The organism is Thermostichus sp. MS-CIW-34 (genome assembly GCF_054060435.1).
Genome location: NZ_JBSSDE010000004.1, coordinates 1 through 57,671, shown reverse-complemented (window position 1 = coordinate 57,671; position 57,671 = coordinate 1). Strand labels below are relative to the sequence as shown.

Sequence of the window (57,671 nt, the reverse complement as noted above, 5' to 3'; positions counted from 1 at the left end):
CTGTCGGCAAGGCCCTGGCCGTAGTCGTTATTAATGTAGATGATGGCCAGGCGCTCCAGCTTCTCTTCACGGGTGATCTGGGCCAGGGCTACCCCTTGATAGGCATCGGAAGGAACTGTGCGAAACAGAAAATCGTTGTCCTCCAGGGTGGTAATGGTAGGAGCGGTGGAAGCGGGGGAAATTTGCGGGATCCGATTGGGAACAGAAACCGTCGTGGCCACCGGGATGGTGATGCCACTGCCCAAGGCGCCGATGATGCCGGCCACCTTCTCCACGGTGACCAACCGCTGAGCTGCGTCGATAGCCGGCTGAGCCGACGTCTGGTCATCCGCTTCGACCACTTGGGCAGGGGATCCCAAAATGCCGCCAGCCGCGTTGATTTGGTCAATCGCCAGCTTGATCCCCTTGAGGCAGTTTTCCCCGAAGGCCTGCAAATCCCCGGTGAGAGACATTAAAGCCCCAATTTTGACCGGCCCTTGAGTGGCCTGCTGAGCCGTGCTGGGCAGCAGAGTGGTGGCAAGAGCAGCAGCCGTCAGGGCAGCCGCCGCCGCAAAGGCCCGTCGGGTGAGTTTGTTCATGGGAGACATAACCAACAACCTCCTATGAGGGAAGAGAAAGTAGAACTCAGATCCCAAAGGTCAAGTAAAGTCAAGTGTTGAGTCGTAGCAGTCAGACGTTGACTCACCTCAAAGCGTTCCCCACTTCCTCAAGAAAAGATGGCTCCGGGAAACAGGCGGGCCAGACTCAGGATCTCGCCCGTTCCTTGGCTGCTGTAGGGCTGGCTGCGGCCTCCAAAGGCAGTTGCCCCTGTAGGAATCCAGGAAGGATAATGGGCAAACTCGGCCATTGGGCTCATTATATTTTGAGAAATACTGAACTCATCGGTCGGCGGGGTTTTCCCAAGGCAGCGGCGTGATTGTTATCGACGACATCTCCAAGCGGTTTGGCGGCATTAGCGCGGTGGATCACTGTTCCTTCCGCATCGAAACCGGTCGGATTACGGGCTTGATCGGCCCGAATGGGGCAGGGAAGACCACGCTCTTTAACATCATTGCCGGGTTTATTCGGCCCAGCAGCGGGCGCATCTGGCTAGATGGGGAAGACATCACCGGCCTGCCCCCTCACCATCTGTTCCGTCGAGGGCTGGTGCGCACCTTTCAGATCCCGCGGGAGTTTGGCCGCATGACCGTCTTGGAGAACTTGATGGTGGTTCCCCCCAACCAGATAGGGGAAAACCTGTTCGCCACTTGGTTCGGTTGGCGGCGGGTGCAACGACAAGAACGCAACCTGCAAGCTCGGGCGGAAGAGGTTCTGGAACGGCTGAACCTGATCCATCTGCGGGATCAACTGGCCGTCACCCTTTCCGGGGGGCAAAAAAAACTCTTGGAACTGGGACGTACCTTGATGACCGATGCACGGGTGATCCTGCTGGACGAGCCGGGGGCTGGCGTCAACCGCACCCTGCTGGCGGATTTGATGCGCTTTATCGAGTATCTCAACCGCGAGCGGGGCTGCACCTTTTGCATCATCGAGCATGACCTGGATCTGGTGACCCGTCTCTGCGACCATGTGGTGGTCATGGCTGCCGGCAAGGTTCTCACCCAGGGATCCATGGAGGAGATCAAACAAAACCCAGCCGTGCGGGAGGCCTATTTGGGATCTGTGGCACTGGCCGACTCCCTAAACCCACCCCAGCCCTCCCCTCTGCCTTCGGAGGGATCCCTCTCATGACCCCTTTGCTGGACATCCAGGATCTCTACAGCGGCTACCGGGGGGTGGACATCCTCAAAGGGATCCACCTGAAGGTGAACCCCGGGCAAATGGTGGTGATCATCGGCCCCAATGGAGCCGGCAAATCGACGGTGCTGAAATCCTTATTTGGCTTGGCCACCATCCGCTCAGGCCGAGTGCTGTTTCAGGGATCCGACATCACCCACCTGCCCACTGAGCAACTGGTGCAGCGGGGAATCGGCTTTGTGCCCCAGACCAACAATGTCTTTCCTTCCCTCACCGTGCAAGAGAACCTGGAGATGGGGGCCTTCATCCGACGCGACAACCCTGCCGCCCAACTGGAGCGGGTTTATGAGCTGTTTCCGCCCCTGAAAGAGAAACGACGCCAAGCGGCGGGATCCCTATCGGGTGGACAACGGCAGATGCTGGCCATAGGGCGAGCGTTGATGGTGGAGCCGCAGTTGTTGTTGCTGGATGAGCCGACCGCCGGCCTGTCACCGCTGTACATAGAACAGACCTTCGCCCTCCTGCAAGAGATCAACCGTCTCGGCATCAGCATCCTCATGGTGGAGCAAAATGCCAAGCAGGCCCTGAAGATGGCGGACTGGGGCTATGTCTTGTCCACCGGAGAGAACCGCTTTGAGGATACTGGCCCCAACTTGTTGAACAATCCTGAGGTGCTGGAGCTGTTCTTGGGTGGTTGAGGCCCTCACCCCCCTCCCCTTTCCCAGAAGGAGAGTCAAGCGGGACTGGCCATTTGCTGCTTGCGCAGTTGAGCTGCTTGGTTGAGAAGAGCCTCCACAAACGTCATCGCTTCTTGGGCAGAGTGACCGGCAGTGAGTTGGGCCAGTTCTTCGCGGCGTTCCCGTTCTCCCAAAAGCTCCACCCGCACAGAAGTTCGTTTTTGGTGCACCACCTTGTGAACCCGCAGGTGGTGATCCGCCAAGGCAGCGATCAGGGGTTGGTGGGTGACGCAGAGGATCTGGTGATCTCGGGCGATGCTGTACAGCTTGGTGGCGATGGCTTGTGCCACTTTGCCGGACACGCCGGTATCGACTTCGTCGAAAACCATGGTGGCCACCGGATCGATGCGGCTGAATACGGCTTTCAAGGCCAGCAGAAAACGGCTCATCTCGCCGCCGGAGGCGATGCTGGCCAAGGGCTGAAGAGGCTCACCCGGGTTGGGGCTGAGCCAAAAGCTCACCTGATCCACCCCCTCTGCCGTCGGGGGGCCGGGTTGGATCTGCACCCGGAATTGCACTGCGCTCATCCCCAGCGGCCTGAGCTCTTCTATGAGAGCCTTTTCCAGTTGACGGGCCGCTTGTTGCCGCAGTTGAGAGAGCACCTGGCAATGGCGCTCCAGGTCTTGGGCAGCTTTGTCCAGCCGCACCTGCAATTCCTCTAGGTCGGTGTTGTCTCCTCGCAGTTGGGCCAACTGCGCCTGCACCCGCTCCGCATGGGCCATCACCTCGGCCAAGGTCGGGCCGTATTTGCGGCAGGCTTGTCTCAGTTGTGCCAAGCGCCGTTCAATTTTGTTCAATCGACCGGGATCCGCCTCCAGCGTCTCGCCGTAGCGAATTAGCTCTCGCCCCACCTCCTCCACCTGAATGAGAGCGCTGCTGACCATTTCCGCCAGAGGGGCTAGGTCGGGATCCCGCTGGGTCATGGTCTGGAGCAACCGTTCTACCTGGCCCAACAGATCGGCGATGGCCGGTGAGCCGCTGTCGTTTTGATAGAGCAATTGGTGAGCTTCGTAGCTTTGCTGTTGCAGTTCCACGCGGTGGGCCAGGCGCTCCCGTTCCCGCTCCAGCTTGGCCATTTCGTCGGGATCCTCCAGGCGCAGGGCGGCCAGCTCTTGCGCTTGAAACTCCAGCAGGTCTAGCCGTTGCAGGCGCAGTTGTTGGTTTTGCCGGCGGGATTCCACCTCTGTTTTCAGTTGGTTCCAGGTTTGGTAAAGGGCAGCCACCTCCGCCCGTGTTCGCAACAACTCTTCGCCGCCAAAGTCGTCCAGCCAACGGCGCTGGGTTTGGGGAGATTGGATTTGAACGGTTTGCCCCTGGGCAGTGATCTCTACCAATTTGGCCCGCAGGTTGAGCATCTGGGCTTTGTTCACCAGCACCCCATTCACCCGCAGGCGGCTGGTGAGCTTGCCGTTGCGCAACACCAGCTCGCGACTACAAACCAGGCCCTCCTCTAGGGGGTCGATGTGCTCTTGTTCTAGCCAGGCTTGCAGTTCAGGATTAGGACTGAAGATCGCTTCCACCAGACCTCGTTCGCTGCCAGTTCGCAGAGCCCGAGCTGTACCTCCTAGAGCTGCATCCAGAGCATCGAGGATGATGGATTTGCCGGCCCCGGTTTCTCCGGTGAGCACGTTTAGCCCCGCTCGAAAGGGGATCTCCAATTGCTCGATCAGGGCAAAGTTCTCGATCCGCAGCAGGCGCAACATAGGGATCCCGTGGGCTCAGCGTGCCGTTGGCAGTTTTCAGGATAGGGCTTGCGGGGTCGCTCTGTCCCACGTTAGCGTACCCACCATCCCTCGGCGGACGGGTACAGCGGCCAGCGGGGAGTCTGTTATTGCAGGGGTGGGGAGCACCACCCGTTCTGGTTTGGGGATCCCCTCGGGGAAATTGGCAGCCCGGCTCAGCCGGCCAGGGGGTAGCGCTCCATCAGGTAGCAGAGGCAGTCTTGGCGGATGATGCGGCTGTTGAGGGTGAGCATGCCCGGCATGATGGGCACGCTGGTGCGAATTTCTCCGTTGCAGGCATAGAAAAAGCGATCCGCCACATTTTGGCCCTGCTCGTCTTGCACCTCCAGGTGGAAGCCGTTGTTCGTCCAGCCAATGGGGGTGTGGGGGGGAAGCTCCCGAAAATTGAGGAGATCCAAATCCGGCGGGAAGCGGATGTGAGAGGGGGATCCCTCTTGGTTGCCATCCTCTTCCCCAAAGCTGAAGCTCACCTGATCCGGGACTTTGACAATGGCGACGCTGTGGAAGAGGTCAATATCTTGGCTGAGGACAGGGCGCTGCGGGATCGCCGACAGGTGCAGGCAGGCTTCCAGAAATTCGTAGGCATGCTGGGTGCCGTGGGGCTGATCCGGCTTGCCGCATTCCAGGGTCACCGCCGGGCAGAAGCGCCCGAAGGCCATGCTCTGTACCCCTTCTGGCTTGGTGAAATAGAGAACGGTGCGCCCAAACAAGGTGGCCAGGTGCAGGGTAGGGGCATCCAGGTGATTGACACAGGCGTAGTGGGGGTTGGTGCCCGTGTTGTTGTGGATATCGACGCTGGCAAAAACGCCCCGCTGCTGCATTTGCTGAAGGACGGCCTGGGCCATGGCATGTTCGGGGGTGGAGCCGGAGCCCCAAATGCGGTTGTAGTCGGGTTGGCCGTCCAGCCGCCGTTGTCCTTGACGGGCTGCCTGAACATTGCCGATGAAGAGGGAAAGGGAGCGGGGCAATTCCCGTTCGCGGCAGCGGTGCAGAGGACTGTAGCGGCGGAGAAGCTGTCGCACCGCCTGCCAACCGGTGGTTTCGTTGCCGTGCAGCAGGACGGACACAAACAGGGCGGGATCCCGTCGTCCCGGCAGATGGATGAGGGTTGGCCCACCCAATCGGTCGTAAAGCTGATGGGCCTCTAGATCCAGCAGTTGATCCGGTAGATGATCGAGAACGGTGAGCATACTGTTTGGGTTAAGAGGCTCGACTCAAACTTCTGGCTTCTGGCCTCTCTCCCTGGGGTAGGAGGGAGCAGAAGTCCAACGAAGTCCTTGGTCGCGAATGAACCGTTTCGCTGCGGTAGCTCGGGTCGCAACAAGGCCATCTGAGAGAGAGTTTGCCCACTCGAGATGCGGGCCAGGGATCCGTCCTGCCACCGCGGTGGCCCACCGCTGGTACAACCGGCTGTGGAGAGAGCCCTAGCTGAGATCCCAGGTGTGTACCGGTTGGCCTTGCCGCTGCCGTTCCCAGTAGGCACAGGTCAATTGTTGCATATCTTTACCATGCCGAGCCACATAGCGGCGCTGCCAGGTGGCCCCATTCTGCCCCGACTCCACCCGGGCGCGGAGAATGCCCAGGTACTCCTGAATATCGGAGGGGGCTAGATCCAGTTGAACCAAACCCGCCTCTGCTTGGGGGATCAGCTCTTCCAGCAGCAATTGGCGCAGGGATCCCTGCCAACCCTTGAGCCAAGTGATGGGGGCCTCCAGACCCCAGCGGGCCGCCGTGTAGAAATTGGCGCGGCACTGGGCAAAGCTCAGCTCCTGCTCGGGGGAAACGGGCTGGGATCCCAAGGCTTGCACCAGACCAAAGTAGAAGGCCGCATTGGCGATCATATCGGGTAGGGTTGGGCCTGCCGCCGCCACCCGCTGTTCGATGCGCAGATGGGGAACCGGATCCAAGCCGATGAGGGGGCGGTTCCAGCGCCAGATGGTGCCGTTGTGGAGGCGCAGATGGGCCAGCTCCCAGGGAGAGGCGGCCAACGTTTGCGGCAGCACCACCGGGTAGCGATGCACATTTTCCCAAAACAGCTCCATCAGGGATCCCTGTACATAGCCTTGCCCGAAGGTGACGCGGGGGTAGTGGGTGGGGGAGGGCGGGGGTGGCCCATCCAAAGCTTGCTCAAACAAAGGGATGCGGGTTTCTGCCCACAGATCGTGCCCGAACAGGTAGGGGGAATTGGCCGCCAGCGCCACCAAAGGGGCCGAGGCGATGAGAGAAGCGTTGAAGTAGCGGGCTGCCTGGTGGGGGGCCACCTGCAGATGGATTTGGAAAGAGGTGGTCGCCGCCTCCAGCATGATGTCCGGGTGGGTAACCCGCAACCGCCCAGCCGGTCCTTCGATATCTAGCCCCAGGGAAGGGATCCCTGGGGATTGCTCGCGCCGGTGCAAGTTCAGGATCTGCTCGTTGAGGGCCAGGTAACGCTTGCGGGGCGAGATCATCTTCAGGGTCAATTGCCGTTGCTGCACCGTAGGCAAGATGCCAATCATCATCAACCCCGCCTGCAGGTATTCAGCCACTTGGCAACAGCGATCCCACGTTTGGCCCAGCTCTTGCTGAAACTGCCGCAGAGCCGAGCCGACCAAAACTTGGGGCCGGCTGTTGATCTCCACGTTGAACTGGGCCAGTTCCGGCACCACCAGCGGATCGTTCACCGCTTCCAGGTAGGCTGAGTTTATCGGGGCCGGATCTCCCTGAGGGGTGACCAGCCACGCCTCCAGCTCAAACCCGCCCACCGGGGATCCCTGGGCAAAGGGCCGGCAGGCGGGATCCAGCCCCGGCGCACCGGCCAACCAGCGCTCGAGCAACTTCGTCTCTTGCTGGAGCCGAGCTGCAAACTGAGCAAAGTCTGCAGTACCAAAACGGAGGCAGGTGATCTCCTGGCCCATGGGAACAACTCCGCAGCTTTTGGGAATGAGGTTAATCGCTGTTGCCGGGATCTCGACACCCCTAGCTTTACTTAGCCCGCAGTGATGGATACATCTTCAATGCGCAGGGCGGGAAAGGCAGCCGTGCCGTTGAAAACCGTTACTTCCTGGGAAATGGCGGAGATATTGCGCAAACAATCGTAGAGATTGCCGGCAATGGTGGTCTCCAGGATGGGGCGTTTCTCGCCGCCTTTGACCAAGAAGCCCCCTTTCACCACCCCAGAAAAGTCACCGGTAATGGGGTTGCTGCTGCCGGAGAGGCGGGTGACGATAACTCCCCGATCCATCGCGTAGAGCTCGGACAGGGGGGTTGTCCCTGGGGCCACCCTCAGGCAAGCCGGCCCTACTCCCGGCAGGCTGCCTGCTCCCCCTGTGGCATGGCCGTTGGAGGGAACGCCAGCAGCGCGGGACTCGTAGCTGTTGTACATGAAGTTGCAGAGGATCCCTTCATGAATCAGGGGGGTAATCTGGCGCGGGATCCCTTCGCGGTCGAAGGGCTCAATGGGGTAGCCGGGCAGGCCCAGGCCTTCAGAAACCACGGTGAGCAACGGGCTGGCGATCCGGGATCCCATTTTTTGCGCCAAGGGGCTTTTGCCTTTGCGCACCGCATCCGCCCCCAGCACAAAGAGGAGATCCCCTAGAAACTCCTCCACCACATCTGGCGGCAGGACAATGGGGCCGCGGAAGCTCTCCCCCTCGCCAGCCCCCAGCGCGCCCACGCATTTCTGGACAAAGCGATCAAAAGCCCGCTCCAGCGCCGGCACCAGATCGGCCCGCTTCTGGACGCTGTCGCCGTCGTAGGCAAAGCTGCCCACCTCGTCCCCATCAATGGCCATGCCAAAGAGGGATCCCCCCGCTTCCACGCTGTGATGGTTGGCGCGGATGCCGGTGGAAGAGGCGATGGCCAGGGTCTCTTCCTCCACGCTGAGGGAGCCGCTGTCGATGGTGATGCGAGGGTCTTTGGAGCGCACCCACTCCAGCAATTGGGATCCCAACTGGGTCAGCTCGGCGGCATCCAGTTCCAGCAGGCCTGGGTCGAGGGCAAAGGGCACCTGGGGCAAAGGTTGGGGCTCCGGCAGCCCGTTGAGGGGATCCGCCGGCGAAGCCTTGGCCATGGTCACAGCCTCAGCCGCCGTCTCAGCTAACTCTTCCGGGCGGTTGGAGGTGGCAAAGCCCAGCCTGCCGCCACAGAAAACCCGAACGCCGAACAGGGTCTCGCTGCTGCTGCGGGCCAGGTTCAGGTCGTTTTTTTCAAACGTGACTTCCGTTTCCCGGCCTGAGTTGGCAAACACTTCTGCCTGGTCGGCTCCAGCGGCCAACGCCTTGTACACACCCTGTTCACAGAGATCCAGCAGGTTTTCCGGGGAAATGATGGAGCTGGGCATAAAAGTGAGATGGCAAGAGCATGACTCTAGTCAATAATAAGCTCGACTATACTGAAAATAATGTATAATATGTTCAGTACGGATTACTACCAGTTGATCTTTCTGTTTACTTTCGAGTCTGCCAACATGGTAGCCAAAGCAAAGCAGAAAATTGGTAGTAAGACGACACGGAAACTGCGCTTTGGGTATTCTACTCAAAGCTTTGCGGGATACCGCCATTCTGTTTGGACTCCGTCCCGCTAACGCGAATGGAAACAAACAGAATGCTATCGCTGCATAGTTGAACAGTGATGTTCAGCAGTGTTCAGCGTAAATGTATCAGCTACCCACAGGGATTCCACCCTGCAGCAGCAAACAAAGGGGCTGAGATCAAAAGGGATCCCTCGTAGCACTTTGACCCAATTTACTGCTTGATCCTCGGCGGCCTGCCAGGTGCAGGAACCCTAGAATGGAAGTTAAGCCTACTTGCCGTGAGTGCCCATGAGCCTTTTGCCCACTTCCGCTGCTCCCCTAGCCATTGCTCCGACAGCAGCCAAGCCAAGGCGACTGGACTTCGAGGTGGTGATTGCCGGAGCTGGGATGGTGGGATCCACCTTGGCAGCCGCTTTGGGTCAGGCCGGAATCCGTGTTGGGCTGATCGAGGGGCGGGATCTCTCGCAGGGGGTGGGGCCCGATGGCCGAGCCAGCGCTTTGGCTCTGGGGACAGCCCGCATTCTGCAGCGAATTGGGGTGTGGCCCCTCATGGAAGCCTGGGGAGTTTCTCCCATTCACCGCATTCAGGTCTCTGATGGGGAAAGCCCCTGGATGGCTCAGTTGTGCCGCGAAACGCTCCAAGCGCCGGCGCTGGGCTACGTCGTGGAAAATCAAATTACCCAAAAGGCCCTGTTGCAGCGCATTCGCGAGTGCCCTTCGGTAACCCTTTTCAGCCCTGCTCAGGTGCAAAGTTTCTCCCCTGCAGCAGATCACATTCGGGTAGAGCTGGCCCAGGAGGGATCCCGGCAAACTCTGCGAGCTGCTCTGCTAGTGGTTGCAGATGGGGCCCGTTCGCGGCTGCGGGAACAGGCTGGGATCCCGTTATCCTGCTGGGGCTATGGGCAGGTGTGCATCGTTTCCACCCTCACCCATGAGCATCCTCACCGGCAGGTGGCCTACGAGCGCTTTCAGGTCAGCGGTCCCTTCGCCATTTTGCCCACCTCCGATCCCCATCGCAGTTGCGTCGTCTGGACAGTTCGCCAAGCGGATCGAGATTGGCTGATGGGCTTATCTGAGGCTGAGTTTCTGCAGGCCATCCGGCCTTGGTTTGGATCCCAGTTGGGAGCCTTGCTGGCGGCCTCTCCCAGAGCCTGTTATGAGCCACAGCGGGCCCATGCCCAAACCTATATCGGATCCCGGCTGGCTTTGGTGGGGGATGCTGCCCATACCACCCATCCGCTGGGGGGGCAGGGAGCGAATCTGGGCATGCGGGATGTGGCGGCCTTGGCTGCCCTGTTGATCGAAGCCAAAATGGCGGGCCGGGATCCCGGCGATCCGGCTTTGTTAAAAGCCTACGAGCGCTGTCGCCGCCCAGAAAACGCGCTGGTTCTTTTTGCAACCGATGCTGCCAATCGCCTCTTTTCCAACCGAAGCTGGCCGTTGCTGGTCTTGCGTTGCCTGGGCCTGTGGGGACTGGAGGTTTTGCCGCTGCTCAAGCCTGCTTTGATGCGCCAAGCAATGGGGATCCGCCCCCACCAACCCCAACTGCAGCAGCTCCCTTTCCCTGCACCCCCGGAACCTCTGGCTACGCCTGTCTAGATCCGGCCAAACTGTTGAGAGCTGGGCCCAGATCCTCGCCCGCCGCCTTTGTCCCCAGCAGACCAAGCGCTCCACAGGGATCAAGGCTGCTCCAGGGGTAAGTCTGAAAACAGCAATGGGGCAATATTGGCCGCCTGGTTGATGGGGATCTCGTCGTTGACGGCATATTGATAAAACTGATCCAAGCGCCGACACAAACCTTCTGGGGTCAAAGCCTGCACATTGGAGCTGATGATATAGCTTTGGGAAGGAGAGGCGCGAAACGCTTGAAAGGCTTTGCGACAAAAGTCCTGCTTGGCTTCCGGATCCGCTTGTCGCCACTCTGGCCCCGTCAGCTTTCCGGAGAGAGTAGGACTACTTGCCGCGACCAGAGGCAGTCCCGTTCCCAAAACCAGACCGCCCAGGATGAGCAGCAGGAGGATCCCTTTCAGGAACACCTGACGCCAAAAGAACCCGAGCTTTTGCCCGTTTTGCACCATTGTTGGATAGGCTAAGTGGGTAGGTTGGGATGCCATAGCACCCCTAGCCATCATATCGATCTTCCCGATCCAACTTCATCCCGTTCTCAGAAGCCGACAGCAGACCTGCTCGCCCACAGGCAAGGGTGGCAACAAGTTCTCAACCCATGGCCCGCAGCAAGCCCCGCCAAAAACAGCGCTTTCCCCATCTGCTTGGCTCCAAGTGGACTTCCGCTCAGCCTGTTCTGGGTTGGCGACATTTTCAGGTCACCGCTCGCCAACAAGGGGAAGGAGGGCTGGTGTTTGCCGAGCTCAGAGCCGTCTGCGATCCCCAGGTGCGCCTCTGGGTCAACGCGGCCACCCTGAAGAACCGGGATCTTTGGCAGCCGGGCTGGACGCCTCTCGAAGACGGGATCCCCTGTGGGCGGCAGGATCCCCTTCTGGACAGGGCTGGGGGATAGTTTCTCTCAAGCTGGGGCTCAGGGATCGATTAGGATCATCTCTCTAGTGTGGTGTTTTAATTCGGAAGCTTGAGGAGAAGAAAGCGGGATGGCCAGATGTGACGTTTGCGGAAAAGATCTTAGCTACAGCGATTATCAGTGGGCCAAGCGCTGCGCCAATCCCTACGGGAAGTCTCACCTCATCTGCTTCGACTGCTACAGTGGTTCGTCTTGTCCCATCTGCTATTCCCCTCTGGAGCCGGCAGAATAGAAAGAGGCGTTCTCAAAAGCTGCTTGTCGGTTACTCGACTCCCATCCCCCTAGCTCCTCGGAGGGGGCGATGGTCGACAAGGGTCTCGATGGTTTTCCCAAGGGAGCCGGAAAAGTGCGCATTGGCCAGGGCTACGACATCCACCGCCTCGTCGAGGGGCGCCCCCTGATCCTGGGCGGGATCCGGATCCCTTACGAAAAGGGGCTATTGGGCCATAGCGACGCCGATGTCCTCACCCACGCCATCATGGATGCTCTCCTGGGGGCTGCCGCTCTGCGGGATATTGGCTACTACTTCCCCCCTGAAGAAGAGCGTTGGAAAGGGGCAGACAGCATCCTTTTACTACAGCAAGTGGTGCAACTGGTGAGCCAAGAAGGCTGGCGAATTGTCAATGTGGACAGTGTGGTGGTGGCGGAGCAGCCGAAGCTCAAACCTCACATCCCCGCCATGCAAGCCCGTCTAGCCGAGGCAATGCAGATCTCCCCTAAGCAAGTGGGGGTAAAGGCCACCACCAACGAAAAACTGGGCCCCATAGGTCAGGGAGAGGCCATTGCTGCCTTCGCAGTAGCCCTGTTGCTGGAGTGCTAACCTTCCCAGCAGAGTCTGAAAAGAACCTGGTCATCGCCCTGCCCGAGCTGCCAAACTGGCAAGCAACCGCTCCCGCAAAATCGCCGTGAAACCACCCGTCGCCTCGATCCCCAACTTTCCCTCTGGGAAAAGGGCCGGGGGCGCGGGCCAGTCTTCTAGGAGAAAGGCTGGGGGTGAGGGCCTTAGTGGTGTGGAGCGCTTGCGCCTCCAGCACAGGACAGAAACGGGCCGTCTCAAACCTGCTTGGAACGACAACTTGGCAAAGGAAATGGTGGGCCAAAACAGCACCTCAACAGACCAGCTCAAGAGAAGCCTTTTTGTCCCTCTACTCTTGGGGATCCTTCTGCTCTGGCTCAGCGCTTGTGCCACGCCCACCCGCCCCCCCCATCTGGTTGCCACGGTGACTTCGGATCCCAAAACCTTCAACACCTATCTGGCCGCCGAAAGCTCCAGCCGCGACGCCATCGCCTACCTGGAGGCGGGCTTGGTCACCTTGGATGAGGATACCCTCTTGCCCAAACCGGAGCTGGCGGAAGGCTGGGAAGTGTCTGAGGACGGCTTGCGCTATGTCTTTACCTTGCGGGAAGGGCTGCGCTGGTCGGATGGAGAGCCCCTGACGGCAGCAGATGTGGACTTTACCTTCAACCGCATCATCTTCGACGAGCGGATCCCGACTTCCTCGCGGGACGTGAAGCGAATTGGGGAAGCTGGAGCACTGCCTCAGGTGCGGGCGCTGGACGAGCGGCGGATTGAGTTCGTTTTGCCGGAGCCCTTCGCTCCCTTTCTGCTGCAGGCCGGATCCCCTATTTTGCCCAAGCACATCCTCGAGCCCACTGTCGAGCAGTTGGACAGCCGGGGCAACCCCCTTTTCTTGCAAACCTGGGGTATCGACACGCCGGTGCAGGAGTTGGTGGGGGCCGGCCCCTATGTCATGCAGGAATACACCCCCGGCCAGCGGCTGGTGTACCGGCCCAATCCCTACTACTGGAAGGGGGAAGGGATCCCGCGCATTGAACGGGTGATCCTGCGCATTGTGGACTCAGAGGACACCGCGCTGCTGCAGTTTCGCTCCGGCGAGACCGACGTGTTTTCGGTGCGGGGGAGAGATTTTCAGCTCTTGAAGCGGGAAGAAGAACGGGATCAGTTCACCATCTACAATCTCGGCCAGACATTGAACAACAGTTTCTTTGCCTTCAACCTCAGCCGCGCCCGTAACCCCCAGACCGGGCGGCCTTTTGTGGATCCCGTCAAAAGCCGCTGGTTTAACGATTTGAACTTCCGCCGGGCGGTGGCCCACGCCATGAACCGGCAGTTTTACGTCGATAGCGTCCTGCAAGGGTTGGGCCAGATCCAGCACTCGGTCTTTTCCCCCGCCAGCCCCTTCTACCTCAGCCCCGAAGAGGGCTTGCCCACCTACGACTACAACCCTGAAAAAGCGCGGCAACTGCTCCTCGATGCCGGATACACCTACGATGCTGAGGGCCACCTGCGGGATTCCGAGGGCAACCGTGTCCGTTTCACCTTGCTCACCAACGCCGGCAACAATCAGCGGGAGGCCACTGGCGCGTTGATCAAAGCTGATCTGGAGCGGATCGGCATCACCGTTGATTTTACCCCCATCGCCTTCAACACCCTGGTGCAGCGCACCGATAGCCGCGACTGGGAAACCCTGCTGCTGGGCTTTGGCGGCGGCGGTACCGAACCCAACAACGGCTCCAACATCTGGCGCAGCGATGGCCGTTTGCACCTCTTTAATCTGGGAGATTTGCCCGGCAACCCGGCAGAAGGGGTTGAGGTGAGCGATTGGGAACGGGAGATCGACCGCATCTTTATCGAAGGGGTGCGGGAGCTAGACTTTGAAAAGCGCAAGGCCCTCTACGACCGGTTTCAAATCATCATTCAGGAACAGCTGCCCCAAATTGGCACTTTCAACCCCCTGGTTCTCTCAGCCCTGCGCAACCGCATTCAAGGGGTGGATCCCCGACCCATTCTGGGGCCATTGTGGAATTTGGATCAGCTCTACATTCAAGAGTAGAACTTCTGATGATGTGGGTGATGTGGGATAGGGAGAGGCTGTCTGAACTGTTGAGTTGTGTCCCTATCGCCACATTTGGCAGGTGAAACTTAGTTGTAGGTTGTGTTGCGGATGTCTTGAATTTTGCAACTATTTCACCGTCAACTCCACGTCCCCCGCACTCCTGAGAATGTTGATCCCCACCCCTCCTGACTGCAGATAGAGACCGATGTCCAGGGATCCCTGGCCCACCTGCACATTCTCAAGAATGACATGGGGCAGCCACAGGGGCAGAGTGGGCTTGGTTAAATGTACCCGTTGAGCCAGCCCGTCGATCTCCAGCCCCAGACAAGCCTGCAGCAGCAAAAACACACTGGCCGCCGCCCAAGACTGGGGCAGACAGGCCACCGGATAAAGGGTGGGGCCCTCCCGCTGTCGCCGCCGAAAGCCACAAAACAGCTCAGGCAGCCGCTTCAGCTCCAGAAACTGGCTGGCATCGAACAGCGCTGTCAAGACCCGCACCGCTTCGCCCTTGAAGCCATAGCGAGATAAGCCTGCTGCAATCAAGGCGTTGTCGTGGGGCCAGATGGAGCCGTTGTGGTAGGACATGGGGTTGTAGCGGCCCTCTCCCTCCGGCACCGTGCGGATCCCCCAGCCGCTGAAGAAAGCTGGCTCCAGCAGTTGCCGGGCAATGCGGGCGGCGTGCTCGGGATGGGCGATCCCCGAAAACAGACAGTGGCCCATGTTGGAGCTGCGCACCCGGCAGGGTTGCTTCTGGCCATCCAAAGCCAGGGCATAGCCCCCCAACTCTTCGCACCAGAAGTGATCCCAAAACTGCTGCTGCAGCTTTTCCGCTTGTTGTCGCAACTGGGCTGCTTGCTCTTGCCGCCCCAGCAGCTCCGCCATCTCTGCTGCCAACTGCTTAGCTTCGTAGGCATAGCCCTGCACCTCGCACAGGGCCAAGGGGGGTTCTGCCAGGGATCCGTCCGGGTAGAAGATGGCATCTTCAGAATCCTTCCAGCCTTGGTTGCGCAGGCCCCGGTGAGCTTTGCCCGCGTACTCCAGAAAGCCATCCCCATCGGGATCCCCGTAAGTGTCCATCCAGTGCAGGGCTGCTTCGATGTTTGGCCACAACTGCCGCAACAGCTCGAGATCGCCGCTGCGCTGCACATAGCGTCCTGCCAACACCACAAACAGAGGGGTGGAGTCGATGCTGCCAAAATAGTTGCCAAAAGGGATCTCGCGGGTTTTGGCCATCTCGCTGCGCCGCTGCTCGTGCAGGATCTTGCCAGGCTCGGCATCGCGGCTGGGGTCCACCTCCTGGGCCTGGTGGGCCGCCAGATACAGCAGCACCCCCCGCGCCAAGTCTGGAAACCACCAGAGAGTGGCCAGGGCGGTGATCAGGGCGTCGCGCCCGAAGACCGTGGTAAACCAAGGCACCCCCGCATAGGGATAAAGCCCGTAGGGAGTGCGGGTGAGCATCATCAGCAGATCATCCCGTGAGGCGTTGAGCCAATCGTTAAACTGAGCATTGCCGGTGTCGATCCGGTGGGCTTGCGCCCGCAAGGAAGCCCTTTGCTCCCGCTCCGCCTGCAGAGCCTCCTGGTAGGTCAAAGGGGCAATCTCCTCCCCGCCGTAGCTGCAGATCACCCTCAGCTCCAAATCCCGTTCCTCCTGCGGGGCCAAAGGCACCCACCACTGCGCCAGCTTCTCCGACACTAGCTCCGGCGCCGGCAAAAATTGCAACTGGGTTTGCCGCTCCACTCCATCTAAGCCGCGGTAGCGAAGAACCACCCTCTCGGGGGTCACCTGGGCCGGCAGCACTTGACCCCGCTGGGCCCGTCGGATGCCCCGGATCTCAAAAATATCGGCAAAGTCCGCCTCAAAGCGCAGGGTAATCGGCACGCGAAACGGCTCCGAGCCGTAGTTGTGAATGCGAATGCGCTCGTAGGCTACGTTGTTCCACAAAAAAGTAGTCCGTAAAACATGCAGAGTATCTTGACCGATAAACTGCCCCTCTGAGGTGGTGAACTCCGGGTTGGTCAGATCCACCGCCAAAATATCTTTGTCTTCCCGCACCTCTGAGCTGAGCAGCAGGAACTGCTTTCCCTGCAAGTCCAACACCCAGCGGGACAAAAAGCGGGTGTCGTCCCGGAAGAGGCCATGATCCCGGATGCCGAGGGGGCGCATGTTCCCTCGCCGGTCAAAGATGGCAAAGCAGTTGTCATGCTTGAGAACATGAGAGCGTGCCTCCACCCAAGAGGCGCTGGCCCGGATGTAGTACTGATCTTGAATTTGGATGATGTCTTCTGCCATCTCGGTCTTCTCGATCCCTATCCAGCCGGTCTCCTACGCGAACAGCTTACTGCTATCGGTCCACTCAAAGAAGGCGAAGAAGCAGGGGCCCCCCGATGCAGCCCAGCAGCCCTAGCTGCTACTTGGCCCATCTAAGCCTTATTAAGCTGCCTTCTTCGCGACATCTCCTGCCGCTCGTTCACCAGTTGGCGGTAGAGAGCCTCGTAGTCCGACACCATTCTTTCCACGCTGAACCGCTCCTCAAACACCTGCCGCACCCCGGCTCGGCTCAGGGATCCCACCTTCTCCACAGCCTCCACTGCTTCCTCCACCGAGTCGACAATAAAGCCGGAGCGCCTGTCGGCCATTACCTCGGGTACTGAGCCAAAACGGGTGGCAATTACCGGCGTGCCACAGGCCATCGCTTCAATCATCACCAGCCCAAAGGGCTCCGGCCAGCGGATGGGAAACAGCACCGCATAGGCCTTGCCCAAAAACTCGCTTTTCTCTTGGTCGGTGATTTCCCCTATGATCTCCACATTGGGGTGGCGACTGGCCAAAGGCTTAATTTCTAACTCGTAGTACTGGCGATCCACCGCATCGATCTTGATAGCAGCCTTCAGCGGCATCCCTGCCCGCGCCGCAATTTCAATAGCCGTGTCCAGCCCTTTTTCCGGGGAGACCCGGCCCAAAAAGGCCAGGTAGTCCCCCTTTTCTGGATAGAAACGGTGGAGATCCAGGGGCAAGCCGTGGTAGACCGTCCCCACCCAGCGGGCCTGGGGCAGCGGCAGCCGCTGGGCGTTGGAGATGGAGACCACCGGAATGTCCTGAAACTCGGTGTAGAGGGGCTGCAGCTCCGGAATGTCCAGTCGCCCGTGTAGGGTGGCCAAAAAAGAAACCTGCGGGTGGCGACGGGCCAGGGCATAGGGATAGTAGTCGATGTGGCCGTGGATAATGTCAAACTCGTCGGCCATCTGAAAGGCTTTCTCGACCATCAAAACATGAGGAGCCACTGTGTCGATGGCCGTGGGATCCAAACGCAAAGCCCGCTCCCGAAAGGGGATGAGGCGAGCCTGGGTTTGGGAGTCGCCGCTGGCAAACAACGTCACCTCATGCCCCCGCCGCACCAGCTCTTCGGTGAGCCAAGACACAACTCGCTCGGTGCCGCCGTAGAGCTTGGGGGGCACACTCTCATGCAAAGGGGCAATCTGAGCAATGCGCATAGCTATCCTCCACACCGAATCATCACTGCTTAACGAAAACTTCTGCTGGCGCTCCGCCGCCGACCCTTGGGATCCCCTGTTGAGGGCACGCCATTCCTGGCTAGACTGTTCCAGAGCGAGCAGGAAAGGAGTTCAGGCTGCCGCCACCTGCCGGAGAGTTGAAGAGGCTTGAATGAGAACCCCAGCCATCACTTGCTCTTGCCCGCCGCAGCTTAATTTTCCTCCTCAGCGCTGGCTGTGGAGTTGCTTGGGAGCCATGGCCATAACGGCCCTCACAGCTGTTGCCGCTTGGGCGCGGCCAGTGTTGGAAGTACGCATGACCCTGGGCTTGCCCATCAGCCCCAACTACTGGTACATGGTAGCTCTCAGCCGGGCCGGCAGCCCTGGCCCCACCGCCAACTTGGTGGATCCCAACGTCCGTGTGGGGCCCAACGAGTACACCTTTGTGCGGGACTGGGATTACCTCATTCGGGTTACCCCCCTCAACGAAGAGTCGGTCTTGCAGGCCACCATCCAGCGGTTTGGAGAGCCGGAACGAGAGTTTGCGGTCGGCTTTAACCAGGTACGGGTCAATCGCCTCACCCGCGACCGCGATACCCTCAACTTCCAGATCGATATCTCCGAGCTGCAGGGTCTCGATGGGCGGGATCAAGATATTCAGGTGGCTCTGCTCACCGCTCGCGCCCCCTTCCGTGTGGCCCCCGAAGAGACCAATCTGGCCATTGATGCCACCCGGGGAGATTTGCCCAACTTCTATCGCCTCAGCCTGTCCAATCAGCGGCAGGTGGTTGTGGATGATCCCCAGCGACAAGAGACGGTGCGCCGCAGCCGCGAATTGATCCAACAAAGTGGCTCCGGAGCTGCCCTCACTCGCGACCTTATCGAGGGCGGGGCTTTGGAGATTTTGGCTGCCAACATCCTCACCTTCGAGCTGCGCCTGGTGGATCGCTAGAGAGGGATCCCTCCCCATCTGACATCTGCCCAAGACCGTTCTTGCAGCCCGGCAGAGCCTCAATCCCTCAATAGTCGTTCCAAGTTGCCGTGAACCGGCCCATTGGCTTCCCTCTACCCTTGGGAGAAAGGCTCGGGGATCTCAAGCGATTGGAAAAACTCCTTCTCCTGGAACGGGTGCAGGATCCAACATCACAAACAAAAACGACTCCAGCCCCGCCAGGTAGGTGAGCACTTCCTCCCGGGCCGCTTCCGGCTCTAACGTGTTGACCTGAGCTGCCTGCTCAATCATGGCCTTCACCGGCGTTGGCCCCTGCAACAGGGATCCCAGCCAAGCCATCTGAGGGGCTGAGATGGTCAGACGCCCATAGCTGGATCCCGGCCAATTCATAGCAAACTCCAGCTTTTTCTCGTGAGCTTTGGCAAAGTTTTGGCGAAATTCGACGTTGTCGGCCAGGATGGGGTTGAGCTGCACTCTGCCCCCCAGCCAATCGGCGTCGCTCCAGGGCAAGACCAAGGAAGAGCCAGGGTGTTCTGCCCAAAAGTCAATGAGGCGATGGTTGGGGTAGATCAGCTCATAAAAGTGATTCTGGTCGGCAGGCGAGAGTTTGTCCAGCTCGGCTTGCAGCCAGGGGGGCATGGCCCTCTCTTTGAACAAAAGCGCCGGATCCCAGTCGGCATAGTCCACCAGACAAACCAGGCCCAGCTCAGCTTCCTCGAGCATGCGCATCAGGTCGGGGATCAGGAAGCCCTTGTCTCCTGGCAAGAGGTAGTTGGCCCGGATGTTGGTGTTGTCTTTGTAGATCTCAGGGTTCCAGCGCAAGGCAGCTCGCAGTTCGTCTGAGGCCAAACTGGCCATGAATTCCCGTACCCGCTGACAGGCCTCAGGAGTGGGTAGATCAAACAGCCCCAGCAGCCGAAACGCCTCTTGTAGGCGAAAGATCACCTCCCGCTGGTAGGCGTGGTGCAGGTTGGCCCGCAGGATCCCGTCAGGTTTGAGAACCCGCTTAAGCGCCTTTAGCCCCGCCACCGGATCGTCCAGCAGATAGAGCACATCGTTAAGGCTGATGAAGTCAAATTCCAACCCCAACTGTTCGATATCCAACAGGTCGAGAACATACAACTCCACCTCCCCGAAGCCGTGGTAGCGCAAGCGTCGCTCCGTCACCCGTACCGACTCTGCCGACAGGTCGCACACCACCAGCCGCGCCCCCGGATTGGCCTCCGCCAAGATCAACGTTTCCCAGCCCGAGCCGCAGCCGGCATTCAAAATGAGAGCGCCTTCGCTGGGCACAATGGCGCGGGTGCGGGCGTATTGGGCGGTGGTCAAACTTAGGCGGTACAACCCGTCAATGGCGTTGCGGCCCGAGGCCTCAATCGCCACATTGGGGTAGGGCAATTCTTCGTACAGTTGCCGCAAAGATTCCGCAGTGCTCCGCACCGCTGACCCGAACGAGCTGCTGGCCATAGGGCTCCACACCGCTACCGTGAAGGGATCCGCTGCAGAAAGCTGCCCCCTATCCTACCCGCGATCCCTTCCCCGCAGGAATGCCTCTAAGGCAGCAGCCAGGGTTTCATTCCCCTGCAGATCCAACCCATCCGGCCTCTGGGGTGGGTGGGCGGGATCCTGCAAAAAGTCCCAGGATCCCTGAAAGAACTCCTCTGGGGAGAGGATGCGATGCCAGCCGTAGCGCTGCAGACCCTCAACCAGCAACGGCGACTCGGCAAACCCAGAGCGGGTAACACAGGCCATAGGTGTGCGGCTGCGCAGGGCCTCCGCCAAAGTGCCATAGCCCGGCTTGGACACCACCCAGCGGCAGAGGGGCATCACATCCACCGGTCGCCACACCTGCCCATCCAAAACCCGCAAGTTGGGCAAGGGAGGAGCCTCCCGATCAAACGTGAGAAACTGCCAGTCGGGAAAATCTTGGAGCCGCTCGTAAGGAAACCCCCGTACCCCTAGCCCGCCAAAGGTAAACAAAGCCCTGGGTTGCTCCGGGTGTAACCCCAACTGGGCGGCGACCTCCTCCGGCCCGTAGCGGGGATCCGATCCCGTCAGCCCCACCTCCTGCTGACGCGGGAAGGCGCTAGTGCTCCGCACCGCTGACGCGACCATGCTCTCGCTAAAGGGCAGGCGAAATAGAAGGTCGCACTGCCCGTAGAGCTCCTGGATCCAGGCCACAAACGGTTGAAACTCCGGGCCATACTCCTGATAGATGAAATCCCAGCCAAAATTACTGGCCATCCAGCAAGGGATCCCGGCAGCCTGGGCAATCGCCGCAGCAATGGGCGGCACATCCGCCAACACCAAAGGCACCCCCTGGGCTCGAATGAAATCCGCTTCTTCTCGAACAAGCTCCGCAGCGCTGGCTTTAAACGCCTTGAGGGCAGCCAACGTAGCCGGCAGATCCGCTTGCAGCCCATCCGGCTGCACCACCCCCACATCCAACGCCCGCGGCCGATGGAGAAACTTCCCCTCCACGTAACGCTCCAGGAGCCAGCGGGGAGCCGGCGTAACAAAGATGGGCAGAACATGGGGATCCCGCCGCAGCAAAGCATTCACGACCGCCGCCAGACGGGTAACGTGCCCAAACCCGTGAGCTGTTGCCGCCACATAGAGAGGAACGGGATTCATTGTGCTGATACATTCACGCTGAACTCTCCTGAACATGGTTCAGGAAAGAAGCGATCGCATCCTGCCTATCTCTGAGCAGGAAGGCGGTATCCCGCAAAGCCCTGAGGAATACCCCCCGAGCGCTTTCCCCCTTCACTTCCCGGCAACCGTTGCGGTGGACTCAAGGATCAGGGGGAAACTTGGTCTACTATATCCCTCTCAATGACTTTTGCCAAACCGCCTAAAGCTCAGTAAATTCAGCAAAGTTCAGGGTTTTGGGGGTTAGAGGCATGCTCTGCACCGCTAACGCGATAGGACTCCGTCCCGCTAACGCGATAGGACTCCGTCCCGCTGGCGCGAACGCAACCGCCTCAGGACAGAACAGGATCCGCGGGGGGCTTTTCCCTATGGGATCCCCACAGGTTACTCGCCAAGATCAAGCCCAGGCCCACCACAGATCCCAGCGCAATCGTCTCGCCCAACAGCACCGCAATCAACCCCAACGACAAAAAGGGCGTCACATACACCCAGTTGGCCAGGGATCCCCGGTGGCCCGCCAACTCCAAAGCCCGCAGCCAAAACACAAAAGTTAAGCCCATCTCCGCCAGACCAATGTAAGCCGCCCAACCCAGCCCGGCAAGGCTCCAAGAGACCTCCTGCAACGGCAGCAGCAGCAGACCGTAGAGGCTGCCAAAGAGAAACCCCATGAATAGTTTCAGCACCGCATCTCGCCCATCCCGCACATTGAGTAGCCAATAGAGCGCCCAGAGTCCAGAGCTGCCCACCGCCAGCAGCACCCCCCAGGGATCCTCCACCTGCAAGGTGCCCCAGGATCCCCCCGTAGCCACCAGCACCACCCCCAGCAGGCTCACCCCCAAGGCCAACACCAGCCGCCAACGGAAGCGCTCTCCCAGCAGCGGCACCGCCAGAAGAGCCAGCACCAGCGGCCAAGTGTAATTCAGAGCCATCGCCGCCTGAGCCGACAGACGGTCATAAGCCTGGAACAACACCCCATAGTAGCCGAAGGGGTTGAGCAGCCCCTGAAGGGCCGACAGGCGGATTTGGGATCCCTTCTGCCTGCCGATCAACCTCGCCCGCCCTGTAACCACCAAAACGATCCCCAGGATCAGGCAAGAGCTAAAGGCCGAAAAAATCAGCAAAACCGTCGGCGACAGGTACCGCAACCCAAACTTAAAAGCGCTGGCAGCCGTGGCCCAGCCCAAGATGGCCGCCGCCAAGTAAACATAGGCTCGCCAGGGATCCCTAGGCATCAAAAGCTGTCGAGATTGCTGTCCTCTGGCTTCGACTTAGCTCCGGTGGGAAGGCCCAGCCGCGGTGCCACCACCCAGGCATAGAGCAGATAGCCCAGCCCCGCCACCACTGCCCACCTGAGAACGGTGCCGAAAACCCGGAAGAACAGCCCGACCAGAAGAATACAGCCCAGAATGGCGAAGACCGTCACCAGTGGACGCCCCCAAGTCTCAACCCAAGCTCGGACGGCACTTTTCCCCTGAGACGCAACGGATGTTCCCGACTCCCCAGAGGCCGCCGCCGCCTGCTCCAGTTCACGCTCAAGCTGTTTCAGCCGTTCTTGTTCTGAGAAAGAGAGATCGGACATAGAGAGCAGTCTCCAGCGGTGTCACCTCCATCTTACGAGCTGCTCCCGAAGATGGGCAGACTAAGCCCGCGCCGAAGGGATCTCCTGAACCATAGCCCGGAACACATCCAAAGCCGGGCCAGGGCGACGGTTAGGACGCGGAGCCGAGATCTCATTGGGCACAAAAGGCTTCTCCACCACCACCTTGGGCTTGTTGGCAGGGGCAGCTGTAGCCGCAGGAGCAGAGCTGGGAGAAGCTGGTGCAGAACGAAAAGGCCCGGTAACAAAATCCACCAAGCCGCCGAAGAGAATGCCGAAAAAGGAGAACAGGCCGCCGAAAAGCTTCTTGAGGATACCCATAGCTAATTGCAAAGAGATGAGGTGAGAACTTGTCGATGTTGAGAACTTGTCGATGTTATGTCGATGTTGTGAAGTTATACAACTCGACCTTCATTATTGTTAAAAGGTAGCCTCTTGGCCATGAGTAAATATGCTCTTTTTCTCAGGGATCCCCCACCCGCCTGCCCTCGGCGTCAAATCGCTGTAGGGGTAGGGTCAACTCCAGCTCTTGCAGCTCCAAAGGTTGAGAGACCCCCCTGCCGCGCCCCAAAGCAAAGCCATCCGCCGCTGCCGGATTCACCTCATAGCCGATATCTGCCATTGCTTCGACGGTGAGAATGCTTAAGGGGTTGGCTACCCCCCGGTCGATGCGGCTGGTCATCAGCTCGCGGCCCAAGACATTCTCCCGCCAATGGGAATCTCGGGATCCCTCCCCAAACTCGTTTTCTAAAGGAACAGAGGGCGCGTTTCCTCCCAGCGTGGCGAAGGCGCTGACCGCCCTGGGGCCGATGAAGCGGGGATCGTAGCCAGGGGGCGTAGGCTGATCCCGCCTCACCAAGCCCACCGTTAGCCCCTTGGGATCCCAGACGATGGGCAAAAAGCCCAAGGCATGGCCCAACTCGTGCAGGGCGGTAATGGGCAGATCCCCTCGTTCTTCCAGGGCAGATAGATTTTGACTGTTGAACAGAACTACGGAGTAAAAAGGCAGACCGTTAGAGGCCCGCACAAAACAGGGAGCAGCTCCCCCCAAAATTCGCTCGTCGCCGAGGTTTCTGGCCCGCACCTCCACCAGCAGATCGTCGATGGGGAAATTGAGTGGCGTGCTGGGAAACCCTCGATCGCATTCGTCGGCCCGAATGGTGGTGGGGGGCAGATCCGGCTGGTCACCAACGATGATCTGTTGCCAGCGCAGAGCGGCATTGCGGACGATCGACTGCTGGGTGGGGGTGAGACTGTTGTCGGGAAAGCGAACGTCAATGGTGAACTGGGAAGCAGGCGCAGTCGTTGGCGAGGGCAAAGGGGCAGGAATGACAGTCGGAGTAGAGGTGAGAACGACAGTTGGAGTAGAGGTGGGAATGACGGTTGGAATGGGAGTGGGAATGACACCTACAGAAGAGGAGCTACCACTTCCCCCGCAGGCCTTGAGCGCCAGTACCAGAAGCACAGCCACCAGGGATCCAAGCAGGCGCAGGCCCCACACTCTGCCCAAAAGCAGTCGCTGCCTTGAATTCACACCACCTCCCAAAAAGCTCCATGACCCAAGTGGATCATACCGGCTGCAACCATCCTCCCGAGCATGATTTGCGTCACACCGCACCGGTCAACTTCAAGGCCAGGAAGAGATGGGTTTGGAGGTCTATATTTTCAGGTCAGGATCTCTCAATCTGAGGAGTCGGAAGAGTTTTCCTCTTCTATGCCCCAGCCCGCAGCCAAAACATCCACCGCTGCCCGCAGCGCCTGGTTATCCCCCAAGAGCTCCTCGGGATCCGAACGCGGCTCCACCAGGGGAACCAAGCGCAGAATACGTCCGTCCTGAACCAAGTCGATAACCACGCCCGGCTGCTCCTTGCCCAGGTTGGCAATCTCTTCTTCGGAAGCGGGATCCCGCAGACAGGCATAGTCAAAGCTGTTCACATTTAAGTAGAGGCTACGGTTTACCACCAGTGTGGCAGCAGTGGGATCCTGAAAAACATCCACCACGCAGCCTTCCCCTTGCTTCCGCACTGAGCCATCGACAATATCGAAGTAGCGAACACGGGCCAAATCGGATAGGAGTCGGTAAATATCCCGCTTATTGACCAGAGTTCCCGTATTCACAATACAGGGGGCACAGGGATGAGTGTCTGTCATAGAGCAGTCGGTCTCGAAAGGTCAACAGATTGAGAGTAGGCAAAAGGAAAGCAACATCAACAGTGTCTGCAAACTATCTCCGAAAACATCAGTCCTCGGCAATTCTAGGCGCGGTTATAGCTGACAAGCAACAGAGACCCCAACTTAATCCCTAACTTCACAAAAACTTTAATCGGCTAAAGAGGGAAGAAGTAGCCTGCCCTGCCTTACCAAGTTAAGCCACTGCAACAACAGAACAACTCCCTCCATTTCGCCTACCCAGCGCTCAGACTGCTCTTGGGGAAAACCCAGTCATAACTTTGCTTTTATCGACTCTATCACAGCCTTCCCGAAAAGGGCACAGGTCACTACTAATCACTACTAAGGTGCAATCTCCAGGCAAAGGCAACAGAGGTTTGGCAGGGTTTTACCTACATCTTGTGGGAAGGTGAATAGCCGAGCGGCTTTAGACTCTAGATATCGCAGATGGGCCCCGAACAGATCATCTTCGGTTCAAACCTCTCCCCTTGTCCCCCTAGGAAGGATAGCATAGGACACCAAGCCCGCTGCCTAGAAATAGCGTTGACTCTTCGCCGGAGACGACTTTTGCCGTGGTAACCACTCCCCAACGCCAGACTCTGCCGGTTGTCGATTTTGCCGCCTTTCAAAACGGAACGTCAGGTGAGCGGGAGCAGTTTGTCCGCCAGGTGGGGGAAGCGCTGCAACAGATTGGCTTTTTTGCCTTGGTTAACCATGGCCTATCGCCGGAATTGATCCGGGAAGCCTATGAAGCCGCAGAAGCCGTTTTTCTTTTGCCAGAGCCAACCAAGAGAGCCTATGAGGATCCGGCGCTGCTGGGGCAACGAGGGTACACCCCCTTTGGCAAAGAACACGCCAAAGATCATCCCTATCCTGACATGAAAGAGTTTTGGCACATCGGGCGCGAAGGGGATCCCCACCTTCCTGCCAACATCTGGCCTCGGGAGGTGCCCCAATTTCGCAGGGTGATGCTAGAGCTGTTCGCCCAATTGGAAACCTGTGCCCAGGGCCTGTTGCAGGCGGTCTCTCTGTATCTGGGGGAGCCTGCCGAATACTTGCCCAAAGCGGCGGAAGGAGGAGCCAATCTCTTGCGGGTGATTCATTATCCGCCGATCCCTGCTGAAGCCCCTCCCCAGAGTTTACGAGCTGCAGCCCATGAAGACATCAACTTGATTACGCTCTTGTGTGAAGCCACCGCACCAGGGCTAGAACTTCTGCAACGAGATGGATCTTGGCTGCCCATTTCGGCCCTGCCCGGTCAGATCATTGTCGATGCTGGGGATATGCTGCAAAACCTCACCAATGGCCTGCTGCGCAGCACCACCCATCGGGTGACCAACCCCGACAACCCCCAAGAGCGCCGCTTTTCCATTCCCTTCTTTGTGCATCCGCGTGCAGAAGTGGATCTCACACCCTTGCCGACTTGTGTGGCCCGCACCGGCGGGATCCCTCGGTTTCCTTCCCTGACTGCCGGAGAATACTTGGCCCAGCGGTTGAGGGAAATCGGCCTGGCCGAGGCAGGATCCCCGCCCCAGCATTGATCCCAACTGGGGGTCTGATACATTTACGCTGAACACTGCTGAACATCACTGTTCAACTATGCAGCGATAGCATTCTGTTTGTTTCCATTCGCGTTAGCGGGACGGAGTCCAAACAGAATGGCGGTATCCCGCAAAGCTTTGAGTAGAATACCCAAAGCGCAGTTTCCGTGTCGTCTTACTACCAATTTTCTGCTTTGCTTTGGCTACCATGTTGGCAGACTCGAAAGTAAACAGAAAGATCAACTGGTAGTAATCCGTACTGAACATATTATACATTATTTTCAGTATAGTTGAGCTTATTATTGACTAGAGTCATGCTCTATGGTTCGGATCCCAGCCCTGCCCTACGAGTATGAAGTTCCCGGCCTGTCTCAGTTGGCCCTGGTGATCATCGATATGCAGCGAGATTTCCTGGAGCCGGGCGGCTTTGGGGAAATGTTGGGCAACGATGTCACCCAACTGGGATCCATTGTGCCCACCCTGAAGGGGCTGCTGGACTTTTTTCGTCAAAAGGGCTTAACCGTCATTCATACCCTAGAGGGTCATCAGCCAGATCTCTCCGATTGCCCGCCCAGCAAGCGCAAACGCGGCAAGGGATCCCTGACCATTGGGGACGAAGGCCCTATGGGGCGGATTTTGATTCGGGGAGAGCCGGGCAACGCCATCATCCCTGAGCTTGCCCCGATTGCGGGAGAGATCGTCATTCCCAAACCCGGCAAGGGGGCTTTCTACGCCACCGAGCTGCAAGCAATCTTGCAAAAGCGCGGCATCACCCACCTGCTGTTCACCGGGGTAACCACAGAAGTCTGCGTGCAAACCACAATGCGCGAGGCCAATGACCGCGGCTATGAGTGCCTGCTGGTGGAAGATTGCACCGCCAGCTACTTCCCAGAGTTCAAGCAAGCCACCCTGGAGATGATCCGGGCGCAAGGGGGCATCGTCGGCTGGACGAGTTCTGCTCAGAACATCCAAAAAGCGTTATCGGGTTTACAGTGAGTGTGAATAACCCAACAAGCGTGAGGCTGAACCGATGACACTGGCTCAGGAGGCAACTGCCCAAGTCCCCGCCTTTTGCGAAGGGATCCAGTACTTCGGGGATCCTTGGCCGGAATTTGACCGCCTGGGCCAGGCCCCTGCAGTGGATGCCGGCACCGGGAAGCTGAGGGATCCCGGCAGTCGTATGGCCGCCTACCAAACCTTGCTCTATGCCGATGCCTTGCGCTACCTCACCCTGCAAATGACCGCCAGCAAAGCCTCAGGCCATCCGGGCGGATTTGCCAGCCAAGCAGAAGCCTATGCCGCTCTGGTGTACCTGGGCCAGAAGAACATCCCCACCGAAGTCGGGCACCACGCGCCGGGCTTTTACGCGGCCATGTTCTTGGATGGATCCCTGGCCGAGATGGGCATCCACACCGTCGCCGACCTGCGGGCCCGTTTTCGAGAGCGGGAAGGGCTGTTGGGTCACCTCTCTGGCTACATTCCCGGGCTGCTGGCGCCGGCTGGGCCGCTGGGGCAGGGGCAGCACTTTGCCATGGCGGGGGCATTACTCTACCCGGATCGCCTCTTCCCGGTCACGATTGGGGATGGCGGCCTGGGAGAGCCCTATGTGATGAGCTCCATGATTCACTTCCACACGGCTTTCCCGCAGCGCACCAACTTCCTGCCGGTGCTGGTTTGGAATGGCTACAGCCAAGAGCACCACAGCATGATCTCCACCGCCAGCAACGCCCAGATGGCCGAGTATTGGCGGGGCAACGGCTTTGAGGAAGTGGTGTTGGTGGATGCCAAAGACTTCGACGATGCCCAGCAGCCCGGCCCCTATGTCGATAGCACTCAGTTTTCCCTAGAAGCCCGCCTTGCCTTTGCCCAAAGGGTGCTGATCGAAATGGAGCGAGCCATCCAATCAGCCCTGAGCGGACAATTAACGGTTTTCATCCTCAAGCAACTGAAGGGGGCTGGGGTACATGCCAAGGGATCCAAGTCCCACAACCTCTACGGCCACCACACCCTGGATCACCCGGACATTGTGGCGGCTCTGCGGGCGCGGGCCTTACATCCGGCAGCTTGGGCCCTGGTGCGACAAAACTGCCAACGGGCCGCCGGGGGGCCAGCCACCAAGGTGGCGGTTACAGAGTTCGTTCGGCCTTTGCCGCCTTTGGCATCCCTAAACCTAACGGAGTTTCCCCTAGGGGACAAGCAGGTTTCCACCACGGCCATCGGATCCCTCGTGGTGCAGGTGGGGCAGAAGGATCCCGACTTTTTGGTGGCCAATGCCGACGGCAACGAAGCTTCCGGCATTGCCAATGTGAACCAAGGTCTCAAGGTGATTCACCCCACGGTGGATCCCTTATACAACCAACAGCCCCAAGGCCAGGTCTACGAACCCCTGAGCGAAGATGCCTGCGCGGGGCTAACGGCGGGCCTAGCCCTCTTCGGCGGACGCTCCCTGTGGTGCTCCTACGAGTCCTTTGCCGTCAACGGCCTACCCATCTGGCAGACGGTAACCCAAGCCATGGCGGAGCTGCGCCGGCCCACCCCCTCGGCCATTGCCCTCTTCACTGCCGGCGCTCTGGAACAGGGGCGTAACGGCTGGACCCACCAACGCCCGGAAATTGAGGCCTACCTGGCAGCCATGATGCGCAACGGCAACGTCTTCCCCCTCTTCCCGCCCGATGCCAACTGTGCCCAAGCTGCCTACGAATGGGCCCTATCCACCTGCAACAAAGGGATCCCTATCATCGCCAGCAAAACCCCCCTGCCCATCCGCACCACCCTAGAACAAGCCCGCCAAGCAGTAGAGCAAGGCTGCACCGTCCTTCAGGAACTTCCTGGATCCCGCACCGTGGTCTTTGCCGTGGTGGGGGATATGATTCTCCTGCCCGTGTTCGAGGCGGCTGAGCAGCTCCAAGCCCAAGGGATCGGCTGCAAAATCGTCTCGGTGATTAACCCCCGCCGTCTGTATCGCCCCGGCGACGTGGCTTGGTCCACCTGTGCTCAGCCAGATGGGGAATTCATGTCCGACCAGGAGTTTGCCGCTTGGTTTGCCGGCGAGGCCCTCATTGGGGTAACAGGCGGATCTAGCCTGATGCTCGAACCCTTGATGTTGCGCTATGTCGGCCCGCGGGATTTCTTCGCTTGGAAACGCGGCGAAACCACCGCCACCCCCGCCGAATTGATGGACTACAACGGCCTGACAGCCCAAGCACTAGCAGAACGAGCCAAGCAACTGCTATGCTGAGGGCAAGCTTTTAGCTTGGTTAGCATTGTCCACCTTATTTTTTCCTATTTTTTCCTATGACTGCGGCTAGCTCTCTCCGAGAGAAGCTTGAGAGGATATCTCCCACCGAGAGGGTAGAGCGAGTTGTTGTCCAACACTTTGCTGTTCCTCTCCTGCAGGCGCTTGGCTTTGACGACTCGGAAATTAGAGATGAATTCGAGACAGGTTGCGGCCAGGTCGATCTCGCAGCAAGAAAGAACGGAGATCCTGAAGATATTTTCTTTAGATCCCCGAAGAATCCCTACTTGCTTTTGGAGGCAAAATCTAGAGCAGTTAATCTCAGAGAAGGATCTTGCTATAGAGATGTAGTTTGTCAGATAGAAAGTTACTTGCTTGCCAAGAACTGCAAATCTGCAAAATGGGGAATTATCACCAATGCAAATAACATCCAGCTTTGGAGGAAGCACGGAAAAGTCGTTCACCCCGCTACAGCAAACCTTGATATTAGCTCAGATAACATTGAGAGCATAGTGCGTAACTTGCGAGACAAGATAGAAAACTATGAGCGCGCTCTGACTGTATGCGTGTATAACAATAAAGGGGGCGTAGGCAAAACAACGACGATCATTAACCTTGCGGCAACACTAGCAACCAAGAAAAAAAAGGTCTTAGTTGTTGACTTTGATTCTCAGGGTGATCTGACAAGAAGTTTGGGAGCCACTCCTGGAAAAATTACACTGACGCAATGTTTAAAGGATCCCAAAATAGACGTCCATGCCATTGTCCAAACATATAGACTCAGGGGTATTTCCATCTTCGACATTATCCCAAGAGACCCTGAGCTGGAGACGTTGACCGACAGCCAGTCGCTAGCATATATCCAAAAGGGAACCCGACGCCTTCGAGATCTGATTGCCCCTCTTCGCAATGGGTATGACTACATCCTAATTGACTGCCCAACTCAATGGCTTTACTTTAGCCAGAGTGGTGTCTTTGCCGCCGACGTTATTTTGATACCTACCCGCCCCGACGATCTGTCTTCCCTGAATAATGCTGCTAGAGTAATCACCAGCTTTGTTCCAGAAACTGCTAAGTCACGACAGGATGGCGGCCCCAGGACTTTGCCTATCTTTTTCAACGGCGTCTCTTCGGGAAGTGAATACACTATTAAACTAGCTAACGAAGAGATAGATAAGCTTATCAACCAGGAGAAAAGTGTAGATCTACGTCCATATTTCTGGCCGCATTTTAAGAGAGGTAATGAAAACAAAAGCATTTTTAGGATACCTGACTATGCAGTGATATCCTCTGCAAGCTTTGCTCGAATTCCTGCCGTCTTTAGGGACAGGAGAGTTTTAGAATACTACCAGAGTCTTGCCCGTGAGTACTTTATCGATGAGTGAGTTTTCAGATCTAGGTAGGTTGGTTAACTTACCCCTTGAGAGCATTACGCCCGCCGATGGGTTTTCTGCTCCCTCCTTCCTTGTTGCCGCAGCCGCAGATCAGCTAAGGGCGACAGGAGGACACAACTGGGTTCCTCTGCTGGTGGTCGAGGCTGGCGACTATCAGTACAAAGCCATTGGTAACCATTTTGTCTATGCAGTTGCTCAAGAAGCGGGACTGGAAAGGCTATGGTGTATCGTTGTCGATCCTGATCCAGAGCAGGTTAAGCAGGCCCAGATTCTCGCCAAAGAAATTGTTCCGAAGGTAAATTTGACCAATACATCGAGAGAGACTATCTTGGCTGCGCTAAGATACCTAGCCGAGCAACCCAGCAGTCCCCTCAAGGGAGTCGATGTAACCATTGCAGCTGCCCGGATTGCAGAGGCGGATAGAAGTTGGTGGCAGGACTTAACCCCCATAACCAAGCTTGGGTGCAAAATTACGCGAGGCAAAAAACTGGATGCCCTATCGGAAGTATTTTTCGTAACTCCTACAGCGTTGCCCCCTACTCTGAAGAAATCATCCAAGAGATCTGCGGCATCCGCTGGCGCGAAGAAAGCGACCTCAACTCGCTCGCGGAAAAAAACAGAGGGAGAGAGCTGAAAGGGATCCCTCAAAAACATATTCTCCTCTCCACATCACCGAGGCCCGACTCCGCTTGCTGTGGGATGCCTGCCTCAAGCCTCCCTTTGAATGGCTACTGCCACCCAAACAGCCTTGGCCGCTCTCAACAACAGCCTCCATGGCAGGTATGCTCTGCTTACCTAGGACGACCGGATCCATCTGGAGCTCATGCACAGGATGATCACCAGCATCTTGGAGATCGACCTGACCCAAACCGTCCGGTATTATCTTGACCACAGGGATCCCCCCCTTATCGCCTGGATCCTAGGCCGTGATCAAGCGCTCCAGATCTGTTGAAACCCTATGTCTTTCAAGGTTGGCACCACATCGGGATCCAGCACTGTAATCCGACACCGATCCTTGAGTTCCCTAACAGAATACCCAGAGGGTCGATGCTCTGAGCTGCCACACCAATCCGGTCGAGGGTTGGTCTTGGTACTACACACCCCATGTACAATCTCCATCCAAGCCTTGCGATCCTCTGATTCCCAAATGCTGAAGATACACCCCGTCCCCAGATAAGGCTGACTTAAAACCGGGATCCCATATTGTCCGGCCAAACTTCTGATCTGAACCTTGAGGCTGTCGATCAACGGAGCCAATGGCAAGGGCTTGACATTTCTGAGGGTAAATTGGCTGCCCCGAAAGCCTCGGAAGCTGGTGAGTTGATGCGGGGGTCTTCTCCAGCCAGGGCCAAGTCCGCCCAGTTGTTGGGCCAGGTTCAGCAGATCGCCAATCAAGGGCTGAAATGGCTCATTGCATTCAACTTGGATCCCCCAGGTTTCATGGGCGTCACGGGCAGGTATATTGGCGTAGCCATTGGCCAACCCATCCTCAATACTGAGAGCAGGCAATGGATCCGAGGCTTTGTAGCTACACAGCACCAAATCGGCAGGACAACCCAAACCGCCAAAGATTTTGTTAGTTAGCCTTTCAGTGTTCTGTATTCCCAACAAAGGCAAGGCCAAACGAGTAAACCATCCCCGCAGATTGGCCCGTAAAACTTGCGGACTCCAACGATATTGCCCTTGTTGCGTCACCTGACCGCTCTCAACTTTATGCTGCTGCACACAGGGCTTCATCCCCTGTAACTCTATCGTCCATTGCCCCACAGGGATCCGTTCTGCTATCCGTCCAAATCCTGCATGGATCCCACGTCCTAGCCCTTGATGGCGCAACATTTCCTTCATCCGCTGAGTAACCCAGCTTTTCTGCTCTTCGGTCGGGATCTCTTTAAGGGTGATGTTGAGAGCATATTTGGGAGCATTCATGCCTTCTCCGGCAGGGATTTGCCATTGCACACCCAACTTTGGATCCCTTTGATTAAAAACTTGCCAAGGTTGCTGAGGGTTAAGTGGATAAGGCTTGAGGTTAGATTTCTCCAAAAAGAGATTCTCAAACCGGATCTTTCTGGGTAGCCAAGCGGTTTGATTCTCATTCAGTAGCGTCCGCCAAAAGGCTTGCTCATTCGCCGGGATCCTGTCCCAATGTTCTCGCAGATAGTGCAACAAGGATCCTCTCACACTTGAGCCAGGGATCCAGGGTATTCCGGCTGCTTGGGCTGGAAGGATCCCACCTTCAGGAAAGCTACCCCCGCCAATTTGTAGGGGGCTGATCAGCTTGAGATCGCCGATGGATATTGTGCGTGGATCTTTAGTTTTGTTGAGGGCAAAGCAGGGCTTTCCATTCCAGGCTTCCGTAATATCTCTATTAGCCCGACTGTCGGTAATGTCGGAGGTTTGGGGGGTATAGCCGCATTCTTTATCGACATGTTTGGGATCTTCTTTCAGTCCATACCAGCGGGGACGTTCAGCAGGTAAAAGTTTGCGCATTGTTTAGGATCCTCCATTGTTTTAATCTGAGACAACCTACGAGAGGACTTTTAGAATTCATAGGGCATTTTAGCCCCCTCACCTTCTGAGAAGGTCCGCGACCGGCAACTCCTACACGTTGCAAGTGGCGAACGGCTTCGTGTTTCAACACCTTTACCTTCTGGGAAGGTCTGCGACTGCTTTCCTGGTACGTTATCCAAACAAGCGTCCTGTGTTTCAACACCTTTACCTTCTGGGAAGGTCTGCGACTGTCAATAGACATCCCTTTCCAGGAGTTGTTGAGGAGTTTCAACACCTTTACCTTCTGGGAAGGTCTGCGACATTTTACAGTATTGTCGATTCTTTGCATACAACTATGTTTCAACACCTTTACCTTCTGGGAAGGTCTGCGACTAGCTGACCAAGTGAAAGTCCTCGTCAATGTCTAACTGTTTCAACACCTTTACCTTCTGGGAAGGTCTGCGACTGCCAGTTAAAGGTGCAACCAAGCTCACTGAAGAACAGTTTCAACACCTTTACCTTCTGGGAAGGTCTGCGACCCTGGACGTGTAGTTACTGAGAAACCTCTGGTAGTCAAACAGTTTCAACACCTTTACCTTCTGGGAAGGTCTGCGACCTGTGATGGAACAGTTTGACAACTTTGATTCAGAGAAGTTGTTTCAACACCTTTACCTTCTGGGAAGGTCTGCGACCGCCATCTTCTACGGTGTTCCCGGCAAACCAGTTGCCGAGTTTCAACACCTTTACCTTCTGGGAAGGTCTGCGACGCAAAGGAGGAATACCTGAAGCGTTGGGTAGGGCAGATCGAGTTTCAACACCTTTACCTTCTGGGAAGGTCTGCGACCCCAAAAGTTTAATGACTGGCCCGAGGAGGCGGTGGAGTTTCAACACCTTTACCTTCTGGGAAGGTCTGCGACTGCCAGTTAAAGGTGCAACCAAGCTCACTGAAGAACAGTTTCAACACCTTTACCTTCTGGGAAGGTCTGCGACGGTTGATGATGACGGTTATGTGCTCTGGGTTCAGACGAAGTTTCAACACCTTTACCTTCTGGGAAGGTCTGCGACTGGGCGGATGAATTATACTTCTTCGCTACCCGGAAGGAGTTTCAACACCTTTACCTTCTGGGAAGGTCTGCGACACTACATGATCAGGCTCCTCGTCACCGCAAGGCAGGTTTCAACACCTTTACCTTCTGGGAAGGTCTGCGACACTTTGTGGGATGCTATGCAGGAGCGTTGGAATATCGTTTCAACACCTTTACCTTCTGGGAAGGTCTGCGACGATCCCGACTACGGTTGGACCGTTGACAGCCTAAAGTTTCAACACCTTTACCTTCTGGGAAGGTCTGCGACGACCTACTCGTCATATATGTCAACTAGAGTTATCGACTGGGTTTCAACACCTTTACCTTCTGGGAAGGTCTGCGACTTCAGGCTTGCGTTGTGACCCAGAAGCACGTCGCGGAGTTTCAACACCTTTACCTTCTGGGAAGGTCTGCGACTTGCAGTGCGCAAAGCTCCGATCTTCCTGGATCGGATGTTTCAACACCTTTACCTTCTGGGAAGGTCTGCGACCTTCAGAGACACTACAGCCCCTTTGATTGTCTCTGCAGGGTTTCAACACCTTTACCTTCTGGGAAGGTCTGCGACTAGCGTAGGAGAAGTCGGATGGGCCTCGGTGCAGGCCTGGTTTCAACACCTTTACCTTCTGGGAAGGTCTGCGACATCTGGTAAGAGCACCGCCTTGGCTCGTTCCGAGTGGTTTCAACACCTTTACCTTCTGGGAAGGTCTGCGACAGAAAGACTTGGAAGAAGCACACGCCAAGTTAGTTGCATAGTTTCAACACCTTTACCTTCTGGGAAGGTCTGCGACGCGAACGTCCGGTACCGCAGGAAATCTTGCCAACGTTGTTTCAACACCTTTACCTTCTGGGAAGGTCTGCGACCTCTACTGATGTCTCTGTTGGACATGCTGCTAGAAACGTTTCAACACCTTTACCTTCTGGGAAGGTCTGCGACGACTTAAGAATTCGCGGAAACGATTGGATCGGATCCGTGTTTCAACACCTTTACCTTCTGGGAAGGTCTGCGACAACAACGTTACGTTGTGGTTAAGCCGTATAAAGGGCAGTTTCAACACCTTTACCTTCTGGGAAGGTCTGCGACCTGGGTGGGCTATCCTCTCACTTAGGCGAAGCCTTCAAGTTTCAACACCTTTACCTTCTGGGAAGGTCTGCGACCCCTCCATTCTACATCCCTTGCCCAGAGCGGGATCCAGAGGCCATTTTCGACCGCCTCCCAAAAACCACCCCATCCAGGCCGCAAAACAGGGATCCAAAATCGCTGAAACCCTTATCCAGAGCGGCATCGACCGGGTCAACGAAAGAATCAGCCTTTGAGGGCATTGGCCGAGGTGATCGCTCAGGCATTCATACCCGCCTGTTGAGCGTCTTTGAGTCGCATCGTCCAGAACTGAATGGTCTCGGCAATGGCAATCAACAGGTCACTCATCAACACCTGCTGATTAAAGGTCAACTGCCTTAGCCGCTCCTGAAACTCATGGGTGGTCATGTCGCTTCGGATCCCTAGTTCTGCCCCTGCAACCTCGGCCAACACAATCCGCGCCACCCCCCAGGCAAAATAGCGTCGTTGTTCATTGTTGCCCTGCCCCGCCGCCGGGATCGCTCCCCCCAGCAAAGCCATCGACCGCGACATCGACCAAAACCGCTCCAGCCCCCAGGTGGCCACATAATCGGCAATGCCACTGGCGGCTCCCTGCCAGTCCTGCAGATGTTGGATCCCTGCTTGGAGGCGATGAAACACCCGCCGATCCAAGTCGTAATGTTCGACCGCCATCATGCACCTCCAATGTTCGTGATCCGCACATTGCCATAACCAACGCTCCACAGTCCGCCCAGGGAGTGATCCCCCTGCAAAAAGGATTGCCACTGATCCAGATGTTCTACCTTTTGGCGCACCGTCCAGCTAAACATAAACACTGCCCCCGGCGGATACCCCTCTACGGCAAACAGGTTTTCCACCAAATTGCCCTTGGCATCCGGTTCATCCCGCAAACTTACCCTCGGCTGCCGCACCAACCCCATATCCACAATCAAATTGATGCAATGGTTGGGTACCACAATCCGACAATCAGGATCCACCCCCTCTGGAGCCGGTAACACCTCTGTCCACTTCTGGATATTGGTCAACCTCAGCCAGCGCAAATACAGACTGGATCCCGCTGCCAATTCTGGATGGGTCATATACACCTGATCCAGGGCAAAGTTAAACGGGGATCCGTGATTCAGTTGTTGAAAACGGTTGAGCCAAGCCGGACAACTCACCCACCAATTGCCGTAGCCCAAGACATGCACCGGCCACCACACCGGCCAGCCCCACCCCAACGAGATCCGCCCCGGCGAAATATCCTCTGTCGGCCCTCCAAACCAGTTCTTGACATGGCCCCTATAGGCATCTTTACCTTCGGCATCCTCCCGCAATGCCCCCCGTAACGAACTCCCCGGAATGGCAGGCGTCCGATCCGGCAAGCGAAACACCGGATTATTGTTGCCCCGGCTCTCGCTATCTGCCCCGCCAATATGCACCGGCGACAAACACACCAACCACGCATTGGGCATCGTTACCTTTCCTCATCCCGAAACAACCAGATATGGCCATACCCCAACGCATCCCGATGAAAGGGATCCGGCATGGGTCCCGACTTCTGGATTGAGGATCCCTCTTGCCACAAATACACCGCCCCCGCTGGAGTCAGCCATTCCCCCGGAGTCAACACCGTCACCCGCCGCCCTGGATCCTTTCGATCCTTCACCTTCTTCCACGACTGCCACGGCACCCCAGTTTCAGCGGCATAGGCCCGCACCCCCTCAGGACAGGGCACCGAATAGGTTTGTTTGCTCCATAATGCCCCGGTCAACAGCACCCCTCCGGTTGCCCCCTTGCACTCTTCGCCCAGCCACTCCCAACCAATCAACTTCACCGCTTGAATGGCCACCGGCATCCCGCCCGCTCCCAGAGTGCCCCACTGCGGCGGCTCATAGTCCCCCAGGATCCCCACCAAAATGGACCAACCGGGATCCATCAGCGTCGTCATCTCCGCAAAAAAGCCCCCCTCCTCCCGGACTTGGTAATCTTGGCGGCTGTTGTGGCTCAGAGTCAGCGTCCGCCAGGGCAGCTCCACCAACTCCCTCCCTTCCACTGTTCCATCCCGCCACAGGCTGCGTAACCCCACTCCCGAAATCAGCCGGGATCCACCCACCACCTGGATCGGCTTCCTTTCATGTTCAGATCGGGGTTGCCAATATCCCCCCACCTCCTGCAGGCGAAACACTCGCTCTAACTTGTCTTTGCCCTCATCCAAGGCATACACCGGCAACGGCAACGGCACATAAAAGGATCTGGGTGAGGCGAGCGAATGCCAAAATGGCCCCCACAACCGCGCCGAACTGGGCAACCCCAAACACGCCGCCAACTGATGCCCATTGGGAGGCCACCGACACCCCACCTGACCGCTGTTCTGCCCCACCGGGGTCAAATTACCCAAACTCAACGGCCCCGCCGGCGTTAACGTCAACCAGTTCACCGCTGCCTCAGGCATCCCTTCGCCCCCCCACCAACTCAATCCACCGCTGCCGCTCCCGCTCTTGCCGAGCCAAAAAGCCCCGTAGGCTGATCCAACTCAGCCACCAATCCCAACTCTCCAGTTCCTTCTCCAGTTCCTTTTGAAACCTTCGCCGATACCCCAACACCTCATCCCACAACCCCGGATCGATGCCCACACTGGCCCACAACGTCCGAATCAGAGATCCCACCCCCAGCACCGTCTGCGCCTGCGAGGATAGCCGCGTGCTCTCCACATACCCCAACAACTTCTCCCAGCGATTCAGCTCCGTCTGCTTGGGATCCCGCTTCGGCTGCACCTCCTCCATCAGCAGGAGCCACAACGGCCACGGACACACCCACTCCAGGCTTTGGCCACTGTTAAACAGCACCCGCACACACACGCGGTTACGCCCTGTTTTCTTTGCCTGCTTGTACGCCTGATTGAGGTTGCGATGCCAAAGAGATTGGGGGATCCGTCGCTGGGCAATCACTACCCCCAAGCTAAAATTCATTTTTTCTCCGGGGACAGGATAGATTTTGCTCCCCCGCCTCACCCAGCCATCGCAGGCCGGCTCCAACGGCTCCGTCACCGGATTGGGTAGCCCTCGCCAGAGCTTCAAGAGATCGCTGGTCAACGCTACCGCCTCGGTGATCGGCCCCAGCAGCAGAAAATCATCCCCCCCGGCAAACACCACCCGTCCCAGATGGTGATCTTCCACCAGCGGATACAACACCTCATTCCAATAGCTAAACAACACCGACAGGTCTAATACGTGAGGCAGTTCAATTTGTCTGGGCTGGGATGGCACAAGCGGTGGTTGGATCCCCAGTCGATAGACCTCGATCTTGCTCTCATCCACGTGCCAGCGTTCCCAGGCCAACTGTCGCTCTCGATACTGAGTCCCCGACAGCCATTGCCCCATTTGATCCCCATCGCCTCGCCAGCCCACCGTCCACTCGATCACACTCTCCCAGCCCGCCAGCTTCTCTTGCTCCCACTCATCCAGTAGATCCGGAGCCTGATCCCGCACCGTTCGCCGCTCCAAAATCCGCGGATGGGCAAACCTCTCCCCGGCCTCATCCACCCCAGGGATCCCCCATTCCGTCAACGGTTGCCGCTCAAAAATCAGCTCATTAAACGTCTCTACCTTCTCATTCCACACTCCAGGATCCACCACCTGCGTGATCCAAGCCGCTGCCGTCGCCGTCTGATCCGGAAACCGCTCCCAAGGACAGGCCGGAGGTTTCTTCCCCCACAACCGCTGCAAAACCAACTCCATCACATCAGGGGCCGATGCCAACCGCTTCACCATCTCCAGGCTATTCAGCCGCTCATCTTTAGAAAACAAGCCCGCCAAACCACTGCGGTCTGCCACCCCTTCCCACCAGGACTGGAGCTGCTCATCCGGCATTCCCCACGTCCCCCCCTGATCCAGCGGCTTCAGACCCGGATGCCAAGTCGAAAGACTCCCCGCCGTCGGACTCGTTCGCCCCCCCCACCAGGGATACTGCCACTGTCGCGCTAACTTCCGTGCCTCAATCTGCCCATGCAACCCGCCAATCTGCTCACTCAGCCCCTCAACCTGCATCGGCTCCGACTCGGCATACACCGTCCACAAGCAGGCATGATCCCGATGAATCACCCGCCACCCGATCCCATTCAGCAGCTTCGGAAAACGCTCCACCACCACCTCTTCAAGGACTGCAATCAACCGCGACCACTCCTGCCGGATCACCTGACGCTGACTCTCAATCCATTCCGGCTGACTAGGATGTAATCCCGTTAACACATTCGGCAACTCTGCCCGCCAAAATCCTTCCCCACCGGGGTAGTCGGGATCCCGCAACCACTGCACCAAATCCACCCCCTGATGACGCGGCAACAGCACCACCCCACCTCGCTCCTGCCAGCGATACACCATCACCGCCGCCAAGTAATGACACAGCCAGGACGCCACCGCCCAGTCCCGTAGCCGCTGCCCTGCCCCCAAAAATGTCTGCACCGGCCCAAAAGTCAAGGCCGCCACCTGAGTCAGCTCGGGTCGTTCCCCCAAATCCTGCTCAATCTGCCGCCACGACTCTCGACTCGCCCCTCCGCCCCACCAAAACTGGTTTTGCAAATACTCTGATTCTTGCCACTCGCCACTCACCGGATGGGTTGCCAACCGCGTTTCACCCTCTGGGATCCCTCCCACATAAAGCCGCCGCTGCTGAACCAACCATTGCTCCAAATCCATTTACAGTTGCTCCTCGATCCGTTGCACCTGAGTTTGATAATCCCGCACCCGCTCTTGGATTTTGGACTGGATCCCTGCCAGCTCAATCAAAAACTCCAAATGACCCACCGCCACCTGAGCCGGATGATCTGCACGGGTCACGGATCCCAACTCCAGCGTCTTTTGATCCAAGGCTTGATCGATCACATCCCCCTGCAAAGAGTGATAGAGGTCGTTCCGAATCTCTGCAAATTTGATCTGTTTATTTTTATTCAGGATCCAGCCTGGATCATCACAGTAAAAGGACTGAAAATAACTCAGTTCCTGGCTTCTAGCAATAGGATCGAACCGATATGTGAAATCTTGATTATCCTTTCTTCCTAGGAAATTCCCTTGAGAGATCCCCCTCGCAATCGCTGTGATGTTGGCAAAAACGGGATCCTGTTGATGGAACAAATCTACCGACCCATTGTTCCTACGCCGCCACGAGAATTGCCCTTGCCCCTGCTGCACAACCAAACACTTCAACACCAACTCAAACGCTCCAGCCACCCTTAAAATCCAGTGCATCCATTGCCCCCGCTCCCGAAACGCCCGCTCACTCCAGCAGGCAATCGCAATCCGCTCCAGAACTTCTTCTTCAGGATTCAGCCCCAAATTGAGCTCCCGCAAATTAAAAGACACCGCCCGATCCAGTCGCCGGATCTGTTTCTCCATATCCTTGCCCACATCTCCCTTCACCAACTGAAGGATCCCTGCAAAATCTTGCACTGCCAATAATTGTCGGATTTGAGGCACTTTTAACCGCCACTGCCAATGGGATCCAGGATGATGTCTGGGTTCTTCATCCTGACGAGACATATACAAAAACTCCACCGCTCGTCCCTCTAGCCGTTGCTCAATCCCCCACAAATACAGGGCACTACTCAACGCCGGAGTCCCGCTGCTGTGCTGGATAAGGAGTGTTTCAAAAGGGAGAACCTGGCTATTGGGTAACTGAATCTGGTTGTCTTGCACAAGCTGGCTCAGAAACTGGGTAGCGAGTTTTGCCATTCCTTCCCAATCTGCGACCCCTGATCTCACCTCTGGTGGCACCACAAACCGCACACAATGACAGCGGATCCCGTGTTCTTCAGCCCAGGCCAGCAACACCTCCTCCCACCAATGCCCATCGGATGTAATGATCTCCTTCCAACCCACCGCCGCCATCGGCTGAGTGCTAAACCAAGCCGTCTGATCTGTTAACAGCACTACGAATGTGGGGGATCCCTTTACATGCTGAACATACTGATGCGCCTGACGAATTAGGGGAAAATCTACACGGTTTAGGTTACCTAACAATTCGTTCTTGAGATCTTGAGCAAGCTCTTGCATTTCATGGAGATCAAAGCCCCTAATCTGCTCCCTTCCCGGCTGTCCATCCACCTGGACATCGCTGGTTCCCAAGATTTGTAGCACGATGGATCCCGACATATCAACCTCACAGGCTTAAGATTTCACAAATACCTTCAGCCGAACCAGATCCGCAACCAATTCACCGGATTGAGCCGCATCAATAGAACCTTGTGCAAAGGGTGATTTTGACATCCCTCCGGAATCACATTTGGCGGAGCCAATAGGTACCGCTGCTCCACCACCATTTAGATTGCTATGAAAACTCTGCGGAATCACCCGCTATTCACAAGACATGATCTCCGCTTGTCCTCCCAAGGGTAACAACGCCGAGATCCCCAAATAAACTCGCAGAGCCGCAGTGCTTGCAACGACCTTCATAGCTCACAGTCTCCCGTACAGCAAGGTGATTAAAACTTCAATCCACTTTAATTGACTTGCAGCCCTACTCATGTCTCTCTTAATAAAACTTTGTATAATTTTAGCACCCCACTACCAGATCCGACTGGAATGATTCAATGTGCTCACCCCAGACACATTGACATTGACTAGCTATTGCTCACCATAATCTTTTTTTTGAAGTCCCTAATACTACCCCCTTAGGCCGTCGGTTTCACAGCTGCCACCACCCTGCCTAGCACCGAAAACTCCTCCTGCAACTGATTGAGGCGATACACCTCCGGACGGTAGGCCGGATTATCACTCAACACCCGGATCCGCTCCTTCATCCGCTCCAACCGCTTCACCCGCAGATAGCCATCAATCCTGAGAACAAAAATTCCTTCCACAATCCGGTCCGCAAACTTCACCGACTCATCCACAATCACCATATCCCCCGAATCCAGTGTCGGCGCCATCGAATCTCCCATCACCCGAATCATACTCAACCGATAGGCCGCCAACTTATCCTCAATCGGCTGATTCCACTTGACGAGCTTGGCCCGTGTCTTGGCGTAGGTCGAAAGCACCGTGGTCACTGCCACCGACTTAGATTTGTAGGCCACATACTTGTCCCAGAGTAGGAGACTCATCTTTTGGACTGCCTCTGGTTTGAGGAAGCACCGCCAATCAAACGTCCCATCCTGCAGCGCAATCCCCACCCGGCGAGCCTCCCGCTCTGCCGCACTCACCCCCGCCGGATTGGCACGGATCCCCAGAAACCCCAAAGCAATCTCCTGCTGAAACGCCTTATCCTTGAGGGATCCAGGCTTAGGAGGTAACGTCCCCCGCAGATACAGCCGACTATTGCGGAGCAAGATGGACAAACCCACATTGGCAGACTTCAGCCGACCATTGGCTTGAGCGATCCGCTCCAGAGTGGCTTTGGTGATGCTGTCCACCAGCTCAAATCCTTCACTATCAGCTTCACTAAAATAATAGGCTGATCCGACTCGAAATGACCCTATTTGTCCCAGTCCTAGAAACAGCGCAAAGTGGCCCCAAAAAGCCAGAAGCCCTACTCCACAACGGAAAGGGGCCTCTAGTAAGGGTTTCATAGAGATGGCTCAGGCGTGATTTGAACACGCGACCAAGGGCTTATGAGTCCCCTGCTCTACCGCTGAGCTACTGAGCCAGGACAGCGCTTAACTAGAATAGCACTCTTGGGCCGGAACTGCGCCTCAGAAAATCCCCTCAGCCCCCTCTCGGGAAGAAGCCCCAGACAAGGCAATGCCTATCGGCAGGCCAGGGCAGCTTCGTAAACCCGTCGGTTGGCCGCGAGAGACTTCTCCAAATCCACCAGTGGGCGAGGGTAGTCCACCCCCAATCGGACTCCAAATTGCTTCTGCTCGGCAGCAGTGAGGCGATAGGGCTCGTGGATTTTATCCCCCGGGATCCCGGCCAATTCCGGCAACCAGTGGCGCAGATAGTCTCCTTTGGGATCGTACTCGCGAGATTGTTTGGGGATGTGGAAGTAGCGGAAGCCGCGGGCATCGTTCCCTACGCCGGCGGTGTAGTTCCAATTGCCGTAGTTGCTGGCCACGTCGTAGTCGATGAGCAGCGACTCAAACCACTCAGCGCCCATGCGCCAGTCGATGCCCAGGTTCTTGGTCAAAAAGCTGGCCACATTCTGCCGTCCCCGGTTGGACATAAACCCAGTAGCCGCCAGCTCCCGCATGTTGGCATCCACCAAGGGGTAGCCCGTCTCACCTCGACACCAAGCCTGGAAGCGCGGCCAATCCTGTTGCCAAGGGATAGGGATCCCTTGGATCCCAGAAGGACGGAACAGTTTGGCGCCGTGCTTGGCCAAGATAAACCGAAAATAATCCCGCCACAGCAGCTCAAACACCAGCCAGTAGGTGGACTCATTGCGCACCCGCTCCTGCTCGTAACGCTTGACCTCGGCATAGACGGTGCGAGGGGAGATGCAGCCCAGGGCCAACCAAGCAGAAAGCCGGGAGCTATCGTCGGGATCCAACATGCCGTTGCGGGTTTCTTTGTAGATGCGCAGCCGATCCAGATCCCAAAAGTAGGTTTGCAGGCGGGCATGGGCAGCAGTGCTGCCGCCAAGGTAGGTGAAGCGAGCCCGTGGATCCCCGGCAGGTGGGGATAGCCCCAGCGAGGCCAAAGTAGGCAGAGGGCCGGGATCCAAACCCGATGGCAGGGGGGGGATCGAGGGAATGGGCAAGGGATCCCGGATGGGGGTGCTCCCCTCGACTTGCTTTCGAAAGCGGGTGAACAGCTCCGGCAGTTGCGAGAGACAAAAGGGGAGATCCTCAGGGTGATAGAGGGTATGGCCCCAATCAACCTGCAGCCGGATCCCCAGAGACCGCAAAGCCCGCTCAACAGCAGCCGCCACCTCCTTCTCCTCGGTGCCCACCTCTTCATGGGCATAGACCGCCTCGACCCCCCACTCCTGTGCCAAGGTGGGGATCACCTGTTCTGGCTGTCCCTGGCGGATCACCAAATCCGAGCCGCGCGACCGCAACTGCTGCCGCAGATCTGCCAAACTCTCCAGCAAAAACTGACCGCGGAAAGGGCCGGTTCTGGGGCGGAGCCCAAGGGAAGTCTCGCCGAACTGGCGGGGATCCAAGCAATACAAGGGGATCAAAGGGGATCCCTGTTGGCAGGCCCGCGTCAGCGGCTGGTGATCCAGCAGGCGCAAGTCGGTGCGAAACCACAGCAGGACGGTCATTCTGCAGCTACCCTACACGGATCCCGCGGACTCAGACTTGGACACCCGAACCCCAGCTGGACGCCCCAGCTCAGGGCTGGGAACAAAATGAGGCACATCGGCAGCCGGGATGTGAACAGGGGCCTTGGTGCGCGGATGATAGGTTTGCCGGGCGGGACGATGGCGCAGCGAGAACGTGCCAAAGCGAGCCAGCCGCACGGATCCCCCCTGGGCCAGGCATTGGCTAATGCTGTCCAGCATAGCCTCCAGAGCAGCAGCAGCCATTTCCACGGTCAGGCCATCCACCTGCGCGGCCATCTGGCGGGCCAGCAAACGGCGAGTCAAATGAGGAGGAGAAGCCACCAACCGACCCTCTAGACAACAGAACACAGACAGGGGCTTAGAGCACCTCCAGTTCACTCTCGAAAAACCAATGTCGAGAGCGATCGGGAAACTCCAGAATGTAGCCGACACCGCTGCCATCGACCACACGCCGTGCCAGCACCACAGCCTCTTTGCCCACCAGAGCGCTGAGGTTTTCTTGTCCGCGATCCTGGACAGAGCGAACTTTGACCTTATTTCCAACCTTGATCGCCATAAAACCGCGAAGAGACTTACCACTCAAGATGGTACGGCAAAAGTCCCCTTGCCGAGCTCCTGCCGCACCTCTGCTGGGGTTGACCCCGATGGGATTGCTAGAATGGGGTCAGAGTGCCGTGCCCCAGGGAAGACTGCCTCCGTGATTGCCCTTTCCCTCAAACCCGCCCACTGCTCCTGGAGCGTTATCAGCTTTCCCTCCACCCTCTACACTCAGCCTGTCCTCGATCTCTTGATCTCAAAAGTCCCTCCTGCCTGGAGAGCGGAAATACGTTTGGGCCTACAGGAAGCAATCATCAATGCCGTCCGCCACGGCAACGGCCTCGACCCCAACAAGAAGGTGATCATCGAGTACGCCAGCTCGGAGCCCTTTTACCAATGGCTGGTGCGAGATCAAGGGCCCGGCTTTTGTCCCCAAGAGAAGCTCCACCGATGCCAACATAACATCTTGGAAACCGAAGAGTCGGGCCGAGGAATGCTGCTGCTCACCCAAATCTTCGACTTTGTGGAGTGGAATGAAACAGGCAACCAGGTCTACCTGGCCAAATACATCCACGCCAACTGCCGGGATCCCTGGATAGTCTGACCCTCAATGCCACTCCCAAAACAGCTTGCCCATTTGGGTAATCTGGCAGCCCCGATCGGGGTAGGGAGCTTCAGAAACCGCTAGGGCTGTGGTGGCGAAGGCAAAGCGCGTGGATGCCCAGCGGGATCCCTTAGCGCTCCGCGCCGCTGACGCGACCGGGTCGAGCAGCTCGCTTTCCAAGAGCAACCCCAGGGATCCATAGCCATAGCCCAAATTGCGGTGGGGCAGGGAAGCCACCAACTTGCGCCAGGCGCGATTTGCACTCAAGGGGGGATCCGCGAGGGCCGTCTCCAGAGCCCCCAAAGAAGAGGCCAGGTAGGAATAGCCTTTGCGATCGGCATGATACACCTGTGCCGGCAGCGGGATCCCTGGCAGCGTTAGCGCTCCGCGCCGCTGACGCGACTGGGGGAGAGCCTCTGCCGCCTGCAATGACGCGGATCCTCCTTTCCCACTGACTTCCAGCGGCTCGCCTGCCAACACAGGGATCTCCGGTCGATGGGTGGAGCGGTGAGGACTCCGTCCCGCTGTCACGACCGGCGGGGGTTCTGACGGCAAGGACTCCGTCTCCCCCGCAGGAGTGGTCGGTTGGGCCCAGGCGGTGGCGGTGCCACGCTTCGTTGCCAGAGAGATTACCTGCCAGCCTTGGGCGCGTGCCCGCTCATCCAAGTCGAAATAAGGACTCCGTCCCGCTGTCGCGACCGACTCATCCGGCAGCTTACCGACCCACAGCCAGGCTGGATCCCCGTCGCCGGGCAAAAGGGCAAAGGCAAACTCTCCCCGTTCCGGCAACAGACGCTGCCAGTCCAGCGCCACCTGAGATTGCAAGCGCTGCAGCCACTGGCCGGGATCCACCCGCAACCCCAGGGAATTTAGGGGCTGGATCTGCCCCAGGCTCTGCCAAACTGAGACCAGATTCTCTCCGGAAATCAGCGCCAAGGTTTTATCCGGCAGATGTTGAAGGATCTGCGGGCGAAAGGCTTCTGCCGCCGGCAAGGAGAAGCCAGCGGGCGCATGCCAGAGGGCAGCACTTTCGGCCACCAAGCCGCGGAAGTTTACCCCCAACCCCAGCCCTACCGCCTGCAACGTCAGCCCGTCTGAAGAAACCGCCTCTGGATTTTGCCAGAAGGCCCAACCCACATGCGCCTCCCGCAAGGGCTGGATGACCTGCTGAAACAGAGGCTGAGCCACCAGAGACAACTGCGGCAACTGCCAAGCATCGATTGCAGCCCGAATGGCAGCAGACTGCTCCGCCAACAACACGTATTGCTCGCCGAAAACGGCTGCCGAGAACCCCTGCAGGCCCGGAATCGGGCTAGACACCACCTGAATGCCCTTGTAAGTGTCCACCTGCACCGGCCTCCCGGCCAAGCTCTGCCGTTCCCACAATAGGTTCAGCTCAAACTGAGAGAGCGCCGCATCCCGCGTTTCCAGGGCAACCAAGGTGCCCCACTCCGGCAAACTGGCCAAGAGGGTACTCCTCCCCAGCCAGGGCCGCACCTCCCGCTCAAAATCAAGGGATCCCCCGGCCAGCAAGGATCCCAGCCAGCCTGGGCCTTCAGGGGAGAAAAACTTTTGCCACTGCTGACGGGCAGCGCGTCGCTGGGGGGCAGGAGTTGCCGCTTGCCAAAACGCTTGCACCTCGTCCAGGGGAACAGCCAACACCAGCAGCGCTTGTGCGGAGCGAGGGGCCAAACCCACAATTGGCGGCAGCTCCGGGTGGGCCAGCAACAAAGCCACCGGACTGCGGGTGAGCAGCCATACGACAACCCACACCACCATGGCGGCCAGAAGACCAAGCCCAATCAGGATCCCGCGCAAGAGTTGCCGTCGTCCCATATCTCAATCTCTGCACCGAGGGAGACATGGCGCGGACACCCAGGCCCTACTGCTCTGCACTGCTGGCATGAACAGGCCTAGTGAAGAAGCGCTGCCCTCAGTCCTGCATGATAAAACCTTACCATGGAACAGAGGCTAACCCTGGTGTGCCAGCTGGAGCCCACCGCTGAGCAGGCGGCCAAGTTTAGAGGCACCCTACAAGCCTTTGTGATCCGCACCACCATTCCAAACCAACGTGCAGATCAGCCCTGCCTTGACCAGCCCGGCAGCTATCTAGGCCCATCCGAAAGTCAAACCCATGTCAGAGTTTCAACTGGTTTCTCCCTATCAACCCACCGGAGATCAACCTAAGGCAATTGCCGGCTTGGTGAAGTCGATTTCAGAAGGCCATCGTTTTCAAACCTTGCTGGGAGCAACCGGAACCGGCAAAACGTTTACCATCGCCCATACCATTCAGCAGGTGGGCAGGCCCACCTTAGTGATGGCCCACAATAAGACTTTGGCAGCACAACTGTGCAATGAGCTACGAGAGCTGTTTCCCAATAATGCCGTCGAATACTTCATCAGCTATTACGACTATTACCAACCGGAAGCCTATGTTCCCAGCACCGATACTTACATCGCCAAATCTTCTTCCATCAACGATGAAATCGATATGTTGCGGCACTCGGCTACCCGCTCCTTGTTTGAACGGCGGGATGTGATTGTGGTGGCCTCGGTGAGCTGCATCTATGGTCTGGGCATGCCAGAAGAATACCTGAAGGCTTCCATCCCCTTCAAAGTCGGCCAGGAGATCAACCAACGGGATGTCTTGCGGGATCTGGCCAGCATCCAGTACGAGCGCAATGACCTGGAGCTGGTGCGGGGGCGATTTCGCCTCAAAGGGGATGTGCTGGAAATTGTGCCGGCCTATGAGGATCGGGTCATTCGCATCGAATTTTTTGGGGATGAGATCGAGGCCATTCGCTTAATCGACCCGGTTACAGGTGAGATTTTGAACAGCCTCAGCGCCCTCAGAGTTTATCCTGCTCGGCACTTTGTAACGCCGGAAGCACAACTGGAGCGGGCAATCCTCAATATCGAGCAAGAACTGGAAGAGCAACTGGCCCTCTTTCGCAAAGAAGGCAAGCTCCTGGAAGCCCAACGCCTAGAGCAGCGCACCCGCTACGACCTAGAAATGCTGCGGGAGGTGGGCTATTGCAATGGGATCGAAAACTACTCCAGACATTTAACGGGACGCAAAGCAGGAGAGCCCCCCGCCTGCTTGGTGGATTATTTCAAGGCCGACGATTGGCTGCTGGTGGTGGATGAATCCCACGTGACCGTGCCCCAAATTCGCGGCATGTATAATGGCGACCGTGCCCGCAAGCAGGTGCTGGTGGATCACGGTTTTCGCCTGCCCAGCGCCCTCGACAATCGCCCCCTCAAAGCCGAAGAGTTTTGGGCCAAAGTTCATCAGTGCATCTTTGTTTCGGCTACTCCCGGCAACTGGGAACTAGAGCAGAGCGAGGCCCAATTTGAAACCCGGGTGGAAGATGGCAAGACCCTGAAGTTCTATGTGCCCGGCAGCGGTCGGGTTATCGAACAGGTGATTCGGCCCACTGGGGTGGTGGATCCCGAGGTGCATGTGCGCCCTACGGCTGGGCAAGTGGACGATTTGCTGGGAGAAATTTATTTGCGATTGGAGCGCTCTCAGCAGGGATCTGCCGAACGGGTGATCGTGACCACCCTCACCAAACGGATGGCAGAAGATCTCACAGAATATCTCCAGGAGCGAGGGATCCGAGTTCGCTATTTGCATTCCGAGATCACCTCGATTGAGCGAATTGAAATCCTACAAGACTTTCGAGAAGGGGCCTTTGACGTGTTGGTGGGGGTCAACTTGCTCCGGGAAGGGTTGGACCTGCCGGAAGTCTCCTTGGTGGCCATTTTGGATGCTGACAAAGAAGGGTTTTTGCGAGCAGAGCGCTCCCTGATTCAGATGATTGGGAGGGCAGCACGAAATGTCCGTGGAACGGTGGTGATGTACGCCGACACCATGACCAGCAGCATGGCCCGGGCCATTGCCGAAACCCAGCGTCGCCGCGAAATTCAATTGCAATACAACCGCCAACACAACATCACGCCCAAGCCCATCGTCAAGAAAAACAGCAATGCCATCTTGTCTTTTTTGGCCATCTCCCGCAAACTTAACGACCCAGATCTGGAAAAAGCCTTTCAAGCTGCGCAGGAGATTCCTCTCTCCGAGATTCCGGAGCTGATCGGCCAACTGGAACTGAAGATGAAAGAGGCCGCCAAAAACCTAGAATTTGAGGAAGCCGCCGAGCTGCGAGATAGAATCAAAAAGCTGCGTCAACGCCTTCTGGGCCATTCTCAGGGCACCTAAAATCCTTGCTCAGATCGGCCAAAATTGAGGTCGGCTTGTGCCACCATGAGCTTGCGGGGCAGCACCAGGGATCCCCAATTGATCGATAGGCGTTCGTACCAAACCGGCCATGCAGGACTCCGTCCCACTTAAGCGAGCAGCTCTTTGGGTTGGGCTGACGGTGGGGATAGGTCTCTGGCTCACCCCTGCCGTCGCCTCTGCCTCCTCAGGGATCCCCTTGGCTCAAGCCCTTGAATTTCGGGATCCCAACTTTTTCCTGGCCGATCCCCGACCCACACCGGCTGAAGCGCCAACTCCTGAGGGATCCCCTGCCCCAGCCCCCAGCCCAATCGGGATCCCTTTGACCGGCCAAGAGGGCACAGAAGTGCTGGTCGGGAACATACCGGTGTTCCGCCTGCAGACGGCAGACTACCCCAGCGATGTGCGGGCCGACAACGTTCGGGCGATCATCGAGCGCTTTCTGGAAGAAGGCCAGTTGCCGGAGCCAGAGGTACGGGTGGCCCAGGATGCCAATGGGCAATACATCTTACGCCTGGGGGAAAGAGGCCGCTTTGAGGCCACCCAACGGTATTTGTTTACCGTCACCTATGCCGATGCTGCCGCGGAGCGCAGGGTGGCACCGGGTCAGGTGAACCTGAATGACGTGCGTCTGGTGGCCAACAGTTGGGCGCGGCGGTTGGAGCAAGCGATTGCCGATTACCGCGAAGACCTGCTGGCTCTGCAACGGGCCCAGGATCCGCGCGTGCTGGTTCTGACCCTCCTGGCAGGGATCGCCACCTTGGTGGTGGGGTTCTTTCTCTGGCGGCTGTTCGACCGCAGCCTAACCCGCTTGCAACGCTGGTTGGAGCTTAAGGCCGGAGAGACCTGGGGCACCTGGATCGATGTGGGTGGGATGCTGCTGCGGGGCGTGGGGGCAATCCTCATCGCCGGCATCTCGCTGGATCGCGGTATCAGCTTCATCCCTGCCCTACGACCGTTTCAGCGCTCCTTTTACCTGGGCCTGGGTCGTGTGGTCGCCACGGCTCTGGGCGTTCTCACCCAGCCTCTGCCCAACTCCAGCGTTTCGATTGCCAGCTTGCTGGTCTTCCTCGTCCTCTCCATCTTGGTTTTCACCGGCGCCCACTACGTCAGTGTTGGCTTCAAGCAGCGCTTTTTGGCACGCCTAGGGCTGGATCTGGGCACCCAAGAGTCTTCGGCGGCCATCTTCAAGTACATCCTGACCCTGTTCGGCATCCTTCTGGTCTTGCCCTTCAGCGGCCTTAATCTGGGCTCCTTGGCGGTTATTGCCGGGGCGGTGGGTTTGGGGATCGGCTTTGGTTTGCAAAACCTCTCCAACAACTACATCAGCTACATTGCCATTTTGCTGGAGCGCCCCATCCAAATCGGGGATCTGGTGGAAGTGGACAACTTGCTCGGCACGGTGGAGCGCATTGGGCCACGGGCTACCGTCTTGCGCACCCTGGATCGCATTTTTGTGATTGTGCCCAACTCCCGCTTTACCGAATCAAAGGTGGTGAACTGGAGCTACCGGGATCCCCGCTGTCGCATCCACATTCCGGTCGGCGTGGCCTACGGCTCCGATACGGCCCTGGTCACCGAAGCTCTGCTCAGCGCAGCCAAAGAAAATGCTCGGGTGTTGAGCAGCCCTGCCCCCCAAGTCTGGCTCAAGTCCTTTGGCCCTTCTGCACTTAACTTTGAGCTGCTGGTGTGGATCAACCGTCCTCAAGATCAGTTTGTCTTGATCAGCGAGCTAAACTTCCTAATCGAGGCTGAGTTTCGGCGACGTGGGATCCGCATCCCCTTCCCGCAACAAGATATTCATATCCGCAGCCTAGAGGGATTTGCCCCCCTCAGTCAAAACGGTGGATCCCCTTCTTTGCCCGATACCGACTCCATTCACTCTGCCCTCAAAGAAGCAGCACAATCGCCGGAAGACCAAAATGGTGTTTCCTAAGCTATTGCCTGCCATTGACACCCTATCGACACCATGTTGCAGCGGTTAGATGAGGTACTGGGAAGCTTTGGCAGCCATCCCCGTTGGGCTGAACTGAAGCAAATGCAAACCCTGCGGCAGCTCTGGCCCGAACTCGTCGGAGAGGCCGTAGCCGCCCAAACCTATCCTCTCAGCCTGCGCCGACAGGTGCTGCAGGTGGCCACCTCTACCCCGGCCTGGGCACAAAACTTAACCTTGCAACGTCAGCTCATTCTCAAGAAACTCAACAGCCGCATCCAACCTCCCCTCAGCGATATCCGCTTCAGCCCTGGTGCCTGGCACGAGGGATCCAGCCAAGCCACCCCCCATCCTGATGCGGAGCTGACCAGCAAGTTTTATGGCGCTCCCCGCCTAGCAGACCAAGATGGACAACGCCCTGGATCCTGTCGCAGCCCCAATCCAAAACAGCCCACCTCCGACCCGAAAGTGGCTTTCGAGCGCTGGGCCAGAGTGGTGAAGCAACAACAAACCCAGGAGAACCTGTTCCCTTGCCCCGCCTGCCGCTGTCCCACCCCTGCCGCCGAATTGGAGCGTTGGTTTGTCTGCGGGTTCTGCCATCGACAATCCTTGCGCCCGCGCGGCCACAGTTGTTCCGGTTAACCCAAAAATCAATCGTTCATAGCCCGATAGGTGGCCACCGAAGACGGCGATACACGGTTTAGATAGCGAAAGATCCAATACTTAAAAAGCGTATCTAGGAAAACCGGAAAAGTAGCAATAAAGCCGTAGATAAAATCGCGGTTCTCCGGTAACCCCAAATGGGCAGCCAAATTACCCAGCAGCACCTCCCAACCGTGGGGAGAGTGATAACCGACAAACACATCGGTAAAGAGAATAATAATGAAAGCCTTGGCACTATCGCTGAGACCGTAGATCAGACGATCCAAAAAAGACTTGAGGACTTCGATTTCCTCACGCCCAACAAAGATAAGCCAGCCAAACACCAGCAGCGAAAGCAAATCAGCAAGGATATTCTTCAAGCCTTCCGAGTTCCTACGGCTATATTTTTTCAGCAGTTCCTCTGCCTTCATGGACAGTTGATCTGCTGATTCCAGATCCCACTCTGGAGATTGATGGTGCAAAGCTCGCTCAAATTCTATTCTTTCCTTGAAAAACTCGAACTCTGACAGGGCTTTTTCTTGGAATTCGTGGCTTAGAGCCACAATGGCAGGCTCCCGTTGTTGCAAGTGATCTACCAATGGCCCAAACAGAAAGTTTTTCGAGAGGATCTGGGTGAGCAGAGGCAAAACGGCCAACAACAACAGAAAACGAATCGATACCAGTGTGCGAGTGCGAGCCTCGCGATACTCCTGGATCAGTTCCTCTTCGGCCTGGGAACTCAGCTCACGGCGGATTTGGCTGGCTGTGCGCAGAATAGAACGGGGCAGAATCGCAGCTTTGGAAGCGACCGGGGCAGCGCCATTGCCGGAGCCTGCCTTGACAGAGACATTAGAAGAACTGGGTTGGGTTGAGGTAGGTTGTTCTGGCCGTTCGAGAGGCTCAGGTGAAGTGGAAATTGAAGCAGAGATGGGCTGGGATTTTCTGGTCGGGCGTTTGTATCGAGAAGTCACCTGATCGATAAACTGCAGTTTCTCCAAGATGGAAAGATCTCGTCTTTGGCGACCATTCTCAGGGTTTTCGCCGTTGCTTTCAGGAGCATCGACCTCAGCGGCATGGCGTTCTTGATCTTTATCTTGGGCAGAAACAGGGCCACTGCCATTTTGCTCGGGATCCGGCAGGCGAGAAAAGGCGCTGCTGGCTCTGAACTCTGCCAAACGCAGATCGATCTGGCGCAGTTGCCGGCGCAGTTGAATTTGAAAGTAGCGGCTGACATTCTGGCCATGTTGCCCGTTGCTGCCGATGGATCCTCCCTGGAAGTATTGATCCTCGATGGCTTTAATGCGCAGGGCAGCCTCATAAGCTTGGTCGAGGGAGCGCAGGGGGGTATTCGAGATCCATTGGCCCAGCCTGCTCAATACGGATTCTCCCATTGCTCGTTCCCGTGGCACTCCCCATGGGGGCCAATCCACACATTACAGTGATCCGATTGACTAATTATTGTAACGAGTCCTGGGTGCCTAGGCGGGAATCCCAACGGTGGAGAAGTACTTGCAGAGACTGGCCCTGCCTCGACAGAAGTACAGACCGGCACCTTTGGTCTAGAGCAACATTCAGCACCCCTTAAAGCGCTTGAGGGCAAAGCCACAGATCTGCAGCAGCCGCAGCCCCTCTCGCACATGGTGAATGTTGGAGCGGCCATAGGTTCTGGGGAAATAGCGCACGGGGATATCCAGGATCTTCAGGGTGCGCTTGGCGGATCCCAGCAACAGGTCAAAATCTCCAAACGGGTCGAAATCCCCCCACTCTTGGCGTAGCCTGGCAATCTGCTGGTAATCCTCCCGCCACAGGGCCTTGGTGCCACAGAGGGAATCTTTGATGCGGATGCCGAGAATGTAGGAGAGGAGAGCGGCAAAAAAACGATTGGCCCATTGGTTTAGCCGAGGCATTGCCTCTGGTTTCAGGGGATAGATAAGGCGACAACCATTGGCAAAATCACATCGCCCGGAAGCCACAGCCCGGAAAAACTTGGGCAGGTCCTCTGCCTGTACGGTCAAATCGGCGTCGAGGATGATCAACACATCCCCTGTAGCGGCGGCTAGCCCCTTGCGCACCGCATCCCCCTTGCCCTTGCCCTCCTGCCGTAGAGCCCGGATATTGCGGATCCCTTGGTATTCCGCCTGTACCCGCTGGATCTCGGCCCAAGTCCCGTCGCTGGAATGCCCCTCCACAAAAATGATCTCGGTGCGGGATCCCATCTCGGGCAAATGTTCCACGCAGCGGCGGATGTTGCCCGCTTCATTCCGAGCCGGAATCACCACGGTGCAGGAAGGCTGCTGCTCAGGGGGGGGATCCCAGGCAGGGTCGGGCTGCAGGCGAGCGATCGTGTACTCTGTCAGGCAGAGGGCGTTGATCCCGGGCAATGGGGCAATCACCCGGTTGATCACAGTCGAAAGGAACGGGATCCGCCGCGGCAACAACAGCCGCTTGCCCTGCTGAATGACCTCGTATCCTGCCAAGTGCAGCAGGTTGGCCACATCGGCTGCCGATAACCAGTTGGCTGCCGGCAGAGGCATCCGTTGCTTCAGAGCGGTTGCCAAGCCCAGAATCGGCTCCCAGAGCGGGTTGTGGTGGGAGAGGATCAGGCGGGTGCGTGGGGTACAGAAGCAGCGCAACTGCTGGAGAACCTGCTGGATGTCGGCCAGGTAGCCCAGGGTATTGACGAGCAAGATCACATCAAAAGGCTCCGCCAAGACGGGATCCCCTTTGTCCAGCGTGTGGGCATCTTGCACCCGGAAATGGAGATGGGGAAACTCTGCCTGAGCTTGGGCAACAATGTCCGCATCCCGGTCGATCCCCACCCCGAAGCTGGGCTGCAAGGCATTGAGCAGGGATCCCGTGCCGGAACCAATCTCCAAGATGCGCAAACCGGCAGGGACAAAAAAGCGATGCAGCCGCTCCAGATCCTCGTGGTAGTAGCGGTTTTTTTGCCGCCAGTAATACAAGGGGTGGGTCAACGCTGGCAAGGGATCCCTAGGGTATCGCTGGATAGTCTTCGATCGCGGCAGCGGGCCGGAGGCCTTTCATAAGGTGTGATCGCTTGCAACAACGGCTTCAAGCACCTTAGATCTCAATCTGTTGGTCACCCAACCCAGCTGGATCCCCGACAACAGGGGCGAAGCCCTCCAGCGATTGCGTACCGCAGCCACATCTTGCCACCCCAGTCTCTCCCCACCCAGCGATAGCAGTACAGGGAAAAGGGAAGCATTGGCGGGCAAGTGCCAACGAGCGGGGATCTCAGCGACGACGCACTTTATCCCTTTGGCTGACAAAGATGATGGCGCCAAAGAGAGCCCCCAGCACAACTGCACCAGCCACCAAGCTCCAGAGGAAGTTAGCAAGTGAGGGAGTCATAAAAGCGTTTCCTCCTCGTGCAAATAACCATTGCCCAACGGTTTTTCGATTATACCGAGCCCTGTCACCCTTCCAAAGCCTGCCTTTGTCCCTGCCGGGCGCTGTCATTTGGTAGTTTGGTATTCCAGGGGCACCTCCTCTAGGGTTTGGCTCTTGCCGGCAAAGGGGTTATCCGGCGTTAAGAACAGCATACAGTGACATTCCTTTCGCTCCCGCATGGGTACACAGGGGCAATTCCAATAGCCTGCTTTTGCTTCTGCCTCTTTGTCTTCATAAAAACGACAGGGACACAGCGGGGCGCCCAATTGCTCTTTGTGCAGAGCCAAGCCTTCGATCACCGCCGTCGTAATTGATGGATCCGAGCAGAAAAAGGTCTCGGAGCGTTTGGCGTAGGTTTCTGCGAAATGCCGCATCAACTCAAAGCTCTTCTGTGAGGACTTTTTGTAACCACGACTTTCCATGACGATTCCCAAAAGTGGAACTAACCGGCTGTTGCTAGCAATGGGGTTCACAGCTTTTTCCGACGACGCCTCCCGAAGCCAGTACAGACGTGTAGGGGGCCGGGATTCTATTAACTCCACAGATAACTCCACAGACCTCCCACAACGTCGAGAAAAGCTGTATCTCGCTCTTCGTTGTACAGCAGACCTCTAGGCAGGACAAAAGATTATGCCCTTGCTGTTACACAAGGCAACATCTAGGGGCCGTAGCAAGAGCCAGCCTTGGCGTACTCTACAGAATACCTTGACATCCTCCCCGGCCTTTAGGCCGGAGATTCCTACCACGCTGCGCATGGATGGCTCCTTGCGCAGTCGTCTCGGCGGGTTCCTGCTTCCGACCGCCCGTGCAGTTCGATCCACAGGCCATCCGGGCTGACACGGGTGGTTCACCCACCCGCATCCCGACCGCAGCGTCGGCCGTGTCCTGCCCTTCGTCTCGCAACAGCTGTATCCCGCGAGCAAGGATGTTGATGGCACCGACCAGAAAGGCCTCCGGCCCGCTGCCGCGAAAGGCCTCCGGCCCGCTGCCGCGAAAGGCCTCCGGCCCGCTGCCGCGAACGGCGTTATTCTCATAGCCGCACGCCACGCACTCGAACCAGGCTTGGGTCTGGCGGTTGTCTGATGAAACATGGCCGCAACATGGACAGGTGCGGCTCGGGTTCTGCGGCGGCACGACAATGAGCCTGCCACCTTTCCAGGCCAGCTTGTACTCCAGCATGCAGCGGAACTCATACCACCCCTGGTCGAGAATGGCTTTGTTTAACGCTGACTTGGCGCGGACGTTCTTCCCAGGAGCATCTGCTGTCCCTGCCGCCAA

General features: G+C 57.6%; 48 protein-coding genes, 1 tRNA gene and 1 CRISPR repeat array (1 of these 50 running past the window's edge). Of the genes, 16 read left to right on the top strand and 33 right to left on the bottom strand.

The genetic code is table 11. The annotated features are described in order from the left end of the window. On the bottom strand, positions 1-587 hold the start of the coding sequence (locus tag ACVWYY_RS02365; RefSeq protein ID WP_011432413.1) for an ABC transporter substrate-binding protein. The gene continues 667 nt to the left of window position 1, outside the view; 587 of the gene's 1,254 nt are visible here — the first part of the coding sequence; it begins with the start codon at positions 585-587; its stop codon lies beyond the left edge, outside the window. 325 nt (positions 588-912) lie between these two features. Between ACVWYY_RS02365 and ACVWYY_RS02360 the strand changes: the two genes are divergently transcribed. Further along, positions 913-1,731 carry an ABC transporter ATP-binding protein gene (locus ACVWYY_RS02360; protein ID WP_414329274.1) on the top strand — a complete coding sequence of 273 codons (819 nt, stop codon included), beginning with the start codon at positions 913-915 and terminating at the stop codon, positions 1,729-1,731. Beyond that, positions 1,728-2,435: an ABC transporter ATP-binding protein gene (locus ACVWYY_RS02355; RefSeq protein ID WP_457402398.1), complete on the top strand. Its 708-nt coding sequence runs from the start codon at positions 1,728-1,730 to the stop codon at positions 2,433-2,435. Before ACVWYY_RS02360 ends, ACVWYY_RS02355 begins: the two co-directional genes overlap by 4 nt. A gap of 35 nt (positions 2,436-2,470) precedes the next feature. On the opposite strand, the gene recN is transcribed toward ACVWYY_RS02355, so the two are convergent. The 4 genes from recN to ACVWYY_RS02335 form a co-directional block, all read right to left on the bottom strand. After that, positions 2,471-4,177: a DNA repair protein RecN gene (gene recN, locus ACVWYY_RS02350; protein WP_457402400.1), complete on the bottom strand. Its 1,707-nt coding sequence runs from the start codon at positions 4,175-4,177 to the stop codon at positions 2,471-2,473. 194 nt (positions 4,178-4,371) lie between these two features. Further along, positions 4,372-5,406, bottom strand: coding sequence for a M14 family metallopeptidase (locus ACVWYY_RS02345; protein ID WP_457402402.1), 1,035 nt, complete (start codon positions 5,404-5,406; stop codon positions 4,372-4,374). A 234-nt stretch (positions 5,407-5,640) separates the two neighbouring features. After that, positions 5,641-7,110 carry a glutamate-cysteine ligase family protein gene (locus tag ACVWYY_RS02340; RefSeq protein ID WP_457402403.1) on the bottom strand — a complete coding sequence of 490 codons (1,470 nt, stop codon included), beginning with the start codon at positions 7,108-7,110 and terminating at the stop codon, positions 5,641-5,643. Between the two features lie 71 nt (positions 7,111-7,181). Further along, positions 7,182-8,534, bottom strand: coding sequence for a TldD/PmbA family protein (locus tag ACVWYY_RS02335; protein WP_457402405.1), 1,353 nt, complete (start codon positions 8,532-8,534; stop codon positions 7,182-7,184). A 480-nt stretch (positions 8,535-9,014) separates the two neighbouring features. On the opposite strand from ACVWYY_RS02335, the gene ACVWYY_RS02330 reads away from it, so the two are divergent. Next, complete coding sequence (locus tag ACVWYY_RS02330; RefSeq protein WP_457402406.1) at positions 9,015-10,325, top strand: UbiH/UbiF/VisC/COQ6 family ubiquinone biosynthesis hydroxylase; 1,311 nt, start codon at positions 9,015-9,017, stop codon at positions 10,323-10,325. Between the two features lie 80 nt (positions 10,326-10,405). On the opposite strand, the gene ACVWYY_RS02325 is transcribed toward ACVWYY_RS02330, so the two are convergent. Continuing rightward, positions 10,406-10,840 (bottom strand): hypothetical protein, encoded by a 435-nt coding sequence (locus ACVWYY_RS02325; protein ID WP_148202694.1) that lies wholly within the window; start codon positions 10,838-10,840, stop codon positions 10,406-10,408. Positions 10,841-10,950: 110 nt separating this feature from the next. Here ACVWYY_RS02325 and ACVWYY_RS02320 point away from each other — a divergent pair, with 110 nt between their 5' ends. The 3 genes from ACVWYY_RS02320 (at position 10,951) to ACVWYY_RS02310 (ending at position 14,117) form a co-directional block, all read left to right on the top strand. Further along, the gene (locus tag ACVWYY_RS02320; RefSeq protein WP_457402408.1) at positions 10,951-11,244 is read left to right on the top strand and encodes a TIGR02450 family Trp-rich protein; all 294 of its coding nucleotides are present in this window, start codon (positions 10,951-10,953) and stop codon (positions 11,242-11,244) included. Between the two features lie 364 nt (positions 11,245-11,608). Continuing rightward, positions 11,609-12,082 carry a 2-C-methyl-D-erythritol 2,4-cyclodiphosphate synthase gene (gene ispF / locus ACVWYY_RS02315; RefSeq protein ID WP_457402470.1) on the top strand — a complete coding sequence of 158 codons (474 nt, stop codon included), beginning with the start codon at positions 11,609-11,611 and terminating at the stop codon, positions 12,080-12,082. Positions 12,083-12,350: 268 nt separating this feature from the next. Next, positions 12,351-14,117, top strand: a complete 1,767-nt coding sequence (locus ACVWYY_RS02310; RefSeq protein ID WP_457402472.1) for an ABC transporter substrate-binding protein — start codon at positions 12,351-12,353, stop codon at positions 14,115-14,117. Between the two features lie 129 nt (positions 14,118-14,246). Here the strand turns inward: ACVWYY_RS02310 and ACVWYY_RS02305 are convergent, their stop codons facing one another. Beyond that, on the bottom strand, positions 14,247-16,412 hold the full coding sequence (locus ACVWYY_RS02305) for an amylo-alpha-1,6-glucosidase (protein WP_457402410.1): 2,166 nt from the start codon (positions 16,410-16,412) through the stop codon (positions 14,247-14,249). Positions 16,413-16,543: 131 nt separating this feature from the next. Continuing rightward, complete coding sequence (locus ACVWYY_RS02300; RefSeq protein WP_414350481.1) at positions 16,544-17,614, bottom strand: glycosyltransferase family 4 protein; 1,071 nt, start codon at positions 17,612-17,614, stop codon at positions 16,544-16,546. A 256-nt stretch (positions 17,615-17,870) separates the two neighbouring features. Between ACVWYY_RS02300 and ACVWYY_RS02295 the strand changes: the two genes are divergently transcribed. Then, the gene (locus tag ACVWYY_RS02295; protein WP_414330153.1) at positions 17,871-18,566 is read left to right on the top strand and encodes a hypothetical protein; all 696 of its coding nucleotides are present in this window, start codon (positions 17,871-17,873) and stop codon (positions 18,564-18,566) included. 141 nt (positions 18,567-18,707) lie between these two features. Here the strand turns inward: ACVWYY_RS02295 and ACVWYY_RS02290 are convergent, their stop codons facing one another. From ACVWYY_RS02290 to ACVWYY_RS02260, 7 genes are all read right to left on the bottom strand, one after another. Beyond that, positions 18,708-20,033, bottom strand: a complete 1,326-nt coding sequence (locus ACVWYY_RS02290) for a class I SAM-dependent methyltransferase (protein WP_457439492.1) — start codon at positions 20,031-20,033, stop codon at positions 18,708-18,710. A gap of 54 nt (positions 20,034-20,087) precedes the next feature. Next, a complete protein-coding gene (locus ACVWYY_RS02285; RefSeq protein ID WP_457439490.1) occupies positions 20,088-21,200 on the bottom strand; it encodes a glycosyl transferase in 1,113 nt (370 codons plus the stop codon). Between the two features lie 350 nt (positions 21,201-21,550). Continuing rightward, positions 21,551-22,450 carry a DMT family transporter gene (locus tag ACVWYY_RS02280; protein ID WP_457402415.1) on the bottom strand — a complete coding sequence of 300 codons (900 nt, stop codon included), beginning with the start codon at positions 22,448-22,450 and terminating at the stop codon, positions 21,551-21,553. Beyond that, positions 22,450-22,797, bottom strand: coding sequence for a hypothetical protein (locus tag ACVWYY_RS02275; protein WP_457402417.1), 348 nt, complete (start codon positions 22,795-22,797; stop codon positions 22,450-22,452). The genes ACVWYY_RS02280 and ACVWYY_RS02275 overlap by 1 nt, the downstream gene beginning before the upstream one ends. Before the next feature lie 60 nt (positions 22,798-22,857). Further along, the gene (locus ACVWYY_RS02270) at positions 22,858-23,136 is read right to left on the bottom strand and encodes a hypothetical protein (protein ID WP_457402419.1); all 279 of its coding nucleotides are present in this window, start codon (positions 23,134-23,136) and stop codon (positions 22,858-22,860) included. Positions 23,137-23,278: 142 nt separating this feature from the next. Next, entirely contained in the window at positions 23,279-24,349 is a 1,071-nt protein-coding gene (locus ACVWYY_RS02265) for a leishmanolysin-related zinc metalloendopeptidase (RefSeq protein WP_457402421.1), read from the bottom strand. 146 nt (positions 24,350-24,495) lie between these two features. Continuing rightward, complete coding sequence (locus ACVWYY_RS02260; protein ID WP_414331929.1) at positions 24,496-24,966, bottom strand: hypothetical protein; 471 nt, start codon at positions 24,964-24,966, stop codon at positions 24,496-24,498. Positions 24,967-25,556: 590 nt separating this feature from the next. On the opposite strand from ACVWYY_RS02260, the gene ACVWYY_RS02255 reads away from it, so the two are divergent. From ACVWYY_RS02255 to ACVWYY_RS02235, 5 genes are all read left to right on the top strand, one after another. Continuing rightward, a complete protein-coding gene (locus tag ACVWYY_RS02255) occupies positions 25,557-26,525 on the top strand; it encodes an isopenicillin N synthase family dioxygenase (protein WP_457402422.1) in 969 nt (322 codons plus the stop codon). 321 nt (positions 26,526-26,846) lie between these two features. Continuing rightward, positions 26,847-27,521: a cysteine hydrolase family protein gene (locus ACVWYY_RS02250; protein WP_457402424.1), complete on the top strand. Its 675-nt coding sequence runs from the start codon at positions 26,847-26,849 to the stop codon at positions 27,519-27,521. Between the two features lie 34 nt (positions 27,522-27,555). Further along, on the top strand, positions 27,556-29,763 hold the full coding sequence (locus ACVWYY_RS02245; protein WP_457439488.1) for a phosphoketolase family protein: 2,208 nt from the start codon (positions 27,556-27,558) through the stop codon (positions 29,761-29,763). Between the two features lie 56 nt (positions 29,764-29,819). Then, positions 29,820-31,145: an AAA family ATPase gene (locus ACVWYY_RS02240; protein ID WP_457406788.1), complete on the top strand. Its 1,326-nt coding sequence runs from the start codon at positions 29,820-29,822 to the stop codon at positions 31,143-31,145. Continuing rightward, positions 31,138-31,788 carry a Rho termination factor gene (locus ACVWYY_RS02235; RefSeq protein ID WP_414407019.1) on the top strand — a complete coding sequence of 217 codons (651 nt, stop codon included), beginning with the start codon at positions 31,138-31,140 and terminating at the stop codon, positions 31,786-31,788. Before ACVWYY_RS02240 ends, ACVWYY_RS02235 begins: the two co-directional genes overlap by 8 nt. 296 nt (positions 31,789-32,084) lie before the next feature. On the opposite strand, the gene ACVWYY_RS02230 is transcribed toward ACVWYY_RS02235, so the two are convergent. The 11 genes from ACVWYY_RS02230 to petP form a co-directional block, all read right to left on the bottom strand. Continuing rightward, positions 32,085-33,641 carry an RAMP superfamily CRISPR-associated protein gene (locus ACVWYY_RS02230; RefSeq protein ID WP_457439485.1) on the bottom strand — a complete coding sequence of 519 codons (1,557 nt, stop codon included), beginning with the start codon at positions 33,639-33,641 and terminating at the stop codon, positions 32,085-32,087. Between the two features lie 141 nt (positions 33,642-33,782). After that, positions 33,783-35,881: a CRISPR direct-repeat array (repeat unit 36 nt; unit sequence GTTTCAACACCTTTACCTTCTGGGAAGGTCTGCGAC). A 181-nt stretch (positions 35,882-36,062) separates the two neighbouring features. Then, positions 36,063-36,497, bottom strand: coding sequence for a hypothetical protein (locus ACVWYY_RS02225; RefSeq protein ID WP_457439483.1), 435 nt, complete (start codon positions 36,495-36,497; stop codon positions 36,063-36,065). After that, positions 36,497-37,279, bottom strand: a complete 783-nt coding sequence (locus ACVWYY_RS02220) for an RAMP superfamily CRISPR-associated protein (RefSeq protein ID WP_457402432.1) — start codon at positions 37,277-37,279, stop codon at positions 36,497-36,499. Before ACVWYY_RS02220 ends, ACVWYY_RS02225 begins: the two co-directional genes overlap by 1 nt. A gap of 2 nt (positions 37,280-37,281) precedes the next feature. Then, positions 37,282-38,259 carry a hypothetical protein gene (locus ACVWYY_RS02215; protein ID WP_457439481.1) on the bottom strand — a complete coding sequence of 326 codons (978 nt, stop codon included), beginning with the start codon at positions 38,257-38,259 and terminating at the stop codon, positions 37,282-37,284. Further along, entirely contained in the window at positions 38,252-40,501 is a 2,250-nt protein-coding gene (locus ACVWYY_RS02210) for a Cas10/Cmr2 second palm domain-containing protein (protein ID WP_457402436.1), read from the bottom strand. Before ACVWYY_RS02210 ends, ACVWYY_RS02215 begins: the two co-directional genes overlap by 8 nt. Continuing rightward, positions 40,502-41,953 (bottom strand): hypothetical protein, encoded by a 1,452-nt coding sequence (locus tag ACVWYY_RS02205; protein WP_457402438.1) that lies wholly within the window; start codon positions 41,951-41,953, stop codon positions 40,502-40,504. It lies immediately after the preceding gene. A 518-nt stretch (positions 41,954-42,471) separates the two neighbouring features. Further along, positions 42,472-43,212, bottom strand: coding sequence for a S24 family peptidase (locus ACVWYY_RS02200; RefSeq protein WP_457402439.1), 741 nt, complete (start codon positions 43,210-43,212; stop codon positions 42,472-42,474). 161 nt (positions 43,213-43,373) lie between these two features. Beyond that, positions 43,374-43,445 (bottom strand) — tRNA-Met (locus ACVWYY_RS02195). Between the two features lie 99 nt (positions 43,446-43,544). Further along, entirely contained in the window at positions 43,545-45,005 is a 1,461-nt protein-coding gene (locus ACVWYY_RS02190) for a DASH family cryptochrome (protein WP_457402441.1), read from the bottom strand. Between the two features lie 12 nt (positions 45,006-45,017). Continuing rightward, the gene (locus tag ACVWYY_RS02185; protein WP_238376891.1) at positions 45,018-45,347 is read right to left on the bottom strand and encodes an HU family DNA-binding protein; all 330 of its coding nucleotides are present in this window, start codon (positions 45,345-45,347) and stop codon (positions 45,018-45,020) included. 37 nt (positions 45,348-45,384) lie between these two features. Further along, positions 45,385-45,582, bottom strand: a complete 198-nt coding sequence (gene petP / locus ACVWYY_RS02180; RefSeq protein ID WP_041436278.1) for a cytochrome b6f subunit PetP — start codon at positions 45,580-45,582, stop codon at positions 45,385-45,387. Positions 45,583-45,723: 141 nt separating this feature from the next. Between petP and ACVWYY_RS02175 the strand changes: the two genes are divergently transcribed. Then, positions 45,724-46,167, top strand: coding sequence for an ATP-binding protein (locus tag ACVWYY_RS02175; protein WP_011432443.1), 444 nt, complete (start codon positions 45,724-45,726; stop codon positions 46,165-46,167). 3 nt (positions 46,168-46,170) lie between these two features. On the opposite strand, the gene ACVWYY_RS02170 is transcribed toward ACVWYY_RS02175, so the two are convergent. Continuing rightward, positions 46,171-48,003: a DUF3352 domain-containing protein gene (locus tag ACVWYY_RS02170; protein WP_457439479.1), complete on the bottom strand. Its 1,833-nt coding sequence runs from the start codon at positions 48,001-48,003 to the stop codon at positions 46,171-46,173. Between the two features lie 298 nt (positions 48,004-48,301). Between ACVWYY_RS02170 and uvrB the strand changes: the two genes are divergently transcribed. Further along, positions 48,302-50,389: an excinuclease ABC subunit UvrB gene (uvrB, locus tag ACVWYY_RS02165; protein WP_457439477.1), complete on the top strand. Its 2,088-nt coding sequence runs from the start codon at positions 48,302-48,304 to the stop codon at positions 50,387-50,389. Here the strand turns inward: uvrB and ACVWYY_RS02160 are convergent. Continuing rightward, the gene (locus ACVWYY_RS02160; protein ID WP_414343450.1) at positions 50,386-50,517 is read right to left on the bottom strand and encodes a hypothetical protein; all 132 of its coding nucleotides are present in this window, start codon (positions 50,515-50,517) and stop codon (positions 50,386-50,388) included. The genes uvrB and ACVWYY_RS02160 overlap by 4 nt on opposite strands. Between ACVWYY_RS02160 and ACVWYY_RS02155 the strand changes: the two genes are divergently transcribed. After that, complete coding sequence (locus ACVWYY_RS02155) at positions 50,499-52,343, top strand: mechanosensitive ion channel family protein (protein ID WP_457439475.1); 1,845 nt, start codon at positions 50,499-50,501, stop codon at positions 52,341-52,343. The two genes, ACVWYY_RS02160 and ACVWYY_RS02155, sit on opposite strands and share 19 nt — an antisense overlap. Positions 52,344-52,376: 33 nt before the next feature. Beyond that, on the top strand, positions 52,377-52,982 hold the full coding sequence (locus tag ACVWYY_RS02150; protein ID WP_457439473.1) for a DUF721 domain-containing protein: 606 nt from the start codon (positions 52,377-52,379) through the stop codon (positions 52,980-52,982). Positions 52,983-52,990: 8 nt separating this feature from the next. Here ACVWYY_RS02150 and pxcA read toward each other — a convergent pair whose 3' ends face one another. From pxcA to ACVWYY_RS02125, 5 genes are all read right to left on the bottom strand, one after another. Beyond that, positions 52,991-54,373 carry a proton extrusion protein PcxA gene (pxcA, locus tag ACVWYY_RS02145; RefSeq protein WP_457439471.1) on the bottom strand — a complete coding sequence of 461 codons (1,383 nt, stop codon included), beginning with the start codon at positions 54,371-54,373 and terminating at the stop codon, positions 52,991-52,993. A 180-nt stretch (positions 54,374-54,553) separates the two neighbouring features. Continuing rightward, positions 54,554-55,957, bottom strand: coding sequence for a glycosyltransferase (locus ACVWYY_RS02140; protein WP_457439469.1), 1,404 nt, complete (start codon positions 55,955-55,957; stop codon positions 54,554-54,556). A 280-nt stretch (positions 55,958-56,237) separates the two neighbouring features. After that, on the bottom strand, positions 56,238-56,354 hold the full coding sequence (locus ACVWYY_RS02135) for a photosystem II reaction center X protein (protein ID WP_011432450.1): 117 nt from the start codon (positions 56,352-56,354) through the stop codon (positions 56,238-56,240). Between the two features lie 104 nt (positions 56,355-56,458). Then, complete coding sequence (locus tag ACVWYY_RS02130; RefSeq protein WP_011432451.1) at positions 56,459-56,815, bottom strand: ferredoxin-thioredoxin reductase catalytic domain-containing protein; 357 nt, start codon at positions 56,813-56,815, stop codon at positions 56,459-56,461. Positions 56,816-57,086: 271 nt separating this feature from the next. Further along, a partial coding sequence (locus ACVWYY_RS02125; protein ID WP_457439467.1) for a zinc ribbon domain-containing protein occupies positions 57,087-57,671 on the bottom strand: 585 nt, incomplete at its 5' end.

What these genes read in the sequence shown, in the direction of transcription:
- ACVWYY_RS02150 (WP_457439473.1), top strand. Translation starts at nt 52,377, where the DNA reads ATGTTGCAGCGGTTAGATGAGGTACTGGGAAGCTTTGGCAGCCATCCC.
- ACVWYY_RS02305 (WP_457402410.1), bottom strand. Translation starts at nt 16,412, where the DNA reads ATGGCAGAAGACATCATCCAAATTCAAGATCAGTACTACATCCGGGCC.
- ACVWYY_RS02215 (WP_457439481.1), bottom strand. Translation starts at nt 38,259, where the DNA reads ATGCCTGAGGCAGCGGTGAACTGGTTGACGTTAACGCCGGCGGGGCCG.
- ACVWYY_RS02355 (WP_457402398.1), top strand. Translation starts at nt 1,728, where the DNA reads ATGACCCCTTTGCTGGACATCCAGGATCTCTACAGCGGCTACCGGGGG.
- recN (WP_457402400.1), bottom strand. Translation starts at nt 4,177, where the DNA reads ATGTTGCGCCTGCTGCGGATCGAGAACTTTGCCCTGATCGAGCAATTG.
- pxcA (WP_457439471.1), bottom strand. Translation starts at nt 54,373, where the DNA reads ATGGGAGAATCCGTATTGAGCAGGCTGGGCCAATGGATCTCGAATACC.
- ACVWYY_RS02170 (WP_457439479.1), bottom strand. Translation starts at nt 48,003, where the DNA reads ATGGGACGACGGCAACTCTTGCGCGGGATCCTGATTGGGCTTGGTCTT.
- ACVWYY_RS02210 (WP_457402436.1), bottom strand. Translation starts at nt 40,501, where the DNA reads ATGGATTTGGAGCAATGGTTGGTTCAGCAGCGGCGGCTTTATGTGGGA.
- ACVWYY_RS02285 (WP_457439490.1), bottom strand. Translation starts at nt 21,200, where the DNA reads ATGAATCCCGTTCCTCTCTATGTGGCGGCAACAGCTCACGGGTTTGGG.
- ACVWYY_RS02280 (WP_457402415.1), bottom strand. Translation starts at nt 22,450, where the DNA reads ATGCCTAGGGATCCCTGGCGAGCCTATGTTTACTTGGCGGCGGCCATC.
- ACVWYY_RS02275 (WP_457402417.1), bottom strand. Translation starts at nt 22,797, where the DNA reads ATGTCCGATCTCTCTTTCTCAGAACAAGAACGGCTGAAACAGCTTGAG.
- ACVWYY_RS02335 (WP_457402405.1), bottom strand. Translation starts at nt 8,534, where the DNA reads ATGCCCAGCTCCATCATTTCCCCGGAAAACCTGCTGGATCTCTGTGAA.
- ACVWYY_RS02250 (WP_457402424.1), top strand. Translation starts at nt 26,847, where the DNA reads ATGGTTCGGATCCCAGCCCTGCCCTACGAGTATGAAGTTCCCGGCCTG.
- ACVWYY_RS02300 (WP_414350481.1), bottom strand. Translation starts at nt 17,614, where the DNA reads ATGCGCATTGCTCAGATTGCCCCTTTGCATGAGAGTGTGCCCCCCAAG.
- ACVWYY_RS02155 (WP_457439475.1), top strand. Translation starts at nt 50,499, where the DNA reads ATGCAGGACTCCGTCCCACTTAAGCGAGCAGCTCTTTGGGTTGGGCTG.
- ACVWYY_RS02205 (WP_457402438.1), bottom strand. Translation starts at nt 41,953, where the DNA reads ATGTCGGGATCCATCGTGCTACAAATCTTGGGAACCAGCGATGTCCAG.
- ACVWYY_RS02235 (WP_414407019.1), top strand. Translation starts at nt 31,138, where the DNA reads ATGAGTGAGTTTTCAGATCTAGGTAGGTTGGTTAACTTACCCCTTGAG.
- ACVWYY_RS02240 (WP_457406788.1), top strand. Translation starts at nt 29,820, where the DNA reads ATGACTGCGGCTAGCTCTCTCCGAGAGAAGCTTGAGAGGATATCTCCC.
- ACVWYY_RS02340 (WP_457402403.1), bottom strand. Translation starts at nt 7,110, where the DNA reads ATGGGCCAGGAGATCACCTGCCTCCGTTTTGGTACTGCAGACTTTGCT.
- ACVWYY_RS02290 (WP_457439492.1), bottom strand. Translation starts at nt 20,033, where the DNA reads ATGGCCAGCAGCTCGTTCGGGTCAGCGGTGCGGAGCACTGCGGAATCT.
- ACVWYY_RS02190 (WP_457402441.1), bottom strand. Translation starts at nt 45,005, where the DNA reads ATGACCGTCCTGCTGTGGTTTCGCACCGACTTGCGCCTGCTGGATCAC.
- ACVWYY_RS02270 (WP_457402419.1), bottom strand. Translation starts at nt 23,136, where the DNA reads ATGGGTATCCTCAAGAAGCTTTTCGGCGGCCTGTTCTCCTTTTTCGGC.
- ACVWYY_RS02295 (WP_414330153.1), top strand. Translation starts at nt 17,871, where the DNA reads ATGGCCATAACGGCCCTCACAGCTGTTGCCGCTTGGGCGCGGCCAGTG.
- ACVWYY_RS02245 (WP_457439488.1), top strand. Translation starts at nt 27,556, where the DNA reads ATGACACTGGCTCAGGAGGCAACTGCCCAAGTCCCCGCCTTTTGCGAA.
- ACVWYY_RS02225 (WP_457439483.1), bottom strand. Translation starts at nt 36,497, where the DNA reads ATGGCGGTCGAACATTACGACTTGGATCGGCGGGTGTTTCATCGCCTC.
- ACVWYY_RS02260 (WP_414331929.1), bottom strand. Translation starts at nt 24,966, where the DNA reads ATGACAGACACTCATCCCTGTGCCCCCTGTATTGTGAATACGGGAACT.
- ACVWYY_RS02220 (WP_457402432.1), bottom strand. Translation starts at nt 37,279, where the DNA reads ATGCCCAATGCGTGGTTGGTGTGTTTGTCGCCGGTGCATATTGGCGGG.
- ACVWYY_RS02330 (WP_457402406.1), top strand. Translation starts at nt 9,015, where the DNA reads ATGAGCCTTTTGCCCACTTCCGCTGCTCCCCTAGCCATTGCTCCGACA.
- ACVWYY_RS02310 (WP_457402472.1), top strand. Translation starts at nt 12,351, where the DNA reads ATGGTGGGCCAAAACAGCACCTCAACAGACCAGCTCAAGAGAAGCCTT.
- ACVWYY_RS02130 (WP_011432451.1), bottom strand. Translation starts at nt 56,815, where the DNA reads ATGGAAAGTCGTGGTTACAAAAAGTCCTCACAGAAGAGCTTTGAGTTG.
- ACVWYY_RS02325 (WP_148202694.1), bottom strand. Translation starts at nt 10,840, where the DNA reads ATGGCATCCCAACCTACCCACTTAGCCTATCCAACAATGGTGCAAAAC.
- petP (WP_041436278.1), bottom strand. Translation starts at nt 45,582, where the DNA reads ATGGCGATCAAGGTTGGAAATAAGGTCAAAGTTCGCTCTGTCCAGGAT.
- ACVWYY_RS02230 (WP_457439485.1), bottom strand. Translation starts at nt 33,641, where the DNA reads ATGCGCAAACTTTTACCTGCTGAACGTCCCCGCTGGTATGGACTGAAA.
- ACVWYY_RS02320 (WP_457402408.1), top strand. Translation starts at nt 10,951, where the DNA reads ATGGCCCGCAGCAAGCCCCGCCAAAAACAGCGCTTTCCCCATCTGCTT.
- ACVWYY_RS02135 (WP_011432450.1), bottom strand. Translation starts at nt 56,354, where the DNA reads ATGACTCCCTCACTTGCTAACTTCCTCTGGAGCTTGGTGGCTGGTGCA.
- uvrB (WP_457439477.1), top strand. Translation starts at nt 48,302, where the DNA reads ATGTCAGAGTTTCAACTGGTTTCTCCCTATCAACCCACCGGAGATCAA.
- ACVWYY_RS02345 (WP_457402402.1), bottom strand. Translation starts at nt 5,406, where the DNA reads ATGCTCACCGTTCTCGATCATCTACCGGATCAACTGCTGGATCTAGAG.